This window comes from Aliidongia dinghuensis, assembly GCF_014643535.1.
In the GTDB taxonomy this organism is placed as follows: domain Bacteria; phylum Pseudomonadota; class Alphaproteobacteria; order ATCC43930; family CGMCC-115725; genus Aliidongia; species Aliidongia dinghuensis.
In genome coordinates this window covers 54995-111557 of sequence record NZ_BMJQ01000011.1, presented here as the reverse complement: position 1 = coordinate 111557, position 56563 = coordinate 54995, and the positions used below count along the sequence as shown (strand labels likewise).

51 protein-coding genes and 1 tRNA gene (1 of these 52 only partly in view) are annotated in these 56563 nt (G+C 68.4%); 30 read left to right on the top strand and 22 right to left on the bottom strand.

Annotated features, from left to right (window positions below; translation table 11 throughout):
• Window positions 1-1778, bottom strand: partial view of an acetate--CoA ligase gene (acs, locus tag IEY58_RS20765; RefSeq protein WP_189049320.1) — the 5' portion only. Its footprint begins 160 nt before the window's first position; only the first 1778 of its 1938 coding nucleotides appear in the window; its start codon is at window positions 1776-1778; its stop codon lies beyond the left edge, outside the window.
• Window positions 1779-2091: 313 nt separating this feature from the next.
• On the opposite strand from acs, the gene IEY58_RS20760 reads away from it, so the two are divergent.
• Window positions 2092-2847 carry a creatininase family protein gene (locus IEY58_RS20760; protein WP_189049318.1) on the top strand — a complete coding sequence of 252 codons (756 nt, stop codon included), beginning with the start codon at window positions 2092-2094 and terminating at the stop codon, window positions 2845-2847.
• Window positions 2848-2928: 81 nt separating this feature from the next.
• Here the strand turns inward: IEY58_RS20760 and IEY58_RS20755 are convergent, their stop codons facing one another.
• From IEY58_RS20755 to IEY58_RS20725, 7 genes are all read right to left on the bottom strand, one after another.
• A complete protein-coding gene (locus tag IEY58_RS20755) occupies window positions 2929-3150 on the bottom strand; it encodes a hypothetical protein (RefSeq protein WP_189049316.1) in 222 nt (73 codons plus the stop codon).
• A gap of 58 nt (window positions 3151-3208) precedes the next feature.
• On the bottom strand, window positions 3209-3841 hold the full coding sequence (locus IEY58_RS20750) for a class I SAM-dependent methyltransferase (protein WP_189049314.1): 633 nt from the start codon (window positions 3839-3841) through the stop codon (window positions 3209-3211).
• A 28-nt stretch (window positions 3842-3869) separates the two neighbouring features.
• Window positions 3870-4283: an EVE domain-containing protein gene (locus IEY58_RS20745; protein WP_189049312.1), complete on the bottom strand. Its 414-nt coding sequence runs from the start codon at window positions 4281-4283 to the stop codon at window positions 3870-3872.
• Between the two features lie 6 nt (window positions 4284-4289).
• Window positions 4290-4583, bottom strand: coding sequence for a YciI family protein (locus tag IEY58_RS20740; protein WP_189049310.1), 294 nt, complete (start codon window positions 4581-4583; stop codon window positions 4290-4292).
• A gap of 65 nt (window positions 4584-4648) precedes the next feature.
• Window positions 4649-5650 (bottom strand): NAD(P)H-dependent glycerol-3-phosphate dehydrogenase, encoded by a 1002-nt coding sequence (locus IEY58_RS20735; RefSeq protein ID WP_189049611.1) that lies wholly within the window; start codon window positions 5648-5650, stop codon window positions 4649-4651.
• Window positions 5651-5661: 11 nt separating this feature from the next.
• On the bottom strand, window positions 5662-6726 hold the full coding sequence (gene tsaD / locus IEY58_RS20730) for a tRNA (adenosine(37)-N6)-threonylcarbamoyltransferase complex transferase subunit TsaD (protein ID WP_189049308.1): 1065 nt from the start codon (window positions 6724-6726) through the stop codon (window positions 5662-5664).
• Between the two features lie 74 nt (window positions 6727-6800).
• Window positions 6801-8552, bottom strand: coding sequence for an aspartyl protease family protein (locus IEY58_RS20725; protein ID WP_189049306.1), 1752 nt, complete (start codon window positions 8550-8552; stop codon window positions 6801-6803).
• 267 nt (window positions 8553-8819) lie between these two features.
• Here IEY58_RS20725 and hemC point away from each other — a divergent pair, with 267 nt between their 5' ends.
• The 8 genes from hemC (at window position 8820) to IEY58_RS20685 (ending at window position 17224) form a co-directional block, all read left to right on the top strand.
• Window positions 8820-9779: a hydroxymethylbilane synthase gene (hemC, locus tag IEY58_RS20720; RefSeq protein ID WP_189049304.1), complete on the top strand. Its 960-nt coding sequence runs from the start codon at window positions 8820-8822 to the stop codon at window positions 9777-9779.
• Between the two features lie 50 nt (window positions 9780-9829).
• A complete protein-coding gene (locus tag IEY58_RS20715; protein ID WP_189049302.1) occupies window positions 9830-11818 on the top strand; it encodes a uroporphyrinogen-III synthase in 1989 nt (662 codons plus the stop codon).
• On the top strand, window positions 11815-13239 hold the full coding sequence (locus IEY58_RS20710; protein WP_189049300.1) for a heme biosynthesis protein HemY: 1425 nt from the start codon (window positions 11815-11817) through the stop codon (window positions 13237-13239). Before IEY58_RS20715 ends, IEY58_RS20710 begins: the two co-directional genes overlap by 4 nt.
• Window positions 13240-13408: 169 nt before the next feature.
• Window positions 13409-13484 (top strand) — tRNA-Thr (locus IEY58_RS20705).
• Window positions 13485-13709: 225 nt separating this feature from the next.
• Window positions 13710-14165, top strand: coding sequence for a helix-turn-helix domain-containing protein (locus tag IEY58_RS20700; protein ID WP_189049297.1), 456 nt, complete (start codon window positions 13710-13712; stop codon window positions 14163-14165).
• Between the two features lie 2 nt (window positions 14166-14167).
• Window positions 14168-14758: a PIN domain-containing protein gene (locus tag IEY58_RS20695; RefSeq protein WP_189049295.1), complete on the top strand. Its 591-nt coding sequence runs from the start codon at window positions 14168-14170 to the stop codon at window positions 14756-14758.
• A gap of 772 nt (window positions 14759-15530) precedes the next feature.
• The gene (locus IEY58_RS20690; protein WP_189049293.1) at window positions 15531-15782 is read left to right on the top strand and encodes a hypothetical protein; all 252 of its coding nucleotides are present in this window, start codon (window positions 15531-15533) and stop codon (window positions 15780-15782) included.
• Window positions 15783-15970: 188 nt separating this feature from the next.
• The gene (locus IEY58_RS20685) at window positions 15971-17224 is read left to right on the top strand and encodes an MFS transporter (protein ID WP_189049291.1); all 1254 of its coding nucleotides are present in this window, start codon (window positions 15971-15973) and stop codon (window positions 17222-17224) included.
• A gap of 61 nt (window positions 17225-17285) precedes the next feature.
• Here the strand turns inward: IEY58_RS20685 and IEY58_RS20680 are convergent, their stop codons facing one another.
• Window positions 17286-18044, bottom strand: a complete 759-nt coding sequence (locus IEY58_RS20680) for an SAM hydrolase/SAM-dependent halogenase family protein (protein WP_189049289.1) — start codon at window positions 18042-18044, stop codon at window positions 17286-17288.
• Window positions 18045-18225: 181 nt separating this feature from the next.
• Here IEY58_RS20680 and IEY58_RS20675 point away from each other — a divergent pair, with 181 nt between their 5' ends.
• Window positions 18226-19179: a Tll0287-like domain-containing protein gene (locus tag IEY58_RS20675; RefSeq protein WP_189049287.1), complete on the top strand. Its 954-nt coding sequence runs from the start codon at window positions 18226-18228 to the stop codon at window positions 19177-19179.
• Between the two features lie 2 nt (window positions 19180-19181).
• The gene (locus tag IEY58_RS20670) at window positions 19182-20810 is read left to right on the top strand and encodes a mechanosensitive ion channel family protein (protein WP_189049286.1); all 1629 of its coding nucleotides are present in this window, start codon (window positions 19182-19184) and stop codon (window positions 20808-20810) included.
• A gap of 65 nt (window positions 20811-20875) precedes the next feature.
• Here IEY58_RS20670 and IEY58_RS20665 read toward each other — a convergent pair whose 3' ends face one another.
• Entirely contained in the window at window positions 20876-21955 is a 1080-nt protein-coding gene (locus IEY58_RS20665) for a PI-PLC domain-containing protein (RefSeq protein ID WP_189049284.1), read from the bottom strand.
• 380 nt (window positions 21956-22335) lie between these two features.
• On the opposite strand from IEY58_RS20665, the gene IEY58_RS20660 reads away from it, so the two are divergent.
• Together IEY58_RS20660 and IEY58_RS20655 are read left to right on the top strand one after the other, a co-directional pair.
• Window positions 22336-22557, top strand: a complete 222-nt coding sequence (locus tag IEY58_RS20660) for a hypothetical protein (RefSeq protein WP_189049282.1) — start codon at window positions 22336-22338, stop codon at window positions 22555-22557.
• 70 nt (window positions 22558-22627) lie between these two features.
• Window positions 22628-23512: an HpcH/HpaI aldolase/citrate lyase family protein gene (locus IEY58_RS20655; RefSeq protein ID WP_189049280.1), complete on the top strand. Its 885-nt coding sequence runs from the start codon at window positions 22628-22630 to the stop codon at window positions 23510-23512.
• On the opposite strand, the gene IEY58_RS20650 is transcribed toward IEY58_RS20655, so the two are convergent.
• Window positions 23507-24862, bottom strand: a complete 1356-nt coding sequence (locus tag IEY58_RS20650; protein WP_189049278.1) for a tetratricopeptide repeat protein — start codon at window positions 24860-24862, stop codon at window positions 23507-23509. The genes IEY58_RS20655 and IEY58_RS20650 overlap by 6 nt on opposite strands.
• A gap of 147 nt (window positions 24863-25009) precedes the next feature.
• Between IEY58_RS20650 and rpoH the strand changes: the two genes are divergently transcribed.
• Together rpoH and IEY58_RS20640 are read left to right on the top strand one after the other, a co-directional pair.
• The gene (gene rpoH / locus IEY58_RS20645; protein WP_189049276.1) at window positions 25010-26086 is read left to right on the top strand and encodes an RNA polymerase sigma factor RpoH; all 1077 of its coding nucleotides are present in this window, start codon (window positions 25010-25012) and stop codon (window positions 26084-26086) included.
• A 103-nt stretch (window positions 26087-26189) separates the two neighbouring features.
• Entirely contained in the window at window positions 26190-28322 is a 2133-nt protein-coding gene (locus IEY58_RS20640) for a prolyl oligopeptidase family serine peptidase (RefSeq protein WP_189049274.1), read from the top strand.
• Between the two features lie 95 nt (window positions 28323-28417).
• Here the strand turns inward: IEY58_RS20640 and IEY58_RS20635 are convergent, their stop codons facing one another.
• Window positions 28418-28834, bottom strand: a complete 417-nt coding sequence (locus tag IEY58_RS20635) for a MarR family winged helix-turn-helix transcriptional regulator (protein WP_189049272.1) — start codon at window positions 28832-28834, stop codon at window positions 28418-28420.
• A gap of 91 nt (window positions 28835-28925) precedes the next feature.
• Here IEY58_RS20635 and IEY58_RS20630 point away from each other — a divergent pair, with 91 nt between their 5' ends.
• The 3 genes from IEY58_RS20630 (at window position 28926) to IEY58_RS20620 (ending at window position 33172) form a co-directional block, all read left to right on the top strand.
• Window positions 28926-30728, top strand: coding sequence for a chloride channel protein (locus IEY58_RS20630; RefSeq protein ID WP_189049270.1), 1803 nt, complete (start codon window positions 28926-28928; stop codon window positions 30726-30728).
• Window positions 30729-30947: 219 nt separating this feature from the next.
• Window positions 30948-32801: a chloride channel protein gene (locus IEY58_RS20625; RefSeq protein ID WP_189049268.1), complete on the top strand. Its 1854-nt coding sequence runs from the start codon at window positions 30948-30950 to the stop codon at window positions 32799-32801.
• A gap of 14 nt (window positions 32802-32815) precedes the next feature.
• On the top strand, window positions 32816-33172 hold the full coding sequence (locus IEY58_RS20620) for a hypothetical protein (protein ID WP_189049266.1): 357 nt from the start codon (window positions 32816-32818) through the stop codon (window positions 33170-33172).
• Here IEY58_RS20620 and IEY58_RS20615 read toward each other — a convergent pair.
• Window positions 33157-33399: a hypothetical protein gene (locus tag IEY58_RS20615; RefSeq protein ID WP_189049264.1), complete on the bottom strand. Its 243-nt coding sequence runs from the start codon at window positions 33397-33399 to the stop codon at window positions 33157-33159. The two genes, IEY58_RS20620 and IEY58_RS20615, sit on opposite strands and share 16 nt — an antisense overlap.
• Before the next feature lie 191 nt (window positions 33400-33590).
• Here IEY58_RS20615 and IEY58_RS20610 point away from each other — a divergent pair, with 191 nt between their 5' ends.
• The 5 genes from IEY58_RS20610 to IEY58_RS20590 all read left to right on the top strand — a co-directional run bounded on the left by IEY58_RS20610 (window position 33591) and on the right by IEY58_RS20590 (window position 39191).
• A complete protein-coding gene (locus tag IEY58_RS20610) occupies window positions 33591-35177 on the top strand; it encodes a glucan biosynthesis protein (RefSeq protein WP_189049262.1) in 1587 nt (528 codons plus the stop codon).
• 119 nt (window positions 35178-35296) lie between these two features.
• Window positions 35297-36292, top strand: a complete 996-nt coding sequence (locus IEY58_RS20605; protein WP_189049261.1) for an alpha/beta fold hydrolase — start codon at window positions 35297-35299, stop codon at window positions 36290-36292.
• Window positions 36293-36320: 28 nt separating this feature from the next.
• Entirely contained in the window at window positions 36321-36992 is a 672-nt protein-coding gene (locus IEY58_RS20600) for an antibiotic biosynthesis monooxygenase family protein (RefSeq protein WP_189049259.1), read from the top strand.
• A 350-nt stretch (window positions 36993-37342) separates the two neighbouring features.
• Window positions 37343-37990: a GIY-YIG nuclease family protein gene (locus IEY58_RS20595; RefSeq protein WP_189049257.1), complete on the top strand. Its 648-nt coding sequence runs from the start codon at window positions 37343-37345 to the stop codon at window positions 37988-37990.
• Window positions 37991-38141: 151 nt separating this feature from the next.
• Window positions 38142-39191, top strand: a complete 1050-nt coding sequence (locus IEY58_RS20590) for an aldo/keto reductase (RefSeq protein WP_189049255.1) — start codon at window positions 38142-38144, stop codon at window positions 39189-39191.
• 118 nt (window positions 39192-39309) lie between these two features.
• On the opposite strand, the gene IEY58_RS20585 is transcribed toward IEY58_RS20590, so the two are convergent.
• On the bottom strand, window positions 39310-39513 hold the full coding sequence (locus IEY58_RS20585) for a hypothetical protein (protein ID WP_189049253.1): 204 nt from the start codon (window positions 39511-39513) through the stop codon (window positions 39310-39312).
• 260 nt (window positions 39514-39773) lie between these two features.
• On the opposite strand from IEY58_RS20585, the gene IEY58_RS20580 reads away from it, so the two are divergent.
• The 5 genes from IEY58_RS20580 to IEY58_RS20560 all read left to right on the top strand — a co-directional run bounded on the left by IEY58_RS20580 (window position 39774) and on the right by IEY58_RS20560 (window position 45611).
• Window positions 39774-40259, top strand: a complete 486-nt coding sequence (locus tag IEY58_RS20580) for a GNAT family N-acetyltransferase (RefSeq protein ID WP_189049251.1) — start codon at window positions 39774-39776, stop codon at window positions 40257-40259.
• Window positions 40260-40306: 47 nt separating this feature from the next.
• A complete protein-coding gene (locus IEY58_RS20575) occupies window positions 40307-41863 on the top strand; it encodes a RimK family protein (RefSeq protein WP_189049249.1) in 1557 nt (518 codons plus the stop codon).
• Window positions 41864-42067: 204 nt separating this feature from the next.
• The gene (locus tag IEY58_RS20570; RefSeq protein WP_189049247.1) at window positions 42068-43597 is read left to right on the top strand and encodes an acyl--CoA ligase; all 1530 of its coding nucleotides are present in this window, start codon (window positions 42068-42070) and stop codon (window positions 43595-43597) included.
• Complete coding sequence (locus IEY58_RS20565; protein ID WP_189049245.1) at window positions 43594-44574, top strand: 2-dehydropantoate 2-reductase; 981 nt, start codon at window positions 43594-43596, stop codon at window positions 44572-44574. Before IEY58_RS20570 ends, IEY58_RS20565 begins: the two co-directional genes overlap by 4 nt.
• A 398-nt stretch (window positions 44575-44972) precedes the next feature.
• Window positions 44973-45611 carry a peroxiredoxin gene (locus IEY58_RS20560; RefSeq protein WP_189049244.1) on the top strand — a complete coding sequence of 213 codons (639 nt, stop codon included), beginning with the start codon at window positions 44973-44975 and terminating at the stop codon, window positions 45609-45611.
• 139 nt (window positions 45612-45750) lie between these two features.
• On the opposite strand, the gene IEY58_RS20555 is transcribed toward IEY58_RS20560, so the two are convergent.
• From IEY58_RS20555 to IEY58_RS20530, 6 genes are all read right to left on the bottom strand, one after another.
• Window positions 45751-47226 (bottom strand): carbohydrate porin, encoded by a 1476-nt coding sequence (locus IEY58_RS20555; RefSeq protein ID WP_189049242.1) that lies wholly within the window; start codon window positions 47224-47226, stop codon window positions 45751-45753.
• Window positions 47227-47303: 77 nt separating this feature from the next.
• Window positions 47304-47540, bottom strand: a complete 237-nt coding sequence (locus IEY58_RS20550) for a hypothetical protein (RefSeq protein ID WP_189049241.1) — start codon at window positions 47538-47540, stop codon at window positions 47304-47306.
• A gap of 103 nt (window positions 47541-47643) precedes the next feature.
• Window positions 47644-47865, bottom strand: a complete 222-nt coding sequence (locus IEY58_RS20545; protein WP_189049239.1) for a hypothetical protein — start codon at window positions 47863-47865, stop codon at window positions 47644-47646.
• Window positions 47862-49517 (bottom strand): Na/Pi cotransporter family protein, encoded by a 1656-nt coding sequence (locus IEY58_RS20540; RefSeq protein WP_189049237.1) that lies wholly within the window; start codon window positions 49515-49517, stop codon window positions 47862-47864. Before IEY58_RS20540 ends, IEY58_RS20545 begins: the two co-directional genes overlap by 4 nt.
• Before the next feature lie 229 nt (window positions 49518-49746).
• On the bottom strand, window positions 49747-49944 hold the full coding sequence (locus IEY58_RS20535) for a hypothetical protein (RefSeq protein ID WP_189049235.1): 198 nt from the start codon (window positions 49942-49944) through the stop codon (window positions 49747-49749).
• A gap of 55 nt (window positions 49945-49999) precedes the next feature.
• Complete coding sequence (locus tag IEY58_RS20530) at window positions 50000-51640, bottom strand: NRAMP family divalent metal transporter (RefSeq protein ID WP_189049233.1); 1641 nt, start codon at window positions 51638-51640, stop codon at window positions 50000-50002.
• A gap of 648 nt (window positions 51641-52288) precedes the next feature.
• Here IEY58_RS20530 and IEY58_RS20525 point away from each other — a divergent pair.
• Together IEY58_RS20525 and IEY58_RS20520 are read left to right on the top strand one after the other, a co-directional pair.
• Complete coding sequence (locus IEY58_RS20525) at window positions 52289-52564, top strand: metal/formaldehyde-sensitive transcriptional repressor (protein ID WP_189049231.1); 276 nt, start codon at window positions 52289-52291, stop codon at window positions 52562-52564.
• A 93-nt stretch (window positions 52565-52657) separates the two neighbouring features.
• Window positions 52658-53362 carry an MgtC/SapB family protein gene (locus IEY58_RS20520; RefSeq protein WP_189049229.1) on the top strand — a complete coding sequence of 235 codons (705 nt, stop codon included), beginning with the start codon at window positions 52658-52660 and terminating at the stop codon, window positions 53360-53362.
• A 56-nt stretch (window positions 53363-53418) separates the two neighbouring features.
• On the opposite strand, the gene IEY58_RS20515 is transcribed toward IEY58_RS20520, so the two are convergent.
• Together IEY58_RS20515 and IEY58_RS20510 are read right to left on the bottom strand one after the other, a co-directional pair.
• Complete coding sequence (locus IEY58_RS20515; protein ID WP_189049227.1) at window positions 53419-54738, bottom strand: ABC transporter ATP-binding protein; 1320 nt, start codon at window positions 54736-54738, stop codon at window positions 53419-53421.
• A 14-nt stretch (window positions 54739-54752) separates the two neighbouring features.
• A complete protein-coding gene (locus tag IEY58_RS20510; RefSeq protein ID WP_189049225.1) occupies window positions 54753-56492 on the bottom strand; it encodes an ABC transporter permease in 1740 nt (579 codons plus the stop codon).
• Window positions 56493-56563: the final 71 nt, after the last annotated feature.

Below are 56563 nucleotides of genomic sequence, written 5' to 3'. Positions count from 1 at the left end.
ATGAGGTCCGGCGACGCAATCGGCCCGATCTCGCGCCGGACCCAGGCGACGAGCTCCTTGCGCAGCTCCTCCGTCGGCTCGACACCGGTCATCAGCGTCACATAGGCATAGATGCCCTGGCCCTTGACGTCGTGTGGATAGCCCACGACCGCGGCCTCGGCGACCATCTCGTGGGCGACGAGCGCGCTCTCGATCTCGGCCGTGCCCAAGCGATGGCCGGCAACGTTGATAACGTCGTCGACCCGGCCGGTAATCCAGTAATAGCCGTCCTCGTCGCGCCGGCAGCCGTCACCGGTGAAGTAGCGGGCGGGGTACATCGAGAAATAGGTCTCCACGAACCGCGGGTGGTCGCGGAAGATCGTGCGCATCTGGCCGGGCCAGCTGTCGGCGATGCAGAGATTGCCTTCGGTCGCCCCGGTGAGCTCCTTGCCCTCCGCATCGACGATCACCGGTTTCACGCCGAAGAATGGTTTCGTCGCCGAGCCCGGCTTGGTGGAGATGGCGCCCGGCAGCGGCGAGATCAGGATGCCGCCGGTCTCGGTCTGCCACCAGGTGTCGACGATCGGGCAGCGCCCCGCGCCGACATGCTCGTGGTACCAGAGCCAGGCCTCGGGATTGATCGGCTCCCCGACCGAGCCCAGGAGCCGGAGCGACTGGCGGCTCGTGCGCTCGAGCGGCTCCAGCCCCTCGCGCATCAGCGCGCGGATCGCCGTCGGCGCCGTGTAGAAGATCGAGACCTTGTGCTTGTCGACGACCTGCCAGAAGCGGGCGGCGTCCGGATAGTTCGGCACGCCCTCGAACATGAGCGTGGTGGCACCGTTGGCGAGCGGCCCATAGAGGATGTAGCTGTGGCCGGTAACCCAGCCGACGTCGGCCGTGCACCAGTAGACCTCGCCGTCGCGATAGTCGAAGATCTCGCGGTGGGTCAATGCCGCATAGACCAGATAGCCGCCGGTCGTGTGCAGCACGCCCTTGGGCTTGCCGGTCGAGCCCGAAGTATAGAGGATGAACAGCGGATCTTCCGCCCCCATCGGCTCCGGCGGGCAGTCGGCCGACGCCGTCGCAAGCGCCTCGTGATACCAGACGTCGCGTGAGGCATCCCAGGCAATCTGGCCGCCGGTGCGGCGCACGACCAGCACGGTCGAAACCTCCGGGCAGGACTTGAGCGCCACGTCGGCATTGGCCTTCAGGGGCACCTTGCGGCCGCCGCGCACGCCCTCGTCGGCGGTGATGAGCACGGTCGAGGACGCGTCCTGGATGCGGCCCACGAGGCTGTCGGGCGAGAAGCCGCCGAACACGACGGAATGGATGGCGCCGAGCCGCGCGCAGGCCAGCATGGCGAAGGCCGCCTCGGGGATCATCGGCAGATAGATCGTGACCCGGTCGCCCTTCTTGACGCCGCGCGCCTTCAGCACGTTCGCGAGCTTCGAGACCTGCTCATGCAGCTCGCGGTAGGTGATGTGGCGGGACTGGGCAGGATCGTCGCCTTCCCAGATGATGGCGGTCTGGTCGCCGCGCGTCGCCAGATGCCGGTCGATGCAGTTGGCCGACGCGTTCAGCACCCCGTCCTCGAACCATTTGATCGAGACGTCGCCGGTGAACTGAGTGTTCTTGACTTTGGTGAACGGCTTGATCCAGTCGACGATCTTCCCTTGCTCGGCCCAGAACGCATCCGGCTCCTCGACCGAGCGGCGATAGAGGCGCTCGTACGCGGCGGCATCGATGGTCTTGGAACCGGCGAATCCCGGCGGCACGGGGAACAGGCTCTGATCGGACATGGTAGGCTACCTTCCTCCTCGGTCATCGCGGATCGTGCTCGCGGTCCGCGTGCGGCCTTCTGACGGTCCGCAGGGTCGATACGCACATTCGCCCCCGTTGTGCGGGGGAAGTATCCGGGGATTTGCGCCTCGAAACAAGTCCCGCCCCCAAGTTTCGCAAGCAGTTACCTTACCTGGGGCAGATCCGGCGGCCTTGCGAAACGGGCTCCGGGCGACGACCTGTCGCTTGTGCCCGCCGCGCCGACGAGCAATCCTGCGCCATAATCTTGGGCGGTCGATCCCGCCCGCATCCGTTCCCTGGAGTTTCCTCTTCATGCTGCTGCAACACGCCACCTGGATCGAGGCCGAAGCCTATCTCCGCCGCTCGAACGGCATCATCATGCCGATCGGCTCGACCGAGCAGCACGGCCCCAACGGTCTCATCGGCACCGACGCGCTCTGCGCCGAGGTGATCGCCCGCGGCGTCGGCGAGGCGGCCCAAGCCTTCGTCGGCCCGACCATCGGCGTCGGCATGGCGGTGCACCACATGGGCTTCGCAGGATCGATGACGCTCCGGCCCTCGACGTTGATCCAGATCATCCACGACTACGTCTTGTCGCTCGCCCGGCACGGTTTCCGCCGCTTTTTCTTCCTGAACGGCCATGGCGGCAACATCGCGACGGTCAACGCCGCCTTCTACGAGATCTATGCCGCGGCGGAGGGTGCGCTCGGCCAAGCAGCGGTCGATCAACCGCTGCAGTGCAAGCTGGTCAATTGGTGGGACAGCCCGGCGGCGTCAGTAGTCGCCCGCGAGCTGTTCGGCGACGACGACGGCAGCCACGCGACCGCGTCTGAAGTTTCGGTTACCCAATGGGCCTTCCCGGACACAATCAAGCGCGGCGTGACGCTCGACCCGCCCCGCGCGCCTGCAGGCCGTTTCTATGGCCCGGCCGATTTCCGCAAGCGCTATCCAGACGGGCGGATCGGCTCCAACCCCGGCCTCGCCACGCCGGACAAGGGCAAGCGTCTCTACGACGCGGCCGTGCCGGATATCACCAACATGTATCGGGAATTCGTCGCGGCCGAATGAGGCCGCACAAGATACCAGTCCCGCGCCATGGCCAGGTCTGCCCCGGCCATCGGCGCGTCGGACGTCGAACGAAAGGTGACCTCAGGCGACGCCTTGACCGTCGCCGGGCCTGATCACCCCTGTGCCGCCGAACGCCTCCTCGTCGTCGGCCATCGCATGGCGCAGCACCCAGGCTTCAGCCTCGGCGCGGGTTGCGAAGTCGAGTGGCGGTTGGCCGAGCGTCGTCAGGCCGATCGCGCGGACCGCGAACCGGCCGTTGGCCAGGGGAACCACCCCCATCGTCGCCTTGTAAGTTTCGAGCATGTCGGTCTCTCCTGAACCGAGCAGGGAATCGGTAGCACGTCGCGGCGATGGGGATATTTTAGATCGGCCGCCGGGCCAGGATCAAGGTCGAGGGGGTCGGGCGCGTCTCCACACGCTCGATCGTGACCTGGACGAAACCGGCCGCCGCGAGTGCCTGGCTGAGCGCCGCCGGCGATAGGCACTTCGGTGTCGATTCAGGCCCTTGTCGCTCGGCGCCACGCAGGCCGAACAGCGCCCGGCCGCCGGGCCTGAGCAGCCGGCGGACGACGGCCAGATGGCTGATCAGATCCGGCCAATATTGCACGCAGTCGACCGCCAGCACCGCATCGAAGCTGCGCTCGGCAAACGGCACGGCATCGATACCGGCGAGTCGCAACTCCATGGCGCCGCGCGTGATCGCTGGACGATTGCACTGCTCGGCCATGGCCAGCATGGTGGGCGAGTGATCGATGCCGGCGATCTTGCCGATCCCCTTCACCGCTGCGAGCCGGCGCAGCGCCTCGCCCGGGCCGAAGCCGATCTCCAGCACCCGGTCGCCCGGAAACGGCACCAGCGCGTCGATCGCCGCCGCATTGAGGTCGGCGTTGCGCCAGCGCAGATAGAGGCCGACCGCCCAGCCGATCAGGCCCGAAGGCCGACCAGCCTGACTAGATCGGGCCTGGCCGTATCCGGCCTTGTTGTCCAAACTCACAGCCGTACCGCCCGGATGGAAGCGCCGGTCAGGCGGGGATGCCCGCCATGGCACAGAGGATGGCCCATTCGGCGTCCCGCACCGGGACGACCGACAGGCGTCCCTGCCGCACCAGCGCGAAATCGGCGAGCCGCGGATCGGCCTTGATCTGGGCCAGCGTCACCGGGGTTGCGACCGGCATCATCGGCTTGACGTCGACCATGACGAAGCGGCCGGTCTCATCGCCTGGATCCGGATAAGCCGTCCGGGCGATCTCGACCACGCCCACGATCTCCTTGCCTTCGTTCGAATGATAGAAGAAGGCGCGATCGCCGACCTGCATGGCCTTGAGATTGTTCGCCGCCTGATAATTGCGCACGCCGTCCCAATGGGTTCGGCCGTCGGCCACCATCTGCGACCAGGAATATTTGAACGGCTCAGACTTCACCAACCAATGGGCCATGGTCGCTCACGCCGCCGGCGGGTTGAGGAAGACGAGCCGGTACGGCTGGACCGTGACCGAGGCGAAGAGCCCGGCGGCCGCATAGGGGTCACCCGCGGCGATCGCCTGGGCCGTCGCCTTGTCCGCGGCCTCGACCAGCAGCAGGCTGCCGGTCGGCGTGGCGCCGTCGTCGGCCAGGAAAGGGCCCGCGACGACCAGGGTCTTGCCCAGCGATTTCAGGTATTCCAGATGCGCCGGCCGGGTCGCGGCGCGGACGCCGGAGGCATCGGGGCGATCGATGCAGGTGATGGCGAAGATCATCAGTCGGGCTCGCACGGTTCGAAAAACTTTTGGACCGGCAACCTAGCCGATCGGTTCCGGCGCGGCTAGAACCCTTCGGCCTTGAACGGCCGCGCGAGCAGGCTCGAGATCGCCGTGTCGATCGCGGCCCCCCGGTGCAGGATGGCGTCCACCGCCGCCACGATCGGCATGTCGAGGCCGAGCCGTGCTGCCAGCGCCGCGACGGCGGCGGCCGAGGCGACGCCCTCCGCCACCGACCGGCGCTCGCCCAGCACGTCGGCGAGGCTGCGCCCCTGGCCAAGCGCCGCCCCCAGCGAGCAGTTGCGCGACTGCATCGCGGTGCAGGTCAGCACCAGGTCGCCCAGGCCCGAGAGGCCCATGAGCGTCTCGGGCTTGCCGCCCTTGGCGACGGCCAGGCGGACCATTTCGGCGAGGCCGCGGGTGATGAGCGCGGCCCGCGCATTGTCGCCCAGGCCCCGGCCCGACACGATGCCGCAAGCGATCGCCAGCACGTTCTTGACGGCGCCGCCGATCTCGCAGCCGACCGGGTCGTCGGAGAGATAGGGGCGGAACGTCTGGGTCCCGAGCGCCGCCACCAGCTCGGCGCCCAGCACCGGGTCGGCGGCCGCGAGCGTCACCGCCGTCGGCAGGCCGCGCGCCACCTCGATCGCAAAGGTCGGCCCCGACAGCACGGCGACCGGATTGCGCGGCAGGGTCTCGGCCAGCACCTCGCCCATGGTGGCGCCGCTGCCCATCTCGATGCCCTTGGCCGCGATGACGAGCGGCGTCCCCTCAGGCAGCACCGGCGCCAGCGCCTGGGCGGTCGCGCGCAGATATTGCGCCGGCACGACCAGCAGCAGCGCGTCCGCACGCGCGACCTCCACAAGGTCGCCGGTCGCGGCGATCGACGGATTGAGGCTCACACCGGGTAGGAACGACGTGTTCTCGTGCCGCTCGGCGATCGCCGCCACCACATCCGGCTCCCGCGCCCAGAGCGTTACGCGCCGTCCGGCCCGCTCAGCGGTCGCGGCGAGCGCCGTGCCCCAGGCGCCGCCGCCGACGACGCCGATCTTGCGGAACCGGCTCATGCTTTCACGACTCATGCCTTCACCCCGGCGAAGGCGGCCTTGGGCGCCGCCGCGTCGAGCGGCCAGCGCGGCCTGGCGGCGAAATCGAGCGGATCGACCAGGCCGAGCCTGAGGCGTTCCAGCCCGGCCCAGGCGACCATGGCGCCGTTGTCGGTGCAGAGCGCCGGCGGCGGCGCGGCGAGCGCGAGTCCGGCACGGGCCGCGACCGCGCTCAGCGCCGCGCGGATCGCTCCATTGGCCGCGACGCCGCCGGCCACGACCAGGTGACGGCCCCCGGGGCAGCGCTCGCGGAAGATATCGGCCGCCCGGCGGCAGCGGTCGGCGAGACTGTCGGCGACCGCCTGCTGGAACGAGGCGGCGAGATCATGGATCGCCTGCCCGTCGTCGGGTGCCAGGCCGGCGCACGCCTGGCGCACCGCGGTCTTGAGCCCCGAGAACGAGAAGTCGCAGCCCGGCCGGCCGACCATCGGGCGCGGCAACGAGAAGCGCTCAGGGTCGCCCGAGGCGGCCGCGCGCTCGACCGCCGGTCCGCCCGGATGGCCCAAGCCCAGGAGCTTCGCGGTCTTGTCGAACGCCTCGCCCACCGCGTCGTCGATCGTCGTGCCGAGCCGGACATAGCGCCCGACGCCCTCGACGATCAGCAGCTGGCAATGGCCGCCGGAGATCAGCAGCAGCAGATAGGGGAACGGCACATCGTCGGTGAGCCGCACGGTCAGCGCATGGGCCTCGAGATGGTTGACCGCCATGAACGGCAGGCGGCTGACCAGCGACAGTGCCTTGGCCGTCGTGGCGCCGACCATGACGCCGCCGATCAGGCCCGGCCCGGCGGTGGCGGCGATGCCGTCGAGGTCGCCCAGGCCCAGCCCTGCCGCCGCGAGCGTCGCGCGGATCACGTCGTCGAGGAAATCCAGATGCGCGCGCGCCGCGATCTCCGGCACGACGCCGCCATAGGGCGCGTGCTCGGCCAGTTGGGCGCGCACGGTATGGGCGAGGATGCGGGCACTGCCGGCGCCCGCATCCGTCACCACGGCGGCGGCGGTCTCGTCGCAGCTCGTTTCGATGCCGAGAATTCTCATGGCTCCGATATACGCGTGCGCCCCCTTGCGAACAACCGGTGCTACGGCAGAGGTCTCCAGCGGGACGGGAACAGCTAGATCCGCTGTCCCAGCACGATGATCGCGTCGAACGTGGCGCCCGAGTGCCGGACATGAAGGTGCAGCCGGGTCCCGGCCGGCCGCGAGAACATGCGCCGCAGCGTCCAGTAGTCGAGATATTGCGCCTCGGCGTTCTCGATCCGCTCGATCACGTCGCCCGCCTGGATGCCCGCCTCCGCCGCCGGACCACCCGGCAGCACGCTCAGCACGACCAGCCCCCATTGGGTGCGTTTCAGGGTCAGGAGACGGAGAGAATCGCCCTCGTCGTAATGCGGCGTGCGCTCGAAGAATGCCTCGCGCCGGCCATAGTCGAAGGTGACGTTGAAGCGTTCGAACACGCCTTCGCCGACATTGCCGGCCAGGTCCGGATCGGCAAACGCACCGGCGCGCTGGTGCGAAAGATAGACCACCGGGCCCGACACATCGACCGAACCGAGCTTTAAGAGATGCGCCCGGGCGACGCCGGCCATGACCGTGCCGCCGACGCCGACCGAGACGATGGTCGTGAGCTTCGGCGGGTATTTGTTGGCGATGCCCATCGTCTCCATGAACGGCCGGTAGAGCGTCAGCGAATTGCCCTGGCCCGTGTCGAGCGTGAAGCGCCCCGGCACCAGGTCGATCACGCCATCGACCATCGGCACCCGGCCGTGAAAGCGGAACGGCACGCGCTGGCCGCTGCCCTGGTAGGTCCAGCCGGCGGGCTCCGTGAGCGTCAGTTGCCGGAGCTCATGATCGAGCCGGACGATCAGCCGGTCGAACAGCTCGAACCCGATCAGGCCGCGATAGGCGGGCTTGGCACCGTTGAGGTCGAAATCGAGCGGCACGACGCGCAAGAGCTGGTCGCGGAGCGTCAGGTCGCCGACATCGAGCGTCGCGACCCGGGTAAGGCCGACATCGACCGGCCGTTCGCCAGCGCCGCGCCCGCGGAAGGCGCCCACGACCGGCAGGCCCAGCTCGCGGGCGAGCCCGCTGTCGATGACGTCGCTCGAGCCGCTGTCGAGCGCGAAGGTATAGGGCCCGTGCTCGTCGACCATGACATCGACCAGCACGGCCGTGCCGATCGGCTCGAGCGGCATGACCGCGGGCTTCCCCTCGGCGAAGACATAGTCCGGCGGCGGCGCCGGCGGCGGCGCGAACGGGCTCGGCCCGTCCTCGAGGCCGATCGTCGCACTCTCGAGCCGGCTCTCCGCGTCGTATTGCACGAGGCCGGTCGAGGTCTCGATCGCGAACGGCAGCAGAAGCGAGCCCGAGCGGCGCCAGTCGTCGAGGCGCACCGTGATCGGCTCCGCCCGTTCGACCGTGAGCTTCATCGGCAGATGGCTCGCCCTATCGAACCAGGCGACGACCGGCAGCGTGCCCGGTGAGGCGAAGCGCACCAGGTCGAATTCCCGGCCGCCCTCGCTGCGGGCGCCCGCAGCGGCCGGCACGACATCCCGCCGCTGCGGCATGAGGAAGCCGAAACTCGACCAGAAGGCGGTGGCGCGCTGCAGCGCCAGGTCGGCACCCTCAGCATGATGGACGCGATGCGCCCAGTCGGCGCTCCAGGCGGCGCGGCCGTCCCAGCCCTCGGCGCCCGAATCAGGGCCGAGCCGGTAACGGCTCGCCGCCCGGCCGCGCGCCGGGTCGCACCAGGTCTCGAGCGTGCCTTCGAGCTTGCCGGCCGCGAGCGTCAGGACGCGATGGAGCACTGGAGCCCGATCCCATGCGGCGCCCCCGGCCGCCTCGCGCGCCAGGGCTACGAGCTGCATTGGAGATGGCGCGTCGGGCGATACCCCGGACGAAGGGGCCTCGGCGCGTGCCGCCAGTGAAGCCGGGCCGAGCATTGTCAGCGCGATGAGGATCCAACTCGTGCGTCCCGACGCCATGCCCCGGCAGTTCCTTTCTCTTTTCCAAGAGCCTAGCGCAGCCAGTCGGGGTCCGCGAGATGCTTGGTTAGGTGCGTCTTAGGGGTGCAACTTGCCTCCTCCGTCAGGAATGCAGGCGACAAGCCCGGCCGGCGGCGATAAACAGAGGGCATGAGCCTCGACCGCCCCCTGTTGCGCATCGGCACCCGCGGCAGCGCCCTCGCCTTGGCCCAGGCCGAGATGGTGCGCGCCCTGCTGATGGCCGCCCACCCCGAGCTGGCATCGCCCGATGCCATCGCCCTGACGATCATCCGCACGACCGGCGACACCGTCACCGACCGGACGCTCGCCGCTATCGGCGGCAAGGGCCTGTTCACCAAGGAAATCGAGGAGGCGCTCGTCGACGGCCGCGTCGATCTCGCCGTCCATTCCATGAAGGACGTCGCGACCTGGCTGCCCGATGGCCTCGTCATCGATTGCTTCCTCGAGCGCGAGGACCCGCGCGACGCCTTCTTCTCGGAGAAGGCTGACGGACTCATGTCCCTGCCCCCCGGCGCCGTGGTCGGCACCGCCTCGCTCCGCCGCCAGGCGCAGATCCTGCGCGCCCGCCCGGACCTCGCCGTCGTGCCCTTCCGCGGCAATATCGACACGCGGCTCGCCAAGCTCGCGGCCGGCCAGGTCGATGCCACCCTGCTCGCGATCGCGGGCGTAAAGCGCCTGGGCCTCGCCGACCGGGTGACCCAGATCCTGCCGCCCGAGCTGATGTTGCCGGCCGTGGCTCAAGGAGCGATCGGCATCGAGCGGCGCGCGGCCGACGCGCGCGTCGCAGCATATCTGGCCCCGCTCAACCACCGGCCGACGGCAACCCGGGTTGCGGCCGAGCGCGCTCTGCTCGCAAGCCTCGACGGCTCGTGCAAGACGCCGATCGCGGCGCTGGCCGAGCTCGATGGCGACACGCTCACGCTCCGCAGCCTGATCGTGCGCCCCGACGGCACGTCGGCCCATGCCGACCAGCGCTCGGGCCCGGCCACGGACGCCGTGGCGCTCGGCCGGACGGCCGGCGAGACGCTGCGCGCCCGCGCCGGCGCCGGCTTCTTCGACCTGCCGGTGCCCGACACCTCGGCCCGCTGACACGTCCCGCCAACTCGTCCCGCCCCGCCGCCCCTGCCCGAGGTAAGCCGATGAAGCTGCTGGTGACCCGCCCCGCCCTCGATGCAGGCCCGCTCGTGGCGCTGCTCGACGCCGACGGGCATGCGGTCCTGGCGGAACCGCTGCTGACCATCCGGCTCCGCGAGAGTGCAACGCTCGAGCTCGACGGCGTTGTGGCGCTCCTGTTTACCAGCGGCAATGGCGTGCGCGCCTTTGCGGCGCTCTCGGACCGGCGGAACATCCCCGCCTTCGCGGTCGGCGACCGGACGGCGGCCGTCGCGCGCGAGCAGGGTTTCGGCACGGTCGAGAGCGCCGACGGCGACGTGGCGGCGCTCGCCGCTCTCGTTGCGACCCACCTCAAGCCCGGCGACGGTGTGCTGCTCCATGCGGCCGGCAGCGAGGTCGCGGGCGATCTGGCTGAGAGCCTGGGGACGGCCGGCTTCACCTATCGCCGCGCGGTGCTCTACGAAGCCGAGCCCGCGACCGCGCTCAAGGCCGAGACGCGTGCGGCGCTCGCCGACGGCACGCTCGACGGCGTGCTGCTGTTCTCGCCCCGCACGGCCCGCCAGTTCGCGGAGCTCGTCCGCGCGTCCGGCCTCAAGACCGATCGGCTCACCGCCTGGTGCCTCAGCCCCGCCGTGGCCGAGGCGCTCGGCCCGCTGCCGCTCCGGGCCGTCGAGGTCGCCCCCGAGCCGACCCAGGCCGCCTTGCTCTCGCTCATCCCGAAGGCCCGCCCAGAGGAGGACGTCTTGACCGCAGCCCCCGACCAGGCCGCCCCCGACCCGAAACACGCGCCATCCCCCAAGAGCGAGCCGACCGACGAGATCGACCCGCTGCCGCCCGCACCGAAGCAGGCCGCCAAGAAACCGCATTGGCGGCGCACCTTGCCGCTTTTCGCGTCCGGCGCCGCCATCCTGATCGCGGCCGGCGTCATCGCGCTGTTCACGCCGCAGATCAAGGAGCGGCTGATCGCGACCCGGCTGTTCCAGACGAAGCCGGTTGCATCCGTCGCCGAGACGCGCCCGGCCCCGGCTGAACTCAAGGGAACTGAACCCCAGGGGACCGAACCCCAGGAGACGCCGTCCGCGCCGACAGCCCCTGCCCCATCGCCCACCCTGCCCTCCGCCACTTCGACAGCCGCCGTCGATCAGACGCCTGCCGTGCCGAGCGAGACCGCCGCGCCGCCCGCCGCCAATCCCGGCGCCATCGCGCCCAGCCATCCGGTCACCGCGCAATCCGCCCCCGAACCCAGCGAAGCGGCGCCCGCCGGCGTCGATACCGCCCGGATCGATCGGCTGCAGGACACGATCGGCGCTCTGCAGCAGCGCCTGGCCGCGGTCGAGACCAAGCCCGCGGCCGATCCGGCGAGCGTCCAGACGGTCGCGGCGGGTCTTGCCGACGCGGTCGGCCGGATCGCGCGCCTCGAGGCGCAGATGCAGCGGCAGGCCGTGGCCCAGCGCAACGAGAAGGCGATGATCCTGGCGCTGGCCGAGATCAAGGACCGGATCGCCGGCTCCGGCCCGTTCGACGGACCGCTGGCCGTGCTGAAGGCGAGCGCCGGCAACGATCCGGCGGCGGCACCATCGCTGGCCGTGCTCGAGCGGTTCGCCGACCACGGCGTCGAGAGCCGGGCGGCACTCGCGGCCGAGCTCGACGGACTGCCGGCCGCGATCAACGTGCCGCCGGCCCCGTCGGCCGACGCCGGCCTGTGGCAGCACATCGAGGCCCGCGCGCGCCGGCTGGTCTCGATCCGCCGCGTCGACGACAGCGGCGGCGACAAGCTGCCGCCCGGGCCCGACCGCAGCCTGGCCGTCGCCGCGGCGGCGCTCAAGGCCGGCGATCTTTCGGGTGCGCTCGACGCAATCAAGGCGCTCGACGGCCAGCCGGCCGAGGTCGCCCGTCCCTGGCTCACGGCCGCGCGCGACCGGCTCGCGGTCGAGCAGGCGGCGGACCGCCTGATGACGCTCGCAACCCAGCGGCTCGACGCGACCGCCGCCCAAGAGCAGGCGAAGCCGCAATGAGGCGCGCGCTGCCGGCCGTCCTCGCGATCGCGCTTGTCGTCGCGGCCGCGGTGTTCTTCGCCGACCGGCCCGGCACCGTCGCCGTCACCTGGCTCGGCTGGCGCATCGACGTGGCGCTCGGTGTCGCCGTGCTGGCGCTCGTTCTGGCCGTCGCGGTGCTGTGGTTCCTGCTGTCGCTGCTCGCCCGGCTCATCCGGGCGCCCCGGCACTTCGCCGGCCGGCGGCGCGACCAGCGGCGGCTCGAGGGCTACCGGGCGCTGACATCCGGCCTGGTCGCGATCGCGGCCGGCGACGCGCGCGCGGCCGAGAAGCTGCACAAGCGGGCCGAGCTCATGTTCCGCAAGGGCCGGCTCGAGAGCCCGCCCTTGACCCGCCTGCTCGCGGCCCAGGCGGCTCTCATGCGCGGCGACGGCACCAAGGCCGAGGGCGAGTTCTCCGCCATGCTGGGCGACCCGGAGACCGAGTTCCTGGGCCTGCGCGGCCTCATCCTGCAGGCCTTGAAGCGCGGCGACGACGCGACTGCCTTGAAGCTTACCGCGCGCGCCAACCAGCTGAAGCCGTCGACCGCCTGGGTGCTGCAGGGCCAGCTGGCGCTCGAGACGCGCGCCCAGGAATGGCGCAAGGCGACCCAGACCCTGAAGCAGGCGGTCAAGAAGGGGGCGATCAACGCCGAGACCGGCCGGCACTACCAGGCGACCCTGCTGATCGCCCACAGCCGCCAGGCGGCGGCCGAAGGCCTCGCCCGCGACGCGCTCGCCCATGCGGCCCAGGCCCACGGGCTCGACGAGGGCTCCGCGCCGGCCGCGGTGCACTACGCCCGTCTGCTGCAAGACCGCAACCGCACCGCGAAGGGGCTGCGCGTGCTCGAGACCGCCTGGGCCCGGAGCGGCCATCCGCGGGTGGCCGAGACCTATGACCAGCTGCTCGCGTCCGAGGCGCCGGTGCAGCGCCTGAAGCGCTTCGAGCGGCTGGTCGAGCTCCGGCCGTCCGACCCGGAGAGCCATCTGGCGGCGGCCGCGATCGCGCTCAACGCCCGGCTCTGGGGCGAGGCGCGCCGTCATCTCGACCAGGCGGGCGCGCAGGGTCCCGGCCCCTGGCCGCGCCGGCTCTGCCACCTGATGGCCGAGCTGGAACAGGGCGAGCACGGCAACGGCACCCAAGGCCAGATGCAGCGCCAGACCTGGCTCGAGCGTGCCGCGCGCGGCGATGCGGACCCGGTCTGGGTGTGTGGCGCCTGCGGGGCCGAGACGCACGGCTGGGAGCCGCTCTGCCCCAGCTGCCACAACTTCGATTCGCTCGCGTGGCGCACGCCCGACCGGCGCGAAGGCACGCGGGCCGAGCGGATCGACATCCTGCCGCCGGGCGAGGCGACGATCCTCGACCCGACCGCGCCCGCGGCGCCGGCCCAGGGCAGCGCCTGAGCCGACCGGGGGCGCGAGCGCTTGTCACAGGCCGGCCGGCCTGCCCCTGGTATTGTTGCAGGGGCGCTCCTTCATTTGCGCAGTTGCATGGGGGCGCGGCATCTGCCATGTTCCGCGCCGCTTCGCCAGTCGAAGGGCCGCACCCCCAAGGGTGCCGCCGAAACGGTAGGCCGCCTTAGCTCAGCCGGTAGAGCATCGCATTCGTAATGCGAGGGTCGCGTGTTCGAGTCACGCAGGCGGCACCAGTTTCTTCAATGACTTAGCTCCCCATACTCACCGCTCCGTCTCGCCGTGTCACCAGGGCGTCACCACTCGACGGAAAGTCGGGGGTAAAGTTCGTCCAAATTGCACGTCCGATGCCGGGCGAAGGATAGCGAAGGAATGTCGAACTTCGGGGCGATTGCGGCCGTTTCGCTCGTTGCGTTTATTTCGATTATCGGGTATGAGACGGTCTGAAGAGGGAGCCGCTCATGACTATGCCAGCCTTCGCCGAGGAACTCGGCGCCCGCCTGCCTTCCGCAAGCGAGAAGGCGGCGGCCAATCAGCTTCGCAAGATCATCGCTACACACGCTGCCGGCGATACCAAGCTGAAGGTGCTCGAAGAGGGTAAGCAGCCGGCGGAGATCACGCTGACCCCAGCATTGTCGACGCTGCTCATGGAGCTGCTACGACACGTTGGTCGTGGCGATGCTGTCACCCTTGTTCCGGTGGGCCAGATGCTCACCACCCAACAAGCGGCAGACATTCTCAACATGTCGAGGCCTCACCTGATATCGCTACTTTCGAAGGGAGAAATTGCGCATTCAATGGTGGGACGCCATCGCCGCATTATGGCTGAGGATCTCTTTGCCTATAAGCGGAAGCGCGATGAGAAGCGGCAGCAGTCTCTGGCCGACATAGCAGAGGCCGATGCGGACCTCCTATAGCCTTGTTTGCCAATCGCTATACCGCCTTCGTTGACGCCTGTTCACTCGTTGGAGTGTTGAAAAGGAATCTATTGCTCACGCTGGCGGAGGCGGGATTTTTCCGCCTCCGTTGGTCCAAGGAAGTCCTCGATGAGACCGAGCGAGCGATAGCCGCCTTATTCGCCGACAAAGGCAAGCCCAACCCAGAAGCTGTAGCGGCCCTTCAAAGAGCGCGCATGGAAGAGGCTTTCGAGGAGGCTATGGTCTCTGACTTCGAAGCGCTGAAATGCGTATGTGTAGGCTTGCCGGATCCTGGTGATGCCCACGTGATTGCTGCGGCGCTGAAGACGCAAGCGGCGACGATTGTCACCGACAATCTTAAGGACTTCCCAGCTGCATTTCTTGAACCGATGAACATCGAGGCTCGCTCAACCGACGCATTTATTGCCGACACGATCGCCCTAGATCCTGGTCGCGCAGTAGCAGCCATTCGCCGCATGCGGGAGCGCTTCAAAAGGCCGGAGATGACCGCCGAGCATCTACTCATCGGCATGGAAGCAGCCGGTCTCACAGAAACGGTGGATACTCTACGCGGCTACGTCCTCTCGCTCTAAAAGCGATTCTCGCGCCGCCGTCGAACGTGGTGCCGATCGACGCTGCGGCGCCAGCCCAACCCTTGGCCGGCGACGATGAAGTGGCGCGGGGATCGATCACACCGTCCTCGGGGTGATTGGGTGACGCCGGCGCGGCTTGGCGCCTATTCCCCTGTTACTCCGCGGCCTGGAATCACATTTTCCGGGTAGGCAACGCCGGTTCCGGGATCGCCGGAAAGCCGCCAGGACTCCTGCGCGCGTGCGGTATTCTTCGGGACGGAATTCTACCTAATCGACGGCCGCCGAAACGCCCGATCTCTCCTGCGCACGCACAGGAGTTACGCGTAACATCCCCACGACGAAATTCAGGAAATCCGTCCCGACCGACATGGTGAAGAGGCATGGCGGAACGCGAGCTCGAGTGGATCAAGCCGCCCTTTGGGCCGAATGACTGCACAGATGTCGTGGTCTGGGCCGATGTTGGCCGCCTCGACGCATCGCGGCGCGCCGATGAGCCGGCCCACCCTCGAGTTCCTACGCTGCCGTTGGGATCATCTTAAAACGCTTCGGGCACCGATCTCCGGCGCTGAGGCAAATTCCACCTACCACCGGGGATGTCACGCGCTATGCAGCATGGCTGACCGACCGTTCCGCAGATGCGAGCGGTTGAGCCCATTTTGCTCCAAGCCCGATGTCATTTCGACAGCCGCAAATCAATATATGGTGTGCTATAGTGAGGCATGCTCCATCATATTGGGGGATTACCATGAACCACATTGTCGTCGGGCCGATCTTGTTCGAGGCCGGCAGCTTCTTTTTCCGCACCTGGTCAGCTGCAGATGGGGTGCGGCGCAGCGCCGGCTATCAGCGCCATGACGACGCGCGGTATGCGCGCCGCGCGACGATCCGCGGCGAGGCCGCGCAGGATTGCGAGGACGAAGCCGACTTCATGAACGCCATCGGCCACGTTGTCGAGTTGCGCACCTCGGCCTGGGCGGAATCAGGCTTGAAGCGAAGCGGCACGCGCGCCGCTCCGTCGCGCTGACGCGATCGCGGCGTTCCTGGGCTTGCCACGGGCGACGATCCTGGGGCCGAGGGCAGAGAAGACACCACCAACGAGATTTTTCAATCGCGCGCATCAATTCCAGATAGAAACGCCAGTACCAACACGAAGAGCTGTCTTTCCCGCCACGCGGGTTGTGAAGGCCATCTGGTTCCCGCAGGGTAGGTTCCATGGTTTTCTCCACCAGCTTGGCCGCCGGGACGGCAGATGCGCACACGCCGGATAGTCCCTATGCGTTCTTTCGAATGGGTCTGTCGCTGCTCATCGCCAGCATCGCCGGCGTCGGCATGTGGGCGGTCATCGTCGTGCTGCCCCAGGTCCAAGCGGAATTCGGCGTCGACCGCGCTGCCGCCTCCATGCCCTACACAGTCACCATGCTGGGCTTCGCCGCCGGCACGATCGGGCTCGGCCGCCTCGCCGATCGCGCCGGCATCATGGCGCCGCTGCTGATCGCCGGCCTGAGCCAAGGGGTCGGATTCGTGCTCGCCGGGTTCGCACCGAGCCTGCTGGTCTTCTCGGCGGCGCATCTCCTGATCGGCCTCGGTTCGGGCGCCGGCTTCGGGCCGATGATGGCCGACATCTCGCACTGGTTCATGAAGCGGCGCGGCATGGCCGTCGTCATCGTCGCCTCGGGCAATTACGTGGCCGGCGCCGTCTGGCCGCTCGTCATCAACGCCGCGCTGCCGCACATGGGCTGGCGCAGCAGCTACGAGGCGATCGGCCTGCTCCTGGCCGCGGTCCTGCTGCCCGCCGCTTTCTTCCTGCGCCGGCGCCCGTCCGCACACATGATAGCGGCCGCGGCGAGCCAGGTCGTCGGCCACGGCGCAGGGATTTCGCGGCGCCTGCTTCTGGCATTGCTCATCCTGGCCGGCTTCTCCTGCTGCATGGCCATGTCGATGCCGCAGGTGCATATCGTCGCCTACTGCGGCGACCTCGGCTACGGCCCGGCGCGCGGCGCCGAAATGCTGTCGCTGATGCTGTTCCTCGGCGTCGCATCCCGCATCGGCTCGGGCTTCGTCGCCGACGCGATCGGCGGTATCCCGACGCTGCTGATCGGCTCGTTCATGCAGGGCTTGGCCTTGCTGCTCTATCTCTATTTCGACGGGCTCACGTCGCTCTACGTCGTCTCCGGCATCTTCGGGCTGTTCCAGGGCGGCATCGTGCCGATGTACGCCGTCATCTGCCGCGAGCTGCTGCCGCCCAAGGAAGCGGGCGCCAAGATCGGCCTCGTCGTCGCGGCGACCATCCTCGGCATGGCATTCGGCGGCTATGCCTCGGGCGTCATCTTCGATCTGACCGGCTCCTACCGCATGGCGTTCCTCAACGGCGTCTTGTGGAACGCGCTCAATCTCGCGATCGCCGCCTGGTTGCTGCTGCGGCGCCGGAGCGGGTCGCAGCACGCGGCGCTCACGACGGGCGCATGAGCAACCGGCACTGACGATTGGCGTCGGCGCGCTGCGCGCGACGCTGCTTCCTCGGCCCGGATCACCCCTCCTTCTCCCCCTCTCCGGCTGCGCCGGGCAGGACGGAAACCGGACTGCCGATGGCGAGGCCGAGGTGGGTGTCGGCGCGGCCGGCGTTGACCGCGATCTCGGCGAGGCCGTTCGAATTTTCGTACCAGAAGGCCGTACCGGCTGGGACGCTCGAGAAGGTCCGCCCTCGCGCGAGCACGCGTCCCCCGGCCTTGAGCCGCGCCCCGTCAGGAACGGCCGCGGCGCGCATTCCCGTGAGGGCGTTGCCGTAGTGATCGATGTAGACGATCTCCGCGAGATCGTCCGGCCAGTCGGGCTGACGGCCTGCCTCGGCCGGCCGTGGGGTATCGGCAGGCATCTCGCCGAGAGCCAGTTGTGCGGCCACCGGCGCAAACAGGTCGCGTCCGTGAAAACTCGCCGACAGAGCCTCCGGAACCCAGGTGATTTCCCAGCTGCGAGCGCCTGCAGCCCGGCGGCGGACGAGCTCGAACAAGCCATTGTCCGGCCCGACATACCAGCGGCCGTCGCTCTCGACCACGATCGGCGCGCGCGCACCGCCGACGCCCGGATCAATGACGCCGAGCACGACCGTTCCGGCCGGAAACCAGGTTGCATAGGCGGCGAGAAGATAGGCCGCGGCCTTCGGATTGGCGGCCGGCGCATCGGCGAAGAGGTCGATGACCGGAACGCCCGGCGCCCAGCGATGCAGCACGGCCTTCACCTGGCCCGTATAAGGCCCTTCGAGGCCGAAATCCGTGAACAGCGCGATCATGGGGTGTCACCTCGCCTTGGCGTCCATCGACGTCGATCAGGGGCGATTGTCATATAATTTTAACAAACAGCAATCGGTTCTCTTCTTCGGTCGGGCTTTCACTTGGTCTTGCCCGGCAATCATTTGGTGTATCGCTTGACAGTTTTGCGAGCGTCCCGCAAAAGCGATGCGTCCCAGAACATTGCGCCGCGCGGGGAAAGAGAACGTTGACATGCGCATAGAAACTCGGTTCGCGTGGATTATTGCTTTTTGTTTTTTGTTCGGCGTGACAGTGGCAGGTCTTACCTCTTATCGCCTGGAGTCGGCGCAGGCGCAGGCAGAGGTCAAGCAGAAGGCCGATCTATTGCTCGAGACCGCGCTCGCCGTGCGATCGTATACGACCGACGAGATCGCACCGGCCCTGGGCCGGGGCGCCGCCAGTTTCCATTCGGCCGAGATCCCGTCTTTCGCGGCGCAGAGCACGCTCAAGCGCCTCGCCGCGAAATTTCCCGAATACCACTATCGCGAAAGCTCGTTGAACCCGACCAATGTGCAGGACCGCGCCACCGACTGGGAGGTCGGGCTGCTGCGTCGCTTCTCGGCCGATGCCACCCTGACCGAGCAATATGGCGAGCTCGGCAGCGGCGCCGACCGGCACTTCTATGTGGCGCGCCCGATCCGGCTGAAATCGCAGGAATGCCTGCAATGCCACAGCAGCGCCGCGGCAGCGCCGCCGGAAATGCTGGCGAAATACGGCCCCAATAACGGCTTCGGCTGGCAAATGGGCGAGGTCGTCGGGCTGCAGCTGGTCGAAGTGCCCACGGCGCCGACCGACCGGAAGGCGATCAACAGCGTGCTCGTCACCACCGGGTCCCTGACCAGTATTCTCGTGCTGAGCGCCGTGATCTTCCTGCTGCTGCTGCGCCGCTATGTCACGCATCCGCTCGAAACCCTGACCCGCGTCGCCCATGCCTCCAGCCTGTCCTCGGTTCCGGCCGAGACGCCGGCCCCGGTGGCAGCGGGCCAGTTCGCCGAGTTGCACCATGCCATCATGCGCCTGCAGACCAGCGTGACACGCGCCCTGTCCCTTATCGAACGCCGCAATGGCGGCCACGGGGGCGGCCAAGGCGGCGGCACCCCCGGCGAAGCCTGCTGACCATGTGGACCCTGGTTCTCCTCGCGCTCGCAGCACTGCTCTGGTTGCTGCGCATGACGTTCGGCGAAGGTCTTGGCCTCACCGACCCGTCGGCCGGCCATATCGTGACCCTGGGCGCGCTGGCGCTGAGCATGCTGGCCGCGGCCCAGCTGGCCCATGCGCTGCTGATCCGCGTGCTCCTGCACGCCAGCCGGAATCGCGGCCTCGTGACCTCGGATCTGGTGCGCTCGACGCTGGCGGTGGCGCTCTACATGGCGACGGTCGTCGCGTATCTGCGCTTCGTCCTGGCCTTGGACGTGACCAGCGTGCTCGCGACCTCTGCGCTGCTGTCAGCCATCATCGGCCTGGCGCTTCAGCCGATGCTGGGCCACCTGTTCGCGGGCGTCTCGATCGAGCTGGAGCGGCCGGTCCGTATCGGCGACTTCGTCCGTCGCGACGAGATGGAAGGCCGGGTGATCTCGCTCAGCTGGCGATCCGTGCATATCCAGACCGATCGCGGGTCGGTCTTCGTCATGCCCAACAGCGATTTCACCGCGAAGCTGATCGAGGTGGTCCCGCAAAACCAGCCCTTCCGCCACCAGGTCTTCTTCCATGTCGGCAGCGATCAGCCGCCGGGCCAGGTCATCCGGGTCGCCATGCAGGTCTTCCGCAGCGGCTTGCCGAATATCCTGCAGCTTCCTTCGCCCTCCGTCATCGCGCTCGGCAATGATCCGGTCGGCGGCACCATCCGCTATTCCGCGCGCTTCTCGACGCTGCAAGTGCAGGATCGCGGGACGATCGGTTCGCATTTTCTCGAAAGGCTATGGTACGCCCTGTCGCGGGCCGGCATCGAATTGCCCGCCCAGCCGGCAATATGGACGGCGGCCGGCCAAGCGAACGGTCAAATGGACGGCGAAGCGCCAGTGGTTCCCCTGCTGCGCTCCAGGGCTGAACTTGAACCGAAACGCTTCCCCGGCGAGCTCGCGTCCCTGTCCCCGGCGCTCGGCGAGATGCTGCTCCTGAGCGCCCGTTCCGTCCGCTACGGGAAGAATGAGCGCTGCGACGGCGCAGCACTCAGCCTGATTCTGGAAGGGCAGCTCCGCGAGCGGCACCAGGGCGGCATCGAGCAGTTCGACGATATCCTGGACAGGCTGATCACCGCGGTCGAAGAGCAGGGGGGTGCCTCGCTGTTCGATGTCGGCCAGAGGCGGTTGAGCGAGGCGGAGTTCCATCCCCTGCTCGATCGCGCGACCCTGGTCATCGGGCCGCTAGCGCGCAGCCTTTGCGCGTCTGTCGCCGCGCTGACCAGCGACGCCTTCCTCGCCTATCGCGCTGTCGCAGCCTCCATTCCGACGGAGGAGGCGCGGGAAGCTTTCCTCGCGGAGGCCCCTCAGGCGCCGGTGCGCCCGCTGCAGCCCGGCGACTGGTACGGCTGGCCCTACGCCATGGGGCGCGACACCGCGCCCCCGCTCTGCGAGGCAAGTCGGGACTGCCGCCTGCTGGCCTGGACACCCGGGGATTTCGCGGCTGCCCTAGCCGGCGCCGGCGAGGCGGACTTGGAGATCCTCGTTCGCCACCTGTCGCGCCATGCGGCAGGATGCGAAGCGCTGACCGTCGCCGAACTTCGCACCTGGGCCCTGCGCGCAGCCTGAGGACCGCAGGAAGGCCAATCCCGCCGCATACGCGCCACCGATGATCTCGTCGCGCAGGGAGCCCCCTAATCCGCCGCGTCGTCCAGCCCGACGAGCTCGGTCGCCGGCACGTTGTTCAGCTGATAGATCTCGTCACATTTGTTTGCGTCGGCGAAGTCGATCATCACGAAATTCGGCATGAAGGTCTTGATGACCGACCCGGCGGCGAAGGAGTCCAGGTCGACGTTGTCGGGTGCCGCCGCCCTGATCGAATCGCCCATGCCTCGGTTCCACAAGGCCCTGAGCTTCGCCTTGTTGGGCGCGGTCCACATCGTATCGTTTCGATCGCGGATGCTTTCCAACAGGCCCGTGGTCGTCCAGTACATCATGCCCATGACGTCCGGGTTGCCGTGGCCGCCCTTCTTCATCAGCTTTTTCTGCTTCTTCACGTTTTGCGAAATCTTCATGAAGGGCTTGAACGGCGAGGTGCCGCCCTTGCCGTAATATTGCAGGCCGTCGAAGTCTTCCTCGTACGGGTCGCCGCCCGCCAGGTTCCGGATGCCGAGGATGCCGGATTTCGGCGGGAAATCGCGTTGAACCACCTCGAGCCCCTCCGGCATGAAGAGCACGATCACCTTGCCGCGCAGGTCCCGCTGGGTCTTCTTGTTGAGATTGCCGCCGCCCGTGTAGATCGCGTCGCCCAGCACGTTGACGCAGGCCTCCGCGATCAGCGGCCAGTTGGTGCATTTGTCGAATTTGAGCATCAGGAATTCGCTGGCGCCTTCGTTCTCCACGAAGACCCGCGCGCCCGCCAGGATCGTGTCGTGCGTCAACCCGAAACCGCCGCCCCGGAGCTTGGTGCGCGTGATGGTTTCGGTGCGGCCCAGTTCCGGCACGAACCGGGTCTTCGTCTCGTCCTTCTTCAGGAGGCCGTCGGCGTGGAAGGCGCGCAGCTGCGCATTCTTCGTGCCGCCGGTCTTGTCTCCCGTCGACATCGCCGCAATGCGGAGGTCGAACAGGCGGACGCCGGTCTTCGCCTGGCCGAAGACATCCGTGAACTGGGTCTGGACGTTGGGCGAGCCGCTCGTGATGCCGGCGTCGTGGCTTCCCGCATAGACGATCCGGTTGATCGGCTCATCCGGGCCCAAATTATAATAGCTGATCATGTCCTGGCTCCTCCCTCGGCAGTGCGGCAGCACCCGTGAAACCCAGCTCGTGCTCGATGCGGCGGACCGCGCCAGCCGCACCCTGAGGGCCGGCGAAGCGACGGTTTACCACGTGTGGCCGGCCTAAGCCGGAACGCTCAATTTTTGATTGTGTCCAACGCCTTCGTGCCCAGGATACGGGGGGCGGCTCGCTTCGTCGAGGGGAAGCGCCGGGATTGGGCGCGGCGAAATCACGTGGTCAAGCGCCCCGCCCGTCAACCGCCGAAAGCGACCATTTGGCGCGCGTCTTTTGCGCGTCATGCTGCAACTGCGAACGGGCTATAGCGTTCTCCGCCTCAGCGGCCACTTTGGGTTCGGGCCGCCGGTCAGGGGAATGGGTGATGGGTGTGTTCTGGGTGCAGGAGAGTTTCACGCGGTCGGCGCTCTGGATTCATGTGGCCGGCTGCCCGCGCTTCAACGAGGGCCATGTCTCGAACATCATTCACGGCGCGCGCTGGCACGGTCCGTTCCACGACCGCGATGACGCTTACGAACTCGCCGCCTACGTCAAGCGGCAGGGAGCGCTGAGCGGCCCGCACAGCTGCCCGATCTGCCGGCCCTAAGCGCCCGCGTCGAGCACCCCCTTCCGTCGCCATTCGCGTCGGTCCATCTTGAGCGGCAAGGGAGGGGCACATGACCGACGAGATCCCGCAGCCGCGACGTTCCTGGCTGTTCCTGCCCGGTGCCGAGCGGCGGACGCTCATCGACGCCGCGGCGTGCGGCGCCGACGTACTGATCCAGGAGCTCGAGGATTTCACCCCGCCGGCCCGGCGCGCCGAGGCGCGGCAACTCGCGCCGGAGGTCATGGAGACCTGGCGCCGGGCCGGCCGGCTTGCCGCCGTGCGCATCAACCCGTTCGAGACCGTCGGCCGCGACGACTTGACTTCGGTCATGGCGGGACGGCCCCGGATCGTCATGATGTCGAAGGTCGCGAGCGCCGACCAAGTACGCGCGCTCGACCAGGCGATCGGCGCGCTGGAGACGGCGCTCGGCCTTCCGGCCGGGTCGACCGAGATCGTGCCCAATATCGAGAGTGCTGCGGGCCTGGTGCGCACGATCGCCATCGCCGAGGCGAGCCCGCGCGTCACCGCCTGCCTCGTTGCGAGCGAGGACATGGTGACCGATCTCGGCGCCGAACGGTCGCGCGCGGGCGACGAGCTCGCCTATGTCCGCGCCCGCTTTCTGGTCGAATGCCGCGCCGCCGGCGTGCTGGCGATCGACCGGCCCTATACGTTCGGCGACGAGGACGGGCTGGGCACGGAGACCCGGGCCGCCCGCCGGCTCGGCTATCTGGCGAAGAGCCTGGTCGCACCCGGCCATGCCGCCATCGTCAACCGGCTGCTCACACCCGGTCCGGACGAGATCCGCCGGGCGCGCCGCCTCGTCGCCGCGTTCGAGGCGGCGGTGGCCGAAGGCCGCGATCGCGTCGAGCTCGATGGGCGTCTCGTCGAATTGCCCGTCGTGACCGCGGCCCGCCGCCTCCTCGCGCGCGCCGCGGCGCTGGGCGTCGACCTATAGGCGGAAATCGGCCAACCGGCGCGCCGCCTCGGCGACCGGGGTCGCCCAGTCGCCGGGGCGGGGCTGGCGTAGAATGCTGAGGGTCGGGTACCAGGGGCTGTCCTCGCGGTGCATCAGCCAGCGCCAGCAGGACGAGAAGCGGCTCAGCATCAGCACCGGCCGGCCGAGCGCTGCTGCCAGGTGGGCCGCCGACGTGTCGACTGTGACGAGGAGGTCGAGCGCGCTCGCGAGCGCTGCGGTGTCGGCGAAGTCGCCGATCCAGGGCGTGGTGTCCAGGGCCGCGACGCCATCGGGCGGCGCCCACTCGGCCGCGGCCGGGCCGATCTGCAGGCCGACGAAGCTGGCCGGCACGGCAAAAAGCGGCCCAAGTGCCGCAAAGCGCAGGCTGCGCCGATGGTCGAGCCCGCCGTCGGGCGAGCCGGCCCAAACCAGGCCGACGCGCGGCCGTGGCAGGGCGGCGAGCCGCTGCCGCCACGCCGCTACGAGGGTCGGATCGGCTCTGAGATAGGGAATCTCCGCAGGAATCGTGTCGAGCGTCGTGCCGAAGATGAGCGGCAGACTCATGAGTGGCGCCTGGTAGTCGAGCGGCCCCGGGTCATCGCCCTCGCCCACCACGACCGCCACGCCTGCGACCGAACGGGCGAGCCGGGCGAGCGGCGGCGGTACGCGCAGCAGCACCTGGGCGCCGCACCCCGCCAGCAGCGGCACGTAGCGCAGCATCTGCAACGTGTCGCCAAAGCCCTGCTCGTGGAACAGCAGGACCCGCCGACCCGCCAGCATCGGCGCTTCGGCAAGCGGCGGCAGGCGCGGCACCTGCGCCTCGGCGGGGTCGAGCGCGCGGCGGCGATGCTCGAACAGCGGCCAGCCCTCGTCCAGCCGGCCGGCACGCAGCAGCGCCATCGCCTGGTTGCACGCAATTTCCCGATCGGCCGGGTCGAGCGCGCGGGCAGCACCGTAGGCCACGAGCGCATCGTCGACGGCACCGGCGAAATCGAGCAGATTGGCGAGATTGGCCACGATCCGGGCATTGCCGGGCGCCGCCGCGCGTGCCTGCTGGAACAGCGCCAAGGCCTCGCCGAACCGGTCGAGCTCGACGAGCGTGCTTGCGAGATTGCTCATGAGATCGAACCGACCGGGGGCGCGGCGCAACGCCGCACCATAGGCTGCCGCCGCCCGATCGAACTGCCGGAGCCCGCCATGGGCCTCGCCGGCAAGCGCCAGTGCCTCCACATCCGCCCGATCGCCGATAAGCCCCAGCGCTCCCGCGAAATCTCGCCGTGTCAGCGCCGCACGAACCTCAGCCCGGACCTTCGCCCGCCGGGCCGCGTCGATCAGCGTGTCATCGGCCATCGAAACCCTCCGGCCCCTGCGAGGCCGCCTCTATCAGAAGCGCGTTCGCCATCGATGCGGTTATTTTTGACAAATCGCAATGGCATCCGACAATCACGCCATCCGGTTCTAGGTCATTTTGAGGAGCCTTCTGAGAGGGTCCGAGAAATGACGACAAAATCCAATGCGTCCGAGCGTTCTTCGATCAGCAGCCTCACGCGGTATCTGCAGGAGATCCGCCAATACGGCACCTTGGAGCCGGAGCAGGAACAGCTCCTGGCCCGCCGGTGGACCGAGCATCGCGATAGCGCTGCCGCCGAGGCGCTGGTCACGAGCCATCTCGGCCTCATCGTCAAGATCGCCCACGGCTTCCGCGGCTACGGCCTGCCGTTGGCCGAGCTGGTTGCCGAGGGCAATGTCGGCATGATGCAGGCAATCTGCCGCTTCGATCCCGACCGCGGCTTCCGGTTGTCGACCTATGCCATGTGGTGGATCCGCGCCGCGATCCTCGAATACATCCTCAAGTCCTGGTCGATGGTGCGGCTGTGTACAACGCCGCGTCACAAGCGCCTGTTCTTCAAGCTGCGCAAGCTCAAGGGCCAGTTGCGCGCGATCGAGGACGGCGACCTTTCGCCCGAGATCGTGACCAAGATCGCGGTCCAGCTCGACGTGTCGGAACACGACGTCGTGACCATGAACCGGCGGATGGCGGGGCCCGATCATTCGCTGAACGCGCCCATCGCCGAGGACGGCGAGGACCAGTGGCAGGACTGGCTGGTCGATCCGGCCGAAAGCGTCGAGACCGAGCTCGGCAACCGCCAGGAGTTCAATGCCCGGCGCGTCCTCATGTGGGCCGCGATGGATCACCTGAGCGAGCGGGAGCGCCATATCCTGACCGAGCGGCGCCTACGCGAGCGACCGTTGAAGCTCGACGAGCTCGCGAGCCATTACGGCGTCTCGCGCGAGCGGATCCGCCAGATCGAGGAGCGCGCCTTCCGCAAGCTGCAGGAGGCGGTGGGCACAATTGCGCCGCGGCCCGGCGCGAAGCAGCCCCCTGCCCTACAGATGGACGCCCTACCGGCGGCCATGCGGCCGATGGTCGCCCCACCCGCGATCGCCGAAGCCAGGGTCCGGCCGTTTGCGCCGCAGCAGCCGGACTGGGATCAGGTGGCGAACCCCTATTCCGGCGCGTTCCCGCCCCGGCCCGAGGCGGATTGGGCCCTGGAGCCGGTGATCGCCGGCTGACGGCGACGGGCGTTCAGCGCGCGTGCCCAGGGACGGAGCCTTGCCCCGCCGCCGGCCTTTTGGCTAGCGTCGGGGCAACGCAACCATCCCGGGGCCTCTCGCCTTGCACGCACGGAACCTCACGCTGGCCCTCTCGCTCCTGGGCGCCCTCTCGATCTTGGGCGCCGTCGGAGCGTCTGCGGCCGACCAGCCGGCCGCTCCCCAGGACGTGGCCGATCCCTATATCTGGCTCGAAGCCCTGAGCAACCCGCGCGTCGACGCCTGGGTCGAGGCCGAGAACGCCAAGACCGTGGCCGTGCTGGAGAAGGACCCGCGCTATCCGGCGCTCTATGACGAGGCGCTCACGATCGCCGAGGCCAAGGACCGCATCCCCACTCCCCGCTTCATCGGCGATGAGGTCTATAATTTCTGGCAGGACGCGGGCCATGTGCGCGGCCTCTGGCGCAAGACTGGGCTTGAGGACTATCGCCGGCCCGAGCCCAACTGGACGACGGTGCTCGACCTGGACCAGCTTGCCAAGGCGGAGAAGGCGAACTGGTTCTGGCACGGCGCGGATTGCCGCCGGCCGGACGAGCGCATCTGCCTGGTCAGCCTCTCCGACGGCGGCGAGGACGCGGTCACCACCCGCGAGTTCGACCTTGCGACCGGCCAATTCGTGCGCGGCGGCTTCGCGCTGCCCAAGAGCAAGCAGTCGGCCGCCTGGGCCGGCGACGACGAGATCCTGGTCGCGCGCGACTGGGGCAAGGGCACGATGACCACGGCCGGCTATCCCTTCATCGTGAAGGCGCTGAAGCGCGGCCAGAAGCTCGCGTCCGCGAAGGAGATCTTCCGCGGCAAGCCGAGCGATACGGAAGTGAGCCCGATCTCGCTCCAGGATGGCCAGGGGCACAAGGCCATCTTGATCGAGCGCAGTGTCAGCTTCTTCGAATCCGAGACCTATCTCGTCAAGGGCGGCAAGGCCGTGAAGCTGGCGCTGCCGGTGAAGGCCCATGTGCGCGACCTCACCGCAGGCCGCCTCCTCGTCAAGCTCGAGCAGGACTGGCGGGCGGGCGGCAAGAGCTTCCCCGAAGGGGCGCTCGTCTCGCTCGACCTCGCCGCCGTCGAGCACGATCCGCAGCACCTGACGCCGACGCTCGTCTATGCGCCTGGCCCGTGCGAATCGCTCGACGAGATCGCCTCGACCAAAGAGCACCTCATCATTACCAGCTTCGACAACGTCAAGGGCCGCGCCGCCGTCTATACGCCGGCCGCCGACGGCAGCTGGACCGAGCGCAAGCTCGACCTGCCGGACAACAGCACGATCGGCGTCGTCGACACCCAGGACCGGGGCGAGAAGGCGTTCCTGAGCGTCACCGGCTTCCTCACGCCCTCAACCGTGCTGCTGGCCGACGCGGCCTCCGGCGAATTCGCTGCGGTCAAGACACTGCCGGCCAAGTTCGACGCATCCAAAGACGTGGTCGAGCAGCGCCAGGCGACCTCGAAGGACGGCACCAAGATCCCCTATTTCATCGTGCACCCGGCCGGCATGGCGCTCGACGGCAACAACCCGGCCATCCTCTATGCCTATGGCGGCTTCCAGGTCTCGGTGACACCGTTCTATTCGGCCAACATCGGCAAGCTGTGGCTCGAGCGCGGCGGCGTGTTCGTGGTCGCCAACATCCGCGGCGGCGGCGAGTTCGGCCCGGCCTGGCACGAGGCGGGCCTGAAGACGCAGCGCCAGCGGGTCTACGACGATTTCGCGGCCGTGGCCGAGGACCTGATCCAGTCCAAGGTGACGAGCCCGCGCCGGCTCGGCATCGAGGGCGGCTCGAACGGCGGCCTCCTGATGGGCGTCGAGTTCAACCAGCATCCCGACCTCTGGAACGCGGTCGATATCCAGGTGCCGCTCCTGGACATGCTGCGCTACGAGAAGATCGCGGCCGGCGCCTCGTGGGTCGGCGAATACGGCACGGTCCAGAACCCGGAGGAGCGCGCGTTCCTCGCCTCGATCTCGCCCTACGCCAACCTCAAGGCGGGCGTCAAATACCCGGAGCCGTTCGTCTGGACCACGACCAAGGACGACCGGGTCGGCCCGCAGCACGCCCGCAAGTTTGCCGCCCGGCTGGCCGAACTGGGCCAGCCGTACCTGTTCTACGAAGTGACCGAAGGCGGCCACGGCGCCGGCGCCAACCTCAAGGAAAAAGCCCGCACGACCGCGATGGAGCTGACGTATTTCTCAAGGAAGCTGATGGATTGAGGGGGCCAGCACTGCGGACAAGCTGACCCGCAGCCCCCGTTTTCAGTCATCCCCTAGCGCGCAGGCTGGGATTGACACGTGAAGTTGGGAGGGCCCTAACCGCCGAGCCGCTCCAGCAGCTGGGCCAGGAGCGTGCGGCTGTCGCGGAGTTCTTCGAGATGCGCGGTCGAGAGATCCTGCAGGATCGCCTCGGCCTTGGGCGTCAGTGCGAGTGTGACGCGGCGCCGATCGCCCTCGGCATGCAGCCGTTCCACCAGCTCGGCCTGGACTAGCCGGTCGACCAGCTCGACCGCGCTGTTGTGCCGGAGCATCAGGTATTCCGCGAGGTCGCCGATGGCGAGCGGGCGATCCTGGCCATAGCCCTTCATCGCGAGCAGCGCCTGATGCTGCTGGGCGGTGAGGCCCTGCGCCTTCGCCGCCCGCTCGCTGAACGCGAGGAAACGGCGCAGCGCGTACCGGAATGCCGCGAGCGTCTGATAATCCTCGTCGCCGATCGTCCGCGGTTTCGCCATGTCTGCCCTGCTCTCCATGTGCCTGCCTTGATATATGTCGTACTGCGATATATTAACGTCACTCGTTTCATGCCAGCCCGGACCCGTGACCATGCGTCAGACGCCCACGCCTACGCCAGCCCAGCCGCATCAGCGCGAGCGGCTCGGCGACTTCACCGCCGACCGCCAGGTGCTGGTGCTGATCGGCATGGCGCTCGTGGTCGGCACCGGCGGAGCGGCGTCGGCCTGGGTGCTGCTGAAGCTGATTGCACTGGTCAGCAATCTCGTCTGGTTCGGCCAGTTGGTAACCGGGACCGTCGACATGGCGACCGTCACGCGCGGCCCATGGATGGTCGCGGCGCCGGCGGTGGGCGGGCTCGTGATCGGCCTCATGGCGCGCTACGGCTCCGAGAAGATCCGCGGGCACGGCATTCCCGAGGCGATCGAGGCGATCCTGATCGGCGGCAGCCGCATGCAGCCCAAGGTCGCCGTGCTGAAGCCGCTGTCGTCGGCCATCTCGATCGGCACCGGCGGCCCGTTCGGCGCCGAAGGCCCGATCATCATGACCGGCGGCGCCATCGGCTCGCTGTTCGCGCAATGCTTCCGCCTGACGGCGGCGGAACGCAAGACGCTGCTCGTCGCGGGTGCGGCGGCCGGCATGACCGCGATCTTCGGTACGCCGATCGCGGCGGTGCTGCTCGCGGTCGAGCTGCTGCTGTTCGAGTGGAAGCCGCGCAGCTTCATTCCGGTCGTGACGGCCGCCGTCGTCTCGGCCGCCTGGCGACCGGTGCTGTTCGGCGAGGGGCCGCTCTTCCCCTATACGGGCCATCCGGACCTGCCCTGGTGGGGCCTTGCCGCCTGCGTCGGCGTCGGCCTCGTCGCCGGCCTGCAGTCGGGTGCCATGACGCGCCTGCTCTACGCCGCCGAAGACCTGTTCGACCACCTGCCGATCCACTGGATGTGGTGGCCGGCGATCGGCGGCGTGCTGGTCGGCCTTGGCGGCCTCTTCGAGCCGCGGGCCCTGGGCGTCGGCTACGACATCATCGCCGACCTGCTGTCCGGCCACATGGCGCTCGGCGCCGCGACCGGCCTGCTTCTCGTCAAGAGCGCCATCTGGCTGCTGGCGCTCGCCTCCGGCACCTCGGGCGGCGTGCTGGCGCCGCTCCTGATCCTCGGCGGCACGGCGGGCTTCCTCGAAGGCCAGCTGCTGCCCGGTGGTGCCTCGTTCTGGGCGCTCCTTGGCATGGCGGCGATGATGGGCGGCACCATGCGCTCGCCCTTGACCGCCGTGCTGTTCGCAATCGAGCTCACCGGCAACATGAGCGTGCTGCTGCCGCTTCTGGCCGCGACCGGCACCGCGCATGCGGTCACCGTGCTCCTGCTCAAGCGCTCGATCCTGACCGAGAAGATCGCGCGGCGCGGCCAGCACATCACGCGCGAATACAGCATCGACCCGTTCGAGCTGCTGCGCGTCGGCGACGTGATGGTGACGGCGGTCGACACGCTGCCGGCCTCGATGCCGATCGACGAGGCCGTCGGGTTCTTCCTGGCGGACGAGCGTCGGCACAAGTCTTATCCGGTGGTCGACGCGGAGGGGCGGCTCGTCGGCATGGCGGCGCGCGCGGACGCGCTGCGCTGGCGCACGGAACGGCCGCATGGGCGGGAGACGCTCTATGACGCGCTGTCCGACCGCTCGCTCGCCGTCGGTCACGCGGACGAGGTGCTGGGCCGGCTCGCCGACCGGATGGTGGCGGCGGATATCGGCCGCATTCCGATCGTCGAGCCGGCGACCAGACGCGTCGTCGGCCTCGTCGCCCGGAAGGACCTGCTGCATATCCGCGCCGGCGTCACCGCGGCGGAAAACGACCGCGCTGCCTTCTTCGGCCGGGATGAGCTGAACCCGGCCGGCACCTAGGGCCGAGTCGAACTGAGCGGGATCGCGCGGCCATTCCGCTCAGTTCGCGAATCCATCCCTCATCAAATAGTTAGGGCATGGTTCAGCCCCTTTCGCCGCGCTAAAGTCCCGCAGGTTTCGCACCGCGGCATGATAGGCGTTGCCTCGCCGCTTCAGCCTCGGTAACCATCGGGTAGCAGGCGGCAACGGCCGGCTGTTCTTTCGGTACGGCAGCCTATCGTGACCCTGGCACAGCGGGTTCGAACCCTGAATGGTCTGGCCCCCCGGCTTCGTCCCGGCGGCGGGCGCGGCGGGCCACGCGCGCTGCCTGCAGCCTGGACCGCTTTCCGCAACAGCGAGATGGCGATCATCCTGCTCTCCGGCGTGCTGGGCCTCTTCGTGGGCCTGGGTGTCGTGGTCCTGCGCGTCACGGTGACGGCGATCCATTCGGTCCTGTTCGGCATCCCCTGGGGCGGGCATCTGTCCGACGGGTTCAGCCTCGACTGGTGGCAGGTCGCGTTCATTCCCTGCGCGGGCGGCGCGGTCGTGGGCGGCGTCGCCTGGGCGATCAAGCGCCGGCGCCCGCGCGAGACGGTCGACCCGATCGAGGCGAACGCGCTCTTCGGCGGGCGCATGTCGCTGACCGACAGCCTCAACCTGGCGCTCTTGACCGTGCTCTCGGGCGGTTGCGGCGCCTCGGTCGGGCTCGAGGCCGCCTATACGCAATGGGGTGCCGGCTTCTGTTCCAACATCGGCCACCGCCTGTCGCTCCGGCGCGACGACATGCGCACGCTGGTCGGCTGCGGCGCCGCGGCCGCGATCGCGGCGGCGTTCGACGCGCCCCTGGCCGGCGCGTTCTATGCGTTCGAGCTCATCATCGGCAATTACGCGGTCGCCAACCTCGCACCCGTGCTGCTGGCAGCGCTGGCCGGCACCTTCACTGCGCGTGACCTGATCGGCGAGGACCTGGCCTTCGCCACCAGCCGTGCCGGCCACCTCGGCACGCCAGACTACTTCCTGTTCGTGCCGGTCGGCCTCGGCGCCGCCGGGCTCGGCATGATCGTCATGCAGGGCGTGACCGCGACCGAGCAATGGATGCGCCGCCAGGCGATCCCGCCCTGGGTCCGCCCGCCGATCGGCGGGCTCGTCGTCGGCATCGTGGCGCTGATCTATCCGCGCGTGCTCGGCAGCGGCCACGGCGGCATCGTCGCGAACCTGCATTTCACCTTCGCGCTGCCCTATCTCTGCGGCCTGATCGCGGCCAAGATCGCGGCCTCGGCCATCTCGATCGGCGTGGGCTTCCGCGGCGGCCTATTCAGCTCCTCGCTGTTCCTCGGCACCCTCTTCGGCGGCGCGGTCGTCATGGCGCTCGAGACGGTCGCCCCCTCGCTGCACCCGGACCCGCTCGTCTATACGCTGGTCGGCATGGGCGCGGTCGGCGCGTCGATCGTCGGCGCGCCGATCACCATGATCCTCCTGGTGCTGGAATCGACCCGCGACTTCGCCGCGACCGTGGGCGTCACGGTCGGCGTGATCGCGGCCACGGTCGCGGTCCGCCGCTGGTTCGGCTATTCGTTTGCAACCTGGCGCTTCCACCTGCGCGGCCTCAAGATCAAGGGTGCCGAGGACATCGGCTGGATCGACAGCTTGACCATCAGCCGGGTGATGCGGCGCGACGGCAAGTCGGTGCCGGTCGAGATGTCGGTCGCGGCCATGCGCAAGGCGTTCCCGCTCGGCGCCGTGCCGCAGCTGTTCGCGATCGAAGACGGCCGCCTGGTCGGCATCATCGAGCCGACCGACCTCTGGACGCCCGACCTGGGCGGCATCCCGGAGGAAGTAACCGCCGCAGACCTGATGACGCCGGTCGCAGCCACCCTGCTTGCGACCGACAACCTGCAGAGCTCGCTCCGGAAATTCTCGGAGACGAAGGCTGAGATCCTGCCGGTCGTCGACGATCCGGACCGCATGGAGCTGATCGGCTACCTGACCGAGGCCGAGGCGCTCAAGTCCTACAGCCAGGAGCTCGAGCGCCACCGCAGCGACATGATCGGCGAGGCGCGGCTGGTCTCGACCGCGCTCACGCCGGAAGGCTGAGGGAGGCAGCGTTGATGTACGCATTGATCTTCGCCCTCGGTTTCGCCGCCTTCACGCTCGGCGGCTTGACCGACCGCGTCGGCGAGCACGAGCCCTGGCTCGAGGCGGCGACGCTCGTGGCCCTGGGCGTAGGCTTCGTGCTGGGTGCCATTCCGCGCGGCTGGTCGATCGTGCCGCGCGCCATCCTGCCGCTGCCGACCTTCCTCGTGTTCCTCACCATCCTGACCGACCGGAAGCCGGTGATGCCGTTCTATGCCGCCTTTGCCGCTGCGGCGTTCTACGCGCTGTTCATCACGTCCTACGCGAGCTTCCTGTCGCATCGGAACCGGCCGGACGAGCAGCCGGTCGACGAGGATCATTCGCAGGTATAGCTGACGCTCATGTCGTTGCCGTGGCCGGTGACGGTCTTGTAGTAGGGCCGCGTGTTGCCGGAGCAGTTGCTGTTCGCCGTGAGCTCAAGCTGGGACAAGCTGCCGCCGCTCAGCGTATAGATCGGCTGTCCCAGGGCGTCCTTGCCGTCGACGCTCGGCGTCCTGGTGGTGGCGCAGCCGGCACAGGTGGCGACGGCAAGAGCCATCAGGCCCACACGATAAAGCACGATCCTCTCCCCCTTTCCGGGCCATCTGAGCCGGGCAACCGGCGCGTGGCCTTCTCCTCGTCGAACGTCCAACACCGCGACCGCGCAAAGGTTTCCTCCGCGCAGCACCCAAGACCTTGCGGCATTTGACTGGACCGCCGCAATGGCTAAGGTCGCGGCATTTTCGATGTTTTCTCGAGGATCCGCCGTTCATGTCCGTGTCCATCGACCGCCGTTCTGTCCTGAAGGCCATCGCCGCGTCGACGGCCGCCGGGCTCGTCGCGGGCGGCGGCAGCCGCGCGCTCGCGGCAGAGGACAACCTCAAGCTCGGCAATCCCGCGGCCTTCTCGTTCGACAGCCTCAAGGACACGGCCCGGCGCATGGTCGGCGAGCCCTATGCCGGCCCGGCCCGGCCGGCACCGGACGTGCTGAAGAAGATCGACTACGACGCCTGGGGCAAGATCCACTTCAACACCGATCACGCGCTCATGGCCGACGAGCGCTTCCCGGTAACCTTCTTCCATCTCGGCATGTTCTTCCAGAAGGCGATCGAGATGCATGTGGTCGAGGGCGGCGAGGCGCGCGAGATCATCTACGACCAGTCCTATTTCGACATGCCGGCAGATTCGGTCGCGCATCAGCTGCCGAAGGGCGCCGGCTTCGCCGGTTTCCGCATCCAGGAGCCGCGCGACGGCAAGCTCGACTGGCGCAAGAACGACTGGGTCGCCTTCCTGGGTGCGTCATATTTCCGCGCGATCGGCGAGCTCTACCAGTACGGCCTTTCGGCGCGTGGGCTGGCGCTCGACACCGCCGTCGCCGGCAAGCCCGAGGAATTCCCCGACTTCACCAAGATCTATATCCAGAAGCCCGAGACGGACGACGCGGTCACCGTCTACGCGCTCCTGGACGGCCCCTCGGTCGTCGGTGCCTACAAGTTCGTCATGGCGCGCGGCAAGGGCGTCGTCATGGATATCGAGCAGGCGCTGTTCCTGCGCCAGGCGGTCTCGCGCTTCGGTCTGGCACCCTTGACCTCGATGTACTGGTTCTCCGAGACCGAGAAGCAGACGGCGGTCGACTGGCGACCGGAGATCCATGATTCGGACGGCCTCGCCATGTGGACCGGCTGGGGCGAGCATCTGTGGCGCCCGCTCAACAACCCGCCGCACAGCATGGCCTCGGCCTTCAGCGACGAGAATCCCAAGGGCTTCGGCTTGCTTCAGCGCGACCGGATGTTCGATCATTACCAGGACGGCGTCCATTACGAGAAACGGCCGAGCCTGTGGGTCGAGCCGCGCGGGCAATGGGGCAAGGGTGCCGTCCAGCTGATCGAGCTGCCGACCGACGATGAGATCCACGACAACGTCGTCGCCATGTGGGTGCCGGAGAAGCAGCCGGCGCCCGGCACCGAGTTCAATCTCGCCTACAAGCTGCACTGGCTCGCCGACGAGCCCTACCCGACCGACCTCGCCCGTGTTGTCGCGACCCGGCTCGGCAACGGCGGCCAGCCGGGCCAGCCGCGCCCGAAGAACGTGCGCAAATTCGTGGTCGAGTTCCTGGGCGGCCCGCTCGCCAACCTGCCGTTCGGCGCGACGCCGGAAATGACGCTGCAGACCGCGCGCGGCCACGTCACCGACTACAAGCTGGTGGAGGCGGTGCCGGATGGCGTGCCCGGCCACTGGCGCGCCCAGTTCGACCTGGCCGGCGTCGAGGGCAAGGACCCGGTCGAGCTGCGCCTGCAGCTGACCGTGAACGGCAAGATCGCGACCGAGACCTGGCTGTTCCAGTACCACCCGTTCTGACCGACGCCCGCGAACCCCGAAATGCTTCGCCTACGGGCGAAGCGTTTCGCGTCGACGGGAGCCCGCCCGAGATCCGATGTTTGACGGCATGACCGAACCGACAAACAGAGGATCTTCCCATGACCGATACCGGTCCGAAGCTCGACCTGGCCGAGCGGCATGTCCGCATCCCGAGCCCGCACGAAGGGCTCTCACTGTTCCTGCGCCACCTGTCGCCGACGCGGCCGGTGGACCGGGCATTGGGTACCGCGCCGCGCGTCGTGCTCTATGTCCACGGCGGCACTTTCCCGTCGGCCCTCTCGATCGCCCATCGCTTCGACGGCCGGTCCTGGCGCGACGAGCTCGCCGCCGCCGGCTATGACGTCTGGGGCCTCGACTTCCACGGTTTCGGCCGGCTCTCCGATCCCTATCCCGAATTCGCGCTGCCGGCGGAAAGTGTCGCGCCCTTGGGCCGCGCCGATGCGGCGAGCCGCCAGCTCGAAGCTGCGGTGCGATACATCTCTGCCCACCACCACATCCCACGGATCTCGCTCATCGCCCATTCCTGGGGCACGATCGTCGCCGGCCGCTTCGCCGGACGCTGCCCCGACCTCGTCGACCGGCTGGTGCTTTTCGGCCCCATCGCGCGCCGGGAGCCCTCGGGCGAGCGCATTCGCCTGCCCGGCTGGCGCCTGATCTCGCTCGAAGATCAACGGACCCGCTTCACCGAAACCGTGCCGCCCGGCGAAGCGCCGGTGCTGCTCAGGCGACATTTCGACGAATGGGGTGAGCGCTACCTCGACGTCGATCCGGAAAGCCGGACGCGCGAGCCCGCCGCGGTCAAGGTGCCGGGCGGCGCGTTCCAGGATATCTATGACGCCTGGGCCGGCGAACTCGCCTACGATCCTGGCCTGATCGAGGCCCCAGTCGCGATCATCCGCGGCGAATGGGATAATCTCTCGACCGACGAGGACGCGCGCTGGCTGTTCGACGCCCTCTCGGCCTCGCCCGTCCGCCGCGATATCAAGATCAGCCGCGCGACGCATCTCATGCATCTCGAGGTCGGCCGCTTGGCGCTCTACCGCGAGACGGAAGCCTTTCTCGCCGGCGGCGACGCGGCGCAGGACGCCGCTTGAGCCCCCTGCAAAACCGAGGAGGAGCGCCATGTTCGCCGTCATCTTCGAGGTGAAGCCGCGGCCGGAGCGCTGGGACGACTATCTGGCGCTCGCCAAACTGCTGAAGCCGGAATTGGAGCGAATCGACGGCTTCGTCGACAATGAGCGGTTCGAGAGCCGCCGCACCAAGGGGCGCCTCTTGTCGCTGTCGACCTGGCGCGACGAGAAGGCGCTCGTCCGCTGGCGCACGCTCGCCATCCACCATCAGGTCCAGGAAAAGGGCCGCTTCGAGGTATTCGAGGATTATCACCTGCGCGTCGGCGAGATCACCGCGGACGATTGCCCACCCACCGGCCCCGCTGTCGCCCAGCAGCGCTTCGACGAGACCGAGGTCGGCCTCGCCAAGGCCGTCACCATCAGCGAGCTCGACGCCGCTCCCGACGGCACACCGGCCTGCTCCGATCTGGCACAGGCGCTGGGCGTGCCGCCGGCCGGCGGCGCCGGAGTCGCGGACCAGGAGCTGTTCGACAGCATCTATAGCCCGGGCAAGCAGTTGCTGCTCGTGTCCTGGCGCGATGCTGCGGCCGCGGAGGCCTGGCGCCCCGGCCGCGTTGCCGCCGGCGCGCCGCGCCATCGCCAGGTCCGGATCATCCGCGACTACGGCATGGTCGACCGCCGCGAGGCGCCGCAATATTACCCGCCGGCCGGCGCCGGTGTCTGAGGCGCGGGTGTCTGAGGCGCGGGTGTCTGGCTGGAGATCCCAGCCTCTGCGGAAAAATATTTTCGAACGGGTTCGCACCCGGCTTGGTTGAACCTCGCCCCCAGTCGAAACGCCTACGCTCGCGTCACAATATTTTAAATATCGGCAGGCGGCACAAGGAATTAGCTGGGTCGCCGCGGACGGGCTGACGCAGCCCCGCCTCGCGCTGATTGTATTCCGCAAGCCTGCACCGGAATGACGCGCCCCCGAATCTTCCGGAAATCAAGGGCGTAGGCGAAGAAATCGGGCTATGCGCTGGTTTGAGGATTGAGGTACGCTGCCATATCTGACGAACCTTCCTTATGGGCAGAATGGCAACCGTGGAAAAACCCCACGCAGGATATGTCTATGTCTTGCGCCCGCAGGTCCTGATAGACGGAAAGCGGATCATCAAGATCGGCTCGACCACGCGAAGCGTTGCCGAACGCGTGCGCGAACTGGAGAATCGTTCGTCGGTCGCATTCGAAGCGATCTACAGTATCTGGGTCGATGATGCTCGGGCGCTGGAATTGCAGCTCCACGCGCGATACGCGAATCACCGCATGGTCGGCGGCAGCGTCGGCTTCTACCATCTGCTTCCCGAAGACGTCATTCCCGACATCGAGGCGATCGCGGCAGGCCACGGCGGCACGAGCTTCAAGGAGGCGCATGCCGACAAACGCTCTGCCCCTGCCAAGAAGGCCGGCCCGCGTCGGAAGATCGCCGCACCGCGGGTCAAGGCGTCGCTCGAAATCGCCTCCTACATCATCTGGTTCCTTGCCACGATGCTGCTGGGCTTCGGCGCGATCCTCTATGCGCCGGTTGAGATTCCCCGGGAGTTCGAGGTCTACGCGGTCGGCGCGTCGCTCATCGTGGCCGCGATCGTCGCCAGGGTCATCCTCGTCTCCGCCAAACGCCTGATCGAGATCTGCTTCTTCAGCCACCGGTTCAGCCCGGCGATGCGCGAGAAGGAGCATTGAGAGCCCAATACTGCTGATCCGGGCCGGCACCCCTCCGGTTGAGCGCAGCCCCGCACGGAATAGGGTCCGGCCCCATTGCCGTGCCCGACGGCGCCCCCATCTCTTGCGGGTTCGAAGGCCGACGCGCCTGCCCTTTTCCCGGAGTCTTCCCATGCGCTACAACCAGCTCGGCCGGACCGGCCTGTTCGTCTCGGAGCTTTGCCTCGGCACCATGACCTTCGGCGGGACGGAGGGGCATTGGCAGGCAATCGGCCAACTGGACCAGGATGCGGCCGACGCGCTGGTGCGCCGCGCGCTCGACAGCGGCATCAACTTCATCGACACGGCCGACGTCTATTCACGCGGCGTCGCCGAGGAGATACTGGGCCGCGCGCTGCAGAACCTCGAGGTCAAGCGGTCCGACGTCGTGATCGCGACCAAGTTCTACGGCACCATGGGCGCCGGCCCGAACGACCGCGGCGCCTCGCGCGGCCATATCATGGACGCGGTCGAGGCAAGCCTCGAGCGGCTGCAGACCGACCATATCGACCTTTACCAGATCCACGCGACCGATCCCGTGACGCCGATCGACGAGACGCTGCGCGCGCTCGACGACCTGGTCTCGAGCGGGCTCGTCCGCTACGTCGGCGTGTCGAACTGGGCGGCCTGGCGCATCATGAAGGCGCAGGGCATCGCCGAGCGGCAGGGCTGGGCGCGGTTCGAGACGGTGCAGGCCTATTACACGATCGCCGGCCGTGACCTGGAGCGCGAGCTGGTGCCGATGATGCGCGACCAGCAGATGGGCCTCATGGTCTGGAGCCCGCTCGCCGGCGGCCTGCTGTCGGGCAAGTACGGTCCGGGGTCGAACGGCGGGCCTGAAGGCTCGCGGCGCCTCACCTTCGACTTCCCGCCGGTCGACAAGGACCGCGCCTGGGCCTGCGTCGAAGCGATGCGCCCGATCGCGGCCCGCCACGGCGTGTCTGTCGCCCGCGTGGCGCTCGCCTGGTTGCTGGCCAAGCAGCACGTCACCAGCATCATCATCGGCGCCAAGACCGTCGAGCAACTCGACGACAATATCGCCGCGACCGCGCTCACGCTCAGCGAGGACGAGGTGAAGGCGCTCGACGAGGTGAGCGCGCTCGCCCCGGAATATCCCGCCTGGATGGAAGCGCGCCAGGGCGCCGACCGCCGGCCGAAGCCGTTCGGCGCCGCGCGCGGCTGAAGAACTACAGACGTTATCTCCGTCATTCCCGCGAGAGGCGGGAATCCAGGGCAACCACGCATCTAGCGCATGCCTCTGGGTCCCCGCCTCCGCGGGGACGACGGCAGGGGGTCATGCCTCACGACCGCCCTTTAGGCGGCAGCAGCACGACCGCACCCACCGCGCCCCGGCCGTAAAGCGCGCGCAGGATCGCCGCCTGCGCGCTGTCGGCCGACGACCCCGCGATTGGCCCTGCGACGCCGCGCGTCACCCAATGGCCGGCGCCGTCCTCGGTGACGATCGCACACCGCCGGACCCGGTCCGTCCGCTGCCGCTTCGCCATGATGCGTTCCCCTGCCTTTGCAGATGGTCCATGGAACCTTATGGCCCCCTGCGAAAACAATATGTGGCGATTGGGCTCGCCATAAAAACCCCGTGAATTCGCAGGACTCCCAAGGACTGTCCCTTGGTTTCTTCATGGCTTTTTGACGCCACGACTTCGTTTGTCCGCTTGTTTCTTCATGGCCGCATCGCGAGCTTGAAAGGCGGAAATATTCCGCAACGAGAGGACGGCGCGGCCATGGCCGAATACCGGAACCGACGGTGACGCCCGAGGAACGAACTCTGGCGCCGCTTCTGCGCGTCGCAACGCCGGCCGACCGGCCGGCGCTCGAAGCGCTCGAAGCGGCAAGCTTCTCCCAGGACCGGATCTCGGCCCGGAGCTGGCGCCGGCTGCTGCGCCGCCCGAGCGCGCTCATCCTGGTCGCCCCGGCCGCCGCGGGTCTTGCCGGCGCGCTCGTCATGCTGTTCCGCCGCGGCAGCCGGATCGCACGGGTCTATTCCATCGCGGTCGCGGCCGCCCAGCGCGGCAACGGCTTCGCCCGGCTGCTGCTCGGCCGCGCCGCCGATGCCGCGCAAGAACGCGGCTGCCGGGCGGTCCGGCTCGAAACCCGGCTCGACAATCACAACGCACAATCGCTGTTCGCCCGCGAAGGTTTCGCCGTCACCGGTCGAACCGACGATTACTACGAAGACGGCATGGCGGCCCTTCGGCTCGAACGGCCGCTGCCGCCTGCCTACTCGCATTAGGCCCACTCGGGTTAGCCCATTCCCATCAGGAGGACGAACGAAAGCCGATGTCCGGCCCCATCATCATCGTCGAAAAACGCGCGGACTTCCGTTGGGACGATCCGCACAACCGGGTCATCACCTTCGAGGATTACCTGAAATCCGGCGACGGCGCCGGGCGGCGACGCAAGGTCGTCAACCTGTGCCGCGACACCGCCTATCTCGGCGTCGGCTATTACTGCTCGCTCCTGGCCGAGGCGCGCGGCGAGCGCGTGACGCCGGGGCTCGACGACTTGCTGGAACTCGGCCGCAAGCGCCATTACGCCCACCGGATCGGCGAGCTCAACCGGCTGCTGGAAGCCCCCGTCGACCTGCCGCGCTCGATCGGCAGTTTCGCGGTCCATGTCTATTTCGGCCGGGTCGAGGACGCAGGCTTCGCGCGGTTGGCACTGCGCGCTTTCGAGCTCTTCCGCTGTCCGCTGATGGAAATCGCGTTCGAGCGCGTCGACGGCATCTGGTCGGTCAGCGCCATCAGGCCGCTCGACCCGCGTGACGTGCCGCCCGAGCGCGACCGGCTGTTCCTGGACGCGCTCGACGCCTATACCCACCGGCTGTGGCGCCGCGCCCGGTCGGCCCCCGCGGCGCGGCTCGATCTTGCGATCCTGCACGACCCGGACGATCCGATGCCGCCCAGCCGGCGCGAGACGCTTCAGCATATGGGCCGCATCGCCGAGACCATGGGCATCGCCACCCATCTCATCACCAGGCGTGATCTCGCGCGGCTGACGCAGTTCGACGCGCTGTTCATCCGCGAGACGACGGCGGTGCCGCACCATACCTTCCGCTTCGCCAAGAAGGCGGAGCGGGCCGGCATGCCGGTGATCGACGATCCGGCCTCGATCCTGCGCTGCACGAACAAGGTGTTCCTGGCCGAACTCCTGCGCGGCCATGGCCTGCCCACGCCGCGCACCCAGCTCCTGACCAAGGCGACCGTGGCGCCGTTCGCCGAGCGGTTCGACCAGCCGGCCGTGCTCAAGATCCCGGACGGCTCGTTCAGCCAGGGCGTCAAACGGGCTGCCGGCGCTGACGAGTTCACTGCGATCGCCCAGGACATGCTGCGGCAGTCCGAGATCATCCTGGTGCAGGAATTCATGTACACGCCGTTCGACTGGCGCATCGGCGTGCTCGCCGGCGAGCCGCTCTTCGCCGCGCGCTATTTCATGTGCGACGCCCATTGGCAGATCATGCAGCACGGCGCCGACGGCTCCCATGTCGAGGGCCGCACCCAGGCGGTGCCGCTCGACCGGGTGCCGGCCGCCGTGCGCGACACGGCGGTTGCTGCCGCGCGGCTCATCGGCGACGGTTTCTATGGTGTCGACCTCAAGGAGACCGATGCCGGCGTCTTCATCATCGAGATCAACGACAACCCGAACCTCGACCGCGGCATGGAGGACGGCGTCGCCGGCGACGCGGTCTATCTGGCCCTGCTGCAGCGCTTCATGACGCTGTTCGAGCAGCGTGCCGGGCGCGAGCCGCCAGCCGGCCAGCCGACCGCCACGATCAGGCCATTGCATTCCGCCAATGTGCTGACCATGCCGACGCTGGCCCTGGGTCGACAGCGCTAGCTGAAGAGTCCTTGGGGGGCTCGCCAACGCGGCGCAATTCGCCTGCCCTCGCCCCTACGACCCGTCCACGGCTCAGGCGCTACGCCTGAGCCCGGAGCCGCACGGACGGCGATCCCGGGGCTTGCGCGCGGGTGTCTTCGTGGGCGACCCTCACCCGACAGGAAGGCGCCGCGGACGAACGGTGCCCAGGCGAGGAGCAACGCTTTGTCCCATCCGTTCGAGACGATTCCGGAACTGATCACCCAGGGGCAGCCGGAGGATGCCGCGATCGGCGCGCCGGGGCGGCCGTCGCTCACCTTCAGCGGGCTGCAGGATCTGACCGCCCGCACCATCGCCACCCTCAACCGGGTCGGCATCGGCCGCGGCGACCGGGTTGCGATCGTTCAGCCAAACGGGCCGGAGATGGCGACCGCCTTCGTCGCCGTCGCCGCGGGCGCCACCAGCGCGCCGCTCAATCCGGCCTACCGGGCCGAGGAATTCGATTTCTACCTGGGCGATCTCGGCGCCAAGGCTTTGCTGATCTTGCGCGGCTTCGAGAGCCCGGCGCGCGCCGTCGCGGCTGGGCGCGGCGTGCCGGTGATCGAACTCGTGCCGTCGGACGGCACCGCCGGGGATTTCACCATCGACACGGGCGCGCTCGCCCCGGCGGCGGCACGGACACCGGGTCCGGCCGCGGCGGACGACGTGGCCCTGGTGCTGCATACCTCGGGCACGACGTCGCGGCCGAAGATCGTGCCGCTGCGCCAGCGCAACCTCGCGGCCTCGGCCCGGCACATCGGGGCAACCCTGGGGCTCGAGCGCGGCGACGTCTGCCTCAACATCATGCCGCTGTTCCACATCCATGGGCTGATCGCGGCCGTGCTCTCGAGCCTCGCCGCCGGCGCCGCGGTCAGCTGCTCGCCCGGCTTCAACGCGCTCAAGTTCTTCGGCTGGCTCGAGGAGGTCAGGCCCAGCTGGTACACGGCCGTGCCGACCATGCACCAGACGATCCTCGCCCGCGCCGACCGCCACAAGGACGAGATCGCGCGCGGCCGGCTCCGCCTCGTCCGTTCGTCGAGTGCATCCTTGCCGCCGCAGGTCATGGCATCGCTCGAGGCCACGTTCGGCGCGCCGGTCATCGAGGCCTACGGCATGACCGAGGCCGCGCACCAGATGGCGTCGAACCCGCTGCCGCCGCGTCCGCGCTTCGCGGGCTCCGTCGGCATCGCGGCCGGGCCCGAGATCGGGATCATGGACGAGGCGGGCACGCTGCTCCCGACCGACGCGCTGGGCGAGGTCGTGATCCGCGGCCCGAACGTCACCGACGGCTACGAGGCCAATCCCGAGGCCAACGCCAAGGCATTCACGAACGGCTGGTTCCGCACCGGCGACCAGGGCTATCTCGATGCCGACGGCTACCTGCGCCTGACCGGGCGCCTGAAGGAGCTCATCAACCGCGGCGGCGAGAAAGTGAGCCCGCTCGAGGTCGATGCGGTGATGATGGACCATCCGGCTGTGGCCCAGGTCGCCACATTCGCGATCAAGCACGACAAGCTGGGCGAGGAGGTCGCGGCCGCCGTCGTGCTGCGCGAGGGCATGAGCGTCGAGGAGCGGACCTTGCGCGATTTCGTCGCGGCACGCCTCGCCGACTTCAAGGTGCCGCGCAAGATCCTGTTCATGACCGAGATCCCCAAGGGGCCAACCGGCAAGCTGCAGCGCATCGGGCTCGCCAAGCAGCTGGGCCTCGATCCATGAGCCGCCGGATCGCGATCTTCGGCGCCGGGGCCATCGGCGGGCTGCTCGGCGCGAAGCTGGCACTCGCCGGCGTCGACGTCACGGTCGTGGCGCGCGGCCCGCATCTGGCGGCGATGCGGGCGCGCGGCCTCACGCTCATCAGCGGCGGCGAGCGCCATGTCGTGCCGGTGAGAGCCGTCGAGGACCCGGCCGAGGCCGGCGTGCAGGACTATGTCATCGTCACCTTGAAGGCCCATTCGCTGCCCGCCGCCGCCCCGGCCATCGCCCGGCTGATGGGGCCGGAGAGCGCGCTCGTCACCGGGATCAACGGCATCCCCTATTGGTATTTCCACGGGCTCGACGGGCCGTTGAGCGGCCGGCACGTCGAGAGCGTCGACCCTGACGGCGTCGTCTGGCGCACGCTGCCGCCCGCGCAAGTGATCGGCGCCGTCGTCTACCCAGCCGCCGAAGTGGTCGAGCCGGGCGTGATCGAGCATACCTACGGCGACCGTTTCAGCCTGGGCGAGCCCGACGGCAGCCGCAGCGAGCGTGGCCAGATCCTGTCGCAGCTCCTGGTCCAGGCCGGCTTCAAGGCGCCGCTCCGCCCCGGCATCCGCGACGAGATCTGGGTCAAGCTGTGGGGCAACCTCGCCTTCAACCCGCTCTCGGCGCTGACCGGCTCGACGCTCGACCGGCTCGGCACCCGCCCCGACCTGCGCGCGGTCGCCCGTACCATGATGCTCGAGGGCCAGGCGGTCGGCGAGGCGGTCGGCGCCAAGTTCTCGATCGACGTCGAGAAGCGTATCGACGGTGCCGCCGAAGTCGGCGCGCACAAGACCTCGATGCTGCAGGATCTGGAGCGCGGCCGGCCGATGGAGATCGACGCGCTCTTGGGCGCCATCGTCGAGCTGGGCCGCTTGACTGAGGTCGCAACACCGGCATGCGACCTGATCCTGGCGCTGGTGCGCGAGCGGGCGCGCCTTGCCGGCTGCTACTGACAGGATGGCGGTGGCACTTGCGCAGAAAACAATATATTGGCGCTCTCGCCAGTATATTGACAGCACCGAAACCCGCCGCTAGGTTCGCCTCGGCCCCGACACTGCCGATATCGGCAACGGGGCCCGCGGGAATTTGACGGGCAGCTTGCGCCGCGACATCAAACGCTAAAGCGCCACGGGGGAGATCCCGTGGGCCCAGGAACGTACCTGGAGTTTGGTCATGGACCGACGGTGCCCAGCGCGACTCGTGCCGCCCTTCCGTTCGATATCTTCCAGAATGCCGACCCCGACCAGACCGTGTGAGCCCGGGCCGCGGTCTGGGCGTCCGCGTGCCTGAGCCAAACCCCGCATCAGATCAAACGCCCGTATCAGATCAAACGACGGAGTGTCCTTAAATCATGTCCATTCAACTGGGTACCATCGCCCCCGATTTCACGCAGACGTCCAGCACCGGCGAGATCCGCTTCCACGATTGGCTGGGGTCGAGCTGGGGCGTGCTGTTCAGCCATCCCAAGGACTTCACCCCGGTGTGCACGACCGAGCTCGCCGAGGCCGCGCGGCTCAAGCCCGAGTTCGACAAGCGCAACGTCAAGATCATCGGCCTTTCGGTCGACAGCTCTGAGAATCACGGCAAGTGGGCCGACGACATCGAGGAGACCCAGGGCCAGAAGCTCAACTTTCCGGTGCTGGCCGACGGCGACCGCAAAGTCTCGTCGCTCTACGGCATGATCCATCCCGAGGCCGATCCCTCGGTCACGGTGCGCGCGGTCTACATCATCGATGCGAACAAGAAGGTCCGGCTGACGCTCACTTATCCGCCGTCGACGGGCCGGAACTTCGCCGAGATCCTGCGCGTGATCGACAGCCTGCAGCTGACCGACCAGCACAAGGTCGCGACCCCGGTCAATTGGACGGACGGCGACGACGTCATCATCGTGCCGTCGCTGTCGGACGCCGACGCCAAGGAGCGCTTCCCCGAGGGTTGGAAGACGCTGAAGCCGTACCTGCGCGTCGTGAAGCAGCCGAAGCGCGCCTAAAGCCAACGCAGCATCCAGCGCGATCGGCGGGGCGGCAACGCCGCGTCCGCCTCGCCCTCGACACTGGAAGGGCCGGTCCGATTGCCCGTCGGACCGGCCCCGCTGTTTTCAGGCCCCCGCTTTTCTCAGCCCGCTCGTCTCAGAACGTGACCGTCGTGCGCAGGCCAATCACGAAGGCATTGCCGATCGTCCGCCGCTGCGACGGGTCGCTCGGCAGCGGCGCGTTGCCGCCGGGGTGCACGATATATTGCAGGTCGGGCTGCAGCTGCCACCAGGGCGTCACCTGCGCCATGTAGGTCAGCTCGATGGAGCTCTCCTGGTCGCGCACCGGCCGCCCAGGCACGAGGCGCAGGAAATCCGCATCGAGCCGGCTCGCCCTGTTCGAGATCCGGCTGTAGCTGGCCGCCAGCCCGACCTGATCGTCGTCGCGCCCCTCGAGCGGTCCCTTGAAGCTGAAGCCGCCGGCGGCATCGAAATCCACCAGGTTCCGGTCGGCCGGCGCACCCATGACACGGGCAAAGGCGGACAGGCCCTGGTCGTCCGTCCCCGGCCGCCGCCATAGCATCTGGTCGGCGATCGCATAGATGCTCCAGTCGCCGTTATGCTGCCGCGCGACACCGTTTGAGCGCGGGTCGGCGAGCGACAGGCCCAGGCGATCGAAATGCTGGTCAGCGAACGGCTGGGAGTCGTACCAGGCGCCGAGCTTGTACGTGCCTGGCAAGCCCTCGGCATCCTTCGACTGGTTGATCGCATATTGCGCCTCGAGGAAGGCCAACACGCCGTCGCTGAAGCGGAAGGCGGTGCCGGACGGGTTGCGCAATTGCGGATCGCCGGCGCCCGGACCGGCCGGATCACCATTGAAGGCGCCGGCCAGGACCGTCAGCTGGTCCGTCGGCGCGAGCTTCAGCCGGACGCCGGGTGTCGCAAACGGATAATCCGGCCCGCCCGACGGCTGATCGAGCGACGGCAGCGCCGGATAGCCGAAGTTCGAATTGACGAAGAGCGTCGCCGTCTTGCTGATGATGAACTCGTCGTCGACCGCCTGCTGGCCGATGCGGACCGAGGCGGCGCCGTCGAACAGAGCCTGTTCGAAATAGAGGTCGGACAACAGGCTGCCGCGATCGGCCTCGACGCTGCTCTGCGGCATCAGGCTCTTCACATTGTTGGCGCTGAAGCCGCGGCCATGGATCTGCCAGGCGCTGGCATGGATCGTGGCCCCGGTCCAGCCAGACAGCTTCTCGAGGTCAAGGTCGAGCGTCAGCGCGGTGAGCCCCTCGTAGAGCGCACCGGTCTTGGCGCCGCCCGTGACATTGGCCAGCAGGTCGCTGGTCTCGACCACGCCGAGCTTGATGCCGGCATCCTGGAGCGTCGAGCGCACGCCCCCCCAGTCGCCGGTGAGCGTATCGCGCTCCCAGAAGCCGGTCGGCTTGGCAGCGTCGGCCGGCGCGTCGCCGCCGGGGGCTTGGGTCGCGCCACCCTCGGCGGCGGGTAGCGTCGCGGCGGGTAGCGTCGCGGCCGGCGCCTCTTGGCTCATGGCCGGATGCGTCAGGCCCAGCGTGAAGGCGATTGCGGCGAACCCCAACAGGGGCGGCGCCTTCAGTCGGACGTGCTTCATCGAACTCTTCTCCAGTCGTTTCGCCGCCGCCGCTTCCCGACTTCGACGCGATGACGTCGGACAGATCACCGCAACGATCATCTGTCGCCGATTTTTGTTACCTTTCGATGATGCCCCTGGTCGGCGAGGCCCTTGGCCCGGTGCCGCCGCCTGAGCGCCATGGCGTGGCGCGTCAGGCGATCGGACCAACCGAGCGCGGTGCCGATCTGTCGGGGGCCGATCAGGCCGAGCCGCCACAGCCCGCGCGCACTGGTCAGCACCAACGCGGCGCCGACCAGGCAGGCGTGGACGCAGAACGACGGGCTACGCTTCACCGCCCGACCGCCAGCAGGATGATCCGCCACAGCACGAGGCGGCCCGGCATGCCGCATCGCTCCGCAAGGCGCCACCCGGCTCGCCCATCCCGCTCCGCCCAGCTCACGCGCCACCGTCGCGGCGGCGTGCTTGCCGCCTGTCGATCACCATCCGCAAGCCGAGCCGGGCCGCCGCCAATTCCGCGGCGATCTCGTCGCCAGGCGCCGGGAGTTCGGCGCGAAACCGTTCCAGCGCTCGCTCGAGCCGCGTCATGGCGCGCGGCAAGAGGTGATCGAGCAGGCGGATATCGTCGCTTTCCCGATGGAATGCTTGAAGGCTCTTCATGGGCATGCCTCCGTCGATTCAGTTGCCGATTGTCGGGACTCGGCCTCCGGCAGGGGGTAAGCGACCGCCGCCAGGTGGGAGTCGATCTGCTTCAGGTCACGCAGCACGGCCAGATAGAGCGCGCTCGCGTCGAGGCCCGACGCGGGATTGCTGTTGCGCAGGCTCGCGAGATGCTGCGTCGCCAGAGCGTGTTCGCGCTCATTGAAACGCCGCTTGGCGTCGAGCAACGCGCGCGCCCCGCGCTCGTCACCGGAAATCAGCGTCGAGAGTGCCAGCCTCAGGTTGTCGAGCAGCAGCCCGAAGAGCGACGTGACAGCCTCGGCCTCGACCGGCGGCAGCACGATGTCGCCACGCAGCTTGCGAAAGCCGCTCGTCGCCAGGCCGCGCTCGACGACATCCGTCGCGTGGCCGAGGCTGACGATGAAGGCGAGCATCTTGAACCGTCGGCGGGCGTCGTCCTCGTTCATGGCGTCTTCGCCGATGTGGGCGACATAGGCCTTCACCGCTTCCAGCAGGCGATCGACCGTCTTGCCCATCCCGCTCAGCTTGGCAGCACCGGCGGAATTGGGTGCGAGCAGGGCGTCCTGGGCGGCGCGCAGCATCGTCTCGACCGTTTCCGCAACCCTGAGCACCTCGCGCGTCGCATTGGCGAGCGCCAGATGCGGCGTATCGAGCGCGGCGTAATCGAGAAACAGCGGCATTGCCGGGTCCGATGCCTTGGCCTTGGCCGGCAGCAGCCGCGTCAGAAGACGGCCCAGCGGATCGAGGAAAAATACTGACGCGATCGCGAGCAGCAGGTTGAAGGCCGTGTGGAAGTCCGCCACAAGGCGGGCGGGATCCGCGGCCAGCGTGCCGAGCAGGCGCGCAAGCGTGCTGAGGAAAGGAAGCGCCAGGATACACCCGGCGAGCCGGATGAGCATGTTGCCGAGCGGCAGTCGCTGTGCCACGCGGTCCTGTCCGGCACTGAGGAGAGCCGGGACAGTCGAGCCGAGATTGGCGCCCAGCACGAAGGCCAGGCTCGCCGCAGGCGGCAGGGTTCCGGACATCGCAAGCTGGCTCACCAGCAGCACGACGGCGACGCTGGAATGGGTCGCCCAGGTCAGCACGGCCGCAAGCACGAGGTCGAGCACCGGGTCGCCCGTCAGGCTGGCGAGCAGTTCCCTGAGTGCCGGTGCCGCCGCCGCCGGTTCGAGGGCAATGCCGAGGAGATGCAGCGCCAGCAGCATCATGCCCAGGCCAAGCCCGATCCGGCCGAGATCGCGTCCACCCCGCTTCGTGCCATGCTTGAAGGCGGCGAAGCCGGCAATCAGGAACAGCGGCACGACCTTCGAGACGTCGAAGGACAGGATCTGCACGACCAGGGTTGTGCCGAGATTGGCGCCGAGCATGATGGCGAGGCCAGGCACCAGGTCGAGCGCGCCCTGACCCGCGAAGGACGCCGCCATCAGGCTTGTCGCCGTGCTCGACTGCAGCAGCACCGTCAGGCCCGCGCCGGCGAGCATGGCCCGAACCCGGTTGCCCAGCATGCGGCCCAGCACCCGGCGCAGGTCGGCCCCATAGGCACGCATGATGCCGTTGTGGACCATATGCATGCCCCACAGCAGCAGAACGACATCGCCTGCCAGATCGAGGAGCGTCCAGGTCGCGCTCATGGCTCTGCCCGGCGGCAGTCCGCGGACCAAATCGTGGCTGTCATTTCCGTCTCCGTCGCTGGCCGGCAGCGGAGACGGACGCCGAAACCCTAGCCCGTGATCGGGTAGAGCCCGCCGTTCCGCCGCCGGTGCGCCGACTGCGTTCGAATGTCAAACCCCGCCCGGTCCCGACGCGCGTCGGGATCGGGCCTGTGCGGTTGTCCGTCCATCGTCCTCGCTCTCGATCGTGTCACGACGGCGGCTGGCTCGCGGGACGTGCCTGAACCCGCTCCCAGCGAGCGGCTTGCTGCCGAGCCGCAAGGTCGAGCAGCCTCGATTCCGCTCCCGACCGATCGTGGGACGCCATCCAGACCGCGCAGCACCAGAGCGCCCGCGTCGAGAGTGTTGCGAGCTCGCACATCGCCTTGCCTTGCATCACGCCGTTCATCGCACTCTCCTGGTCGCCGGGGCGGCGCAACCACCGCCCCGTTCCACGCCTCCCGTCATTCGCCGCCCCCGACCGCGAGCAGCACGATGCGCCAGAGCACCAGCCCGCCGGCACCGACCAGATAGAGCCGCAGCACGCTCATCCAGATCTTGTTCTGCAGCGACAGCCGAACGGCCTTGAGCCGATCGAGCGGCGGCATCCGCCAGGTTGCCTGGCCGGTGCGGTCGATGGGCCGGACCACATCGCCACGGCTGCGATGGATCGCCCAGCTGATCGCCGCCACGACCACCGTGACGCCGCCCCCGGCTTCCAGCATGAGGACGATGGTGTCGCCCTCGATGTCCGGGAAGATGACCGACGCCGTCAGGATGATCGAGAGCGTGACGAGGATGGCGATGACGGCGCCGGTGAACAGGTTCAGCCAGCGGCCGTTGACCCAGGGCCCCAGCACCGCCTTGTCGTTGCACAGCAGCAGCAGGAACACGGTGGCGCTCGGCAGCAGGACGCCGGCCAGGCTCTGCACCGCGTTGGTGAGCAGCCCGAGCGGCGTGCCCGGCGTCAGCACGAGCGCCGCCGCCAGCGCGATCAGCCCGGCATAGACCGCGTAGAAGCCCTTCGCGTCCGTCGCCTTGCGATGCAGCGAGTGCTTCAGCGACAGCACATCGCCCAGCGCATAGGCCGTCGACAGCGACACGGCGGCAGCGCCGATGATGCTGGCGTCGATCAGCGCCACCGCGAACAGCACGCCCGGCACCTTGCCGACGTATTTTTCGAGCCCCGCCGACACGCCGCCGGCATCGGTGAAATTGCCGAACTCGGCCTGGCCCTGGAATGTTGCCGCCGTGAACGCCATCATGGCGACAGCGCCGATGATGACGAGCACGATGCCGAACCACAGGTCGGCGCGCTCATACCGCATGAAGCGCGGCGTGATGCGCTTGTCGATGACGTAGCTCTGCTGGAAGAACAGCTGCCAGGGCGCCACCGTCGTGCCGACGATGCCGATGATCAGCAGCATGACGTCCGCCAGTTTGCCGTCGGCCGGAAGCTGCGGCTTGACGAAGTCGAGTGCCACCTGCCCCATCGGCGGATGCACCGCCAGGAACACCGGCACCAGCAGCAGGCTGCCGAAACACAGGAGCATCGCGAACCGCTCGAAGCGGCGGAAGTCGCCGGTCCCGGCGGCGGCGATCACCAGCACGGCTGCGGCCACGACGCCGAGCTCCTTGGAGATGCCCAGATAGTCGAGCGCCAGCGTGATGCCGATGAACTCGGTCACGATGGTAAGCGCGTTCAGGAGGAACAGATCGATGACGCTGAACGCGCCCCAGAACTTGCCGAACCGGGCGAAGATCAGCCGGGCATGGCCGACGCCGGTGACGGCGCCAAGACGCAGCACCATCTCCTGGTTCACGTAGAGCACGGGCACCAGCAGCAGCAGCGTCCAGAGCAGGCTCGTGCCATAGTTCTGGCCGGCCTGGGTATAGGTGCCGAACGCGCCCGCGTCATTGTCGCCGACCATGACGATGAGGCCGGGGCCAAGAATGGCGAGCAGGGTCTTGAAGCGCGCCCACCAGCCGGTGCGCGGCGCGATGTCGCCCTGGCGGATCGTGCCGAATGCCCCGCGGATATCGCCCAAATGGGCGTCGTCGAGCACCGCCGAACGCGGCGCGTTGTCGATTTCGATGGCGGACATGGCAGTCCTCCTCTTTCACAGAAACTTGCGAAGATGCTGATCGCGCCGCGGCGCGCCTAGGGTCGGCCGCCGCGGCGGCGGGCGGGCCTCACGGGCGGCCGGTCAGGGCCGCCGGATGGGAAACGGTCAAGCCGGGTCGTCGCCGGCCGGTTGCCAGCGGCACACCAGCGCGCCGTCGGGCGCGCGCTGCCAGCGGGCGCGGGCTCCCAGCGGGCGCGGCGCAAAGCCACCCGGCACGAGGCGGAGACGCGCACGGAGCGGGGTCGCGGACGCGGACACGAAATCCCCAACGGGGACGAGGGAGAGAAAGGCGGCCATCGGCGCCTCCTTTTAGCTCGGACAGTTGCTCGAGCTCGGGAGGCTGCGGCCGCCGGACGGCGTCAACGCGCGGGCGTCGACACCTCCAACACGGTCACAAGGGCCGCCCGAGCGATGGACGAGCTCAGCGATGCCTGTGCAATAGACGCGGAGCGCCTACTGTGACAGTCGATCGACGAGCTGCTAGATCGCGGGTTCATGTGATCCCTTGAGCTGGTTGAAACAGTCGGATGCCGCCGGAACGACGACCGACCGGCCGGGCACGCGCATTTCTGCCCGCGTTCGGCCGTGGTCGTGATATATACCCTAGAGGGGTATGGGACAAGAGACATGACACACTCGGAAAAGGAAAAGCAGAAGCTCGTGAATCGCATGCGTCGGATCCGCGGCCAGATCGACGCGATCCAGCGCGTGCTGGAGGAGGACGGCTCCTGTCTCGCCATCTTGCAGCAGGCGACCGCCTGCCGGGGCGCGCTCGACGGCTTCATCGCCGAAGTGGTCGAAGACCATATCCGCGAGCATGTGATCGATCCCGAGCGGCGCGGCAGCCCGCAGAGCGAGGCCGCCGAGGAGCTGATCGAGATCATGCATTCCTACCTGACCTGAGGTTCCTCTCCGCTTCCGGCGGCACCGATCTTCAAACTGTAACAATCCGGCGGCAGCATGCGCGGCCGAACTTGAGGAACGGAACGGGCGGCGATGGATTGGCACGTCATTCTGCTGCGCTTGGGCTACGCGCTGCTGCTGGGCTCGGCGATCGGCTTCGAGCGGCAATGGCGCCAGAAGATGGCTGGCTTGCGCACGAATGCGCTGGTGGCGCTCGGCGCCGCCGGCTTTGTCGTGTTCTCCGGCCTCTATCCGGGCGAAGGCAGCCCGACGCGCATGGCGGCGCAGATCGTCTCGGGCATCGGCTTCCTCGGCGCCGGCGTCATCATGCGCGACGGCTTCAATGTCCAGGGCCTGAACACGGCCGCGACGCTCTGGTGCTCGGCCATGGTGGGCGCCTTCTCGGGCGGCGGCTTCTTCATCGCGAGCGGCATCGCCGCGGCTTTCGTCGTGGCGACCAACATGGTGCTACGGCCGCTCGTGCGGCTGATCAACCGGCAAGGCTCGACCGCGGCGAGTGAGGTCGAGACGCACTATGCGGTTTCGGTCACCTGCCGGGCCGCCGAGGAGGCGCATATCCGCTCGCTGCTGCTGCACGCGCTGTCCGGCGCCGGCCTCGGCCTCCGCCGGCTCGACAGCGAAGACGCCCCGGACACGGTCAAGGTGGTGGTGACAGCCCAGGCGGTGGCAGCGTCGCCGAAGCATGCGGCGCTGGAGCAAATCATCGGGCGGCTCAGCCTCGAGCCCTATGTCTCGGCCGCCCGCTGGCAGGTCGAGCGCCAGGTGGCGGACGTCTGAACGGGCAGACGTTCGAACGGGCGGAGGCATCGGTCGCCACCGCCCGTCCCTCCTGATCAGCCTTCGGGATTCTCCAGGCTGAACATCTCGGCCTGGTCCTCGTAGGAGAAGACCTCGCCATAGCGGCCCCAGTTAATGATCGTGTCGATCGTCTCCTCGGCCGCATCGTCGCTCAGGTAATCCTCGAGCTCCTGCTCGAAGCGCACGCGCGGCGCGCGGTGGCCCGGACGCTCGTCCAGCACGCGGCGGATATGGGCCGCGAGCGGATAGTGGCGCAGCAGATGGTCCGAGAACATGCGCTTGCGCTGCTGGGTATCGGCCTCGGCAAACACCCGGCCCGGCATGGTCAGGTGGATGTCGGCATCCCGCACTTCAGCGAAGCCCAGGTTCTGCAGCGCTTCCGCCGCCGGGAACAGCTCGTCGCCTTCGAGCTGCAGGCTGCGCGCGATCTCGGGCAGGTCGGCCCGGCCGCTGTAGGGGGCCGCCGCGACCGTCTCGAGCAGACCGGCCATGATGTTGGTCGAGACGCGCGGGATCCAGGTGCCGATCTCGACGCCCTTGACCTTGCCCTTGGCGTCGGGTGCCGGCCTTGCCGTCATCTTGGCATAGATCTCGTCGACCATCTGGCGGAACGTCGGGTCGAGCCGGTCGCGCGGGTGCGCGAACGGCACCCTGATCTCGGCCGCGACGCGCCCCGGGTTCGACGAGAACACCAGGATGCGGTCGGCCATGAACACGGCCTCTTCGATATTATGGGTGACGAGCAGCACCGACTTGGTCGGCAGCCGCTTCTCCATCCAGAGATCGAGCAGATCGGTGCGGAGCGTCTCCGCCGTCAGCACGTCGAGCGCCGAGAACGGCTCGTCCATCAAGAGGATGGTCGGGTCGACGACGAGGGCGCGGGCGAAGCCCACACGCTGCCGCATGCCGCCCGAGAGCTCGCGCGGATAGGCCGATTCGAAGCCGTCGAGACCGATGAGGTCGATCGCCGCCAGCGCGCGCTTGCGCGATTCCTTGGGATCGACGCCCAGTGCCTCGAGCCCGGCCTCGACGTTCTGCAGCACGGTCAGCCACGGGAAGAGCGCGAAGGTCTGGAACACCATCGCGATGCCCTCGGCCGGCCCCTTGACCGGCTCGCCGCGATACATCACCTCGCCGGCGCTGGGCCGGATCAGGCCGGCGATGATGCGGAGCAGCGTGGACTTGCCCGAGCCGGATCGGCCGAGCAGCGCCACGATCTCGCCGTCGCGCAGCGTGAGGTCGACATTGTCGAGGACGAGCAGCTCGCCGGCACTCTTCTCGAAGCCCTGGCGGACGCCCTTGGCCGACAGCACTTCGGCGCCGGGCGCCGCTTGGGTCTGAACCAGATTCAACATGGTTTGCTGCCTCCTCAATCCAACCGGAACCGGCGCTCGGCATAGGCATAGAGCGGACGCCAGATGGTGCGGTTGAACACAATGACGAAGAACGACATGACGGCGACGCCGAGCACGATCTTGGGATAGTCGGCTGCCGTGGTGGTGTCGGTGATGTAGGCGCCGAGGCCGTGGGCCTTGACGGTGTCATCGCCCCACTTCACGACCTCGGCCACGATGGAAGCGTTCCAGGCGCCGCCGGACGCGGTGATCGCCCCGGTCACGTAATAGGGGAAGATGCCCGGCAGCATGACCTTGCGCCACCATTGCCAGCCGCGGATCTTGAAATTGTCCGCCGCTTCCCGGAGCTCGTTCGGATAGGTCGTGGCCCCGGCGATGACGTTGAACAGGATGTACCATTGTGTGCCGAGGATGATGAGCGGCGACAGCCAGATATCCGGGTTGAGCTTATATTTGAGGATCACCACGACCGCGATCGGGAACAGCAGGTTCGACGGGAAGGCCGCCAGGAATTGCGCCAGCGGCTGCACGCGCTCAGCGAGCTTGGGGCGCAGGCCGATCATGACGCCGAGCGGAACCCAGATGAGCGAGGCGACCACGATCAGGATTGCGACGCGCAACAACGTGTAGAAACCGAGCGTCAGAACGGTCCAGAGATCGCTCCAGCCCAGTTCGGCGGTGATGAAGTCAATGATGCTCCAGGCGACGTAGATCGTACCGATGGCCACGACCACATACCACGCCCAGTCGATGATCTTCGACATGGGCGAGCGCCGCACATTCGTTTGCTGCCGGCCCTGGGGCATCGGCACGCGCAGGCGCAGGAAGCCGCGGATGAGCCAGCCGATCGGCTGACCCACGTGCTGCACGAGGCGGGCCCGGCGCATCATGTCGAGGAACCAGGACTCGGGGGCCGCCTGCGCCGCAGTCATCTCGAAGCGGAACTTGTCGGCCCAGGCGACGAGCGGCCGGAACATCAGCTGGTCGTAGAGGATGATGACCACGATCATGGCCACGATCGTCCAGCCGACGGCACTGAGGTTGCGGTCGTCGATCGCCTTCGACAGATAGGCGCCGATACCGGGCAGCGTGATCGTCGTGTCGCCGACCGTGACCGCTTCGACCGCGACCACGAAGAACCAGCTGCCCGACATGGACATCATCATGTTCCAGATGAGGCCCGGCATGGCGAATGGCACTTCGAGCCGCCAGAAGCGTTGCCAGGCGGAAAACCGGAAGCCGCGCGACGCCTCGTCCAGGTCGCGCGGCACCGTCCGCAGCGACTGGTAGAAGCTGAAGGTCATGTTCCAGGCCTGGGCCGTGAAGATGGCGAAGATCGCCGCCAGCTCCGCTCCCGCGACCTTGCCCGGAAACAGCGCCATGAAGAACAGCACTGTGAACGAGATGTAGCTTAGGACCGGCACCGACTGGAGGATGTCGAGGATCGGGATCAGCACGAGTTCGGCCCGCCGGCTCTTGGCCGCGAGCGTGCCGTAGACGAGCGTGAAGACAACCGACCAGACGAGGGCCGCCAGCATGCGCAACGTCGTGCGCAGCGCGTATTCCGGCAGGTTGGCGGGGTCGAGCGTCACCGCGCCGGCGTCGAGGATGGTAAGCGGCGCGCTCATCTGCTTGCCGCCGATCATCGTCAGCGCCAGCAAGCCGATGATCAGTGGGAATGCGACCAGATCCCAGCGGTTGGGCAGCAGCTCACGCCGCGGCGTGATCGCGAACAGGAAGGAATCACCGCGCATCGACGCAGCGCTCCCTGATCCGGACGCCTCGGGGCGCGCGCGCCATCGGCGGACATACGAAGATGTTCATG

What these genes read in the sequence shown, in the direction of transcription:
- IEY58_RS20620 (WP_189049266.1), top strand. Translation starts at nt 32,816, where the DNA reads ATGTACGCATTGATCTTCGCCCTCGGTTTCGCCGCCTTCACGCTCGGC.
- IEY58_RS20660 (WP_189049282.1), top strand. Translation starts at nt 22,336, where the DNA reads ATGGGTGTGTTCTGGGTGCAGGAGAGTTTCACGCGGTCGGCGCTCTGG.
- IEY58_RS20565 (WP_189049245.1), top strand. Translation starts at nt 43,594, where the DNA reads ATGAGCCGCCGGATCGCGATCTTCGGCGCCGGGGCCATCGGCGGGCTG.
- IEY58_RS20745 (WP_189049312.1), bottom strand. Translation starts at nt 4,283, where the DNA reads ATGGCCCATTGGTTGGTGAAGTCTGAGCCGTTCAAATATTCCTGGTCG.
- IEY58_RS20520 (WP_189049229.1), top strand. Translation starts at nt 52,658, where the DNA reads ATGGATTGGCACGTCATTCTGCTGCGCTTGGGCTACGCGCTGCTGCTG.
- IEY58_RS20650 (WP_189049278.1), bottom strand. Translation starts at nt 24,862, where the DNA reads ATGGCCGATGACACGCTGATCGACGCGGCCCGGCGGGCGAAGGTCCGG.
- IEY58_RS20525 (WP_189049231.1), top strand. Translation starts at nt 52,289, where the DNA reads ATGACACACTCGGAAAAGGAAAAGCAGAAGCTCGTGAATCGCATGCGT.
- IEY58_RS20535 (WP_189049235.1), bottom strand. Translation starts at nt 49,944, where the DNA reads ATGAACGGCGTGATGCAAGGCAAGGCGATGTGCGAGCTCGCAACACTC.
- IEY58_RS20680 (WP_189049289.1), bottom strand. Translation starts at nt 18,044, where the DNA reads ATGATCGCGCTGTTCACGGATTTCGGCCTCGAAGGGCCTTATACGGGC.
- IEY58_RS20545 (WP_189049239.1), bottom strand. Translation starts at nt 47,865, where the DNA reads ATGAAGAGCCTTCAAGCATTCCATCGGGAAAGCGACGATATCCGCCTG.
- IEY58_RS20560 (WP_189049244.1), top strand. Translation starts at nt 44,973, where the DNA reads ATGTCCATTCAACTGGGTACCATCGCCCCCGATTTCACGCAGACGTCC.
- IEY58_RS20610 (WP_189049262.1), top strand. Translation starts at nt 33,591, where the DNA reads ATGTCCGTGTCCATCGACCGCCGTTCTGTCCTGAAGGCCATCGCCGCG.
- IEY58_RS20715 (WP_189049302.1), top strand. Translation starts at nt 9,830, where the DNA reads ATGAAGCTGCTGGTGACCCGCCCCGCCCTCGATGCAGGCCCGCTCGTG.
- IEY58_RS20655 (WP_189049280.1), top strand. Translation starts at nt 22,628, where the DNA reads ATGACCGACGAGATCCCGCAGCCGCGACGTTCCTGGCTGTTCCTGCCC.
- IEY58_RS20555 (WP_189049242.1), bottom strand. Translation starts at nt 47,226, where the DNA reads ATGAAGCACGTCCGACTGAAGGCGCCGCCCCTGTTGGGGTTCGCCGCA.
- IEY58_RS20635 (WP_189049272.1), bottom strand. Translation starts at nt 28,834, where the DNA reads ATGGCGAAACCGCGGACGATCGGCGACGAGGATTATCAGACGCTCGCG.
- IEY58_RS20595 (WP_189049257.1), top strand. Translation starts at nt 37,343, where the DNA reads ATGGCAACCGTGGAAAAACCCCACGCAGGATATGTCTATGTCTTGCGC.
- hemC (WP_189049304.1), top strand. Translation starts at nt 8,820, where the DNA reads ATGAGCCTCGACCGCCCCCTGTTGCGCATCGGCACCCGCGGCAGCGCC.
- IEY58_RS20575 (WP_189049249.1), top strand. Translation starts at nt 40,307, where the DNA reads ATGTCCGGCCCCATCATCATCGTCGAAAAACGCGCGGACTTCCGTTGG.
- IEY58_RS20510 (WP_189049225.1), bottom strand. Translation starts at nt 56,492, where the DNA reads ATGCGCGGTGATTCCTTCCTGTTCGCGATCACGCCGCGGCGTGAGCTG.
- IEY58_RS20630 (WP_189049270.1), top strand. Translation starts at nt 28,926, where the DNA reads ATGCGTCAGACGCCCACGCCTACGCCAGCCCAGCCGCATCAGCGCGAG.
- IEY58_RS20710 (WP_189049300.1), top strand. Translation starts at nt 11,815, where the DNA reads ATGAGGCGCGCGCTGCCGGCCGTCCTCGCGATCGCGCTTGTCGTCGCG.
- IEY58_RS20600 (WP_189049259.1), top strand. Translation starts at nt 36,321, where the DNA reads ATGTTCGCCGTCATCTTCGAGGTGAAGCCGCGGCCGGAGCGCTGGGAC.
- IEY58_RS20725 (WP_189049306.1), bottom strand. Translation starts at nt 8,552, where the DNA reads ATGCAGCTCGTAGCCCTGGCGCGCGAGGCGGCCGGGGGCGCCGCATGG.
- IEY58_RS20515 (WP_189049227.1), bottom strand. Translation starts at nt 54,738, where the DNA reads ATGTTGAATCTGGTTCAGACCCAAGCGGCGCCCGGCGCCGAAGTGCTG.
- IEY58_RS20685 (WP_189049291.1), top strand. Translation starts at nt 15,971, where the DNA reads ATGGTTTTCTCCACCAGCTTGGCCGCCGGGACGGCAGATGCGCACACG.
- IEY58_RS20590 (WP_189049255.1), top strand. Translation starts at nt 38,142, where the DNA reads ATGCGCTACAACCAGCTCGGCCGGACCGGCCTGTTCGTCTCGGAGCTT.
- rpoH (WP_189049276.1), top strand. Translation starts at nt 25,010, where the DNA reads ATGACGACAAAATCCAATGCGTCCGAGCGTTCTTCGATCAGCAGCCTC.
- IEY58_RS20700 (WP_189049297.1), top strand. Translation starts at nt 13,710, where the DNA reads ATGACTATGCCAGCCTTCGCCGAGGAACTCGGCGCCCGCCTGCCTTCC.
- IEY58_RS20755 (WP_189049316.1), bottom strand. Translation starts at nt 3,150, where the DNA reads ATGCTCGAAACTTACAAGGCGACGATGGGGGTGGTTCCCCTGGCCAAC.
- IEY58_RS20540 (WP_189049237.1), bottom strand. Translation starts at nt 49,517, where the DNA reads ATGAGCGCGACCTGGACGCTCCTCGATCTGGCAGGCGATGTCGTTCTG.
- IEY58_RS20585 (WP_189049253.1), bottom strand. Translation starts at nt 39,513, where the DNA reads ATGGCGAAGCGGCAGCGGACGGACCGGGTCCGGCGGTGTGCGATCGTC.
- IEY58_RS20670 (WP_189049286.1), top strand. Translation starts at nt 19,182, where the DNA reads ATGTGGACCCTGGTTCTCCTCGCGCTCGCAGCACTGCTCTGGTTGCTG.
- tsaD (WP_189049308.1), bottom strand. Translation starts at nt 6,726, where the DNA reads ATGAGAATTCTCGGCATCGAAACGAGCTGCGACGAGACCGCCGCCGCC.
- IEY58_RS20665 (WP_189049284.1), bottom strand. Translation starts at nt 21,955, where the DNA reads ATGATCAGCTATTATAATTTGGGCCCGGATGAGCCGATCAACCGGATC.
- IEY58_RS20760 (WP_189049318.1), top strand. Translation starts at nt 2,092, where the DNA reads ATGCTGCTGCAACACGCCACCTGGATCGAGGCCGAAGCCTATCTCCGC.
- IEY58_RS20530 (WP_189049233.1), bottom strand. Translation starts at nt 51,640, where the DNA reads ATGTCCGCCATCGAAATCGACAACGCGCCGCGTTCGGCGGTGCTCGAC.
- IEY58_RS20605 (WP_189049261.1), top strand. Translation starts at nt 35,297, where the DNA reads ATGACCGATACCGGTCCGAAGCTCGACCTGGCCGAGCGGCATGTCCGC.
- IEY58_RS20740 (WP_189049310.1), bottom strand. Translation starts at nt 4,583, where the DNA reads ATGATCTTCGCCATCACCTGCATCGATCGCCCCGATGCCTCCGGCGTC.
- IEY58_RS20735 (WP_189049611.1), bottom strand. Translation starts at nt 5,650, where the DNA reads ATGAGCCGGTTCCGCAAGATCGGCGTCGTCGGCGGCGGCGCCTGGGGC.